Origin of the sequence: Methylobacter sp., from assembly GCF_030680395.1 — a bacterium.
Classification (GTDB): Bacteria; Pseudomonadota; Gammaproteobacteria; order Methylococcales; family Methylomonadaceae; genus Methylobacter_A.
Map to the genome: position 1 here is coordinate 1 of NZ_JAUXVR010000011.1, position 57,671 is coordinate 57,671.

45 protein-coding genes (1 of these 45 running past the window's edge) are annotated in these 57,671 nt (G+C 51.4%); 12 read left to right on the top strand and 33 right to left on the bottom strand.

Going from position 1 to position 57,671, the window contains the following annotated elements; genetic code table 11:
- From Q8L79_RS06345 to Q8L79_RS06355, 3 genes are all read right to left on the bottom strand, one after another.
- The coding region (locus Q8L79_RS06345; protein ID WP_305269152.1) for an AMP-binding protein at window positions 1–4,254 on the bottom strand (4,254 nt) is incomplete at its 3' end.
- 484 nt (window positions 4,255–4,738) lie between these two features.
- Entirely contained in the window at window positions 4,739–5,356 is a 618-nt protein-coding gene (cysC, locus tag Q8L79_RS06350; protein WP_305269156.1) for an adenylyl-sulfate kinase, read from the bottom strand.
- 1 nt (window position 5,357) lies between these two features.
- The gene (locus tag Q8L79_RS06355) at window positions 5,358–5,525 is read right to left on the bottom strand and encodes a hypothetical protein (protein ID WP_305269158.1); all 168 of its coding nucleotides are present in this window, start codon (window positions 5,523–5,525) and stop codon (window positions 5,358–5,360) included.
- Window positions 5,526–5,853: 328 nt separating this feature from the next.
- Here Q8L79_RS06355 and Q8L79_RS06360 point away from each other — a divergent pair, with 328 nt between their 5' ends.
- A complete protein-coding gene (locus Q8L79_RS06360; RefSeq protein ID WP_305269161.1) occupies window positions 5,854–14,394 on the top strand; it encodes a GH36-type glycosyl hydrolase domain-containing protein in 8,541 nt (2,846 codons plus the stop codon).
- Between the two features lie 190 nt (window positions 14,395–14,584).
- On the opposite strand, the gene Q8L79_RS06365 is transcribed toward Q8L79_RS06360, so the two are convergent.
- From Q8L79_RS06365 to ppnN, 4 genes are all read right to left on the bottom strand, one after another.
- Window positions 14,585–16,804: an EAL domain-containing protein gene (locus Q8L79_RS06365; RefSeq protein WP_305269165.1), complete on the bottom strand. Its 2,220-nt coding sequence runs from the start codon at window positions 16,802–16,804 to the stop codon at window positions 14,585–14,587.
- Window positions 16,805–16,999: 195 nt separating this feature from the next.
- On the bottom strand, window positions 17,000–19,930 hold the full coding sequence (locus Q8L79_RS06370) for a chemotaxis protein CheB (RefSeq protein ID WP_305269168.1): 2,931 nt from the start codon (window positions 19,928–19,930) through the stop codon (window positions 17,000–17,002).
- A gap of 212 nt (window positions 19,931–20,142) precedes the next feature.
- Window positions 20,143–22,515, bottom strand: a complete 2,373-nt coding sequence (locus tag Q8L79_RS06375; protein WP_305269170.1) for a type IA DNA topoisomerase — start codon at window positions 22,513–22,515, stop codon at window positions 20,143–20,145.
- Between the two features lie 185 nt (window positions 22,516–22,700).
- Window positions 22,701–24,071, bottom strand: a complete 1,371-nt coding sequence (gene ppnN, locus Q8L79_RS06380; RefSeq protein WP_305269173.1) for a nucleotide 5'-monophosphate nucleosidase PpnN — start codon at window positions 24,069–24,071, stop codon at window positions 22,701–22,703.
- 131 nt (window positions 24,072–24,202) lie between these two features.
- On the opposite strand from ppnN, the gene Q8L79_RS06385 reads away from it, so the two are divergent.
- The 3 genes from Q8L79_RS06385 to Q8L79_RS06395 all read left to right on the top strand — a co-directional run bounded on the left by Q8L79_RS06385 (window position 24,203) and on the right by Q8L79_RS06395 (window position 25,429).
- On the top strand, window positions 24,203–24,580 hold the full coding sequence (locus tag Q8L79_RS06385; protein ID WP_305269176.1) for a hypothetical protein: 378 nt from the start codon (window positions 24,203–24,205) through the stop codon (window positions 24,578–24,580).
- A gap of 266 nt (window positions 24,581–24,846) precedes the next feature.
- Window positions 24,847–25,053, top strand: a complete 207-nt coding sequence (locus tag Q8L79_RS06390; RefSeq protein ID WP_305269179.1) for a cold-shock protein — start codon at window positions 24,847–24,849, stop codon at window positions 25,051–25,053.
- Between the two features lie 109 nt (window positions 25,054–25,162).
- A complete protein-coding gene (locus tag Q8L79_RS06395) occupies window positions 25,163–25,429 on the top strand; it encodes an RNA-binding protein (protein WP_006892428.1) in 267 nt (88 codons plus the stop codon).
- Window positions 25,430–26,272: 843 nt separating this feature from the next.
- Here Q8L79_RS06395 and Q8L79_RS06400 read toward each other — a convergent pair.
- The 22 genes from Q8L79_RS06400 to Q8L79_RS06505 all read right to left on the bottom strand — a co-directional run bounded on the left by Q8L79_RS06400 (window position 26,273) and on the right by Q8L79_RS06505 (window position 45,303).
- Window positions 26,273–26,635 carry a hypothetical protein gene (locus Q8L79_RS06400; RefSeq protein ID WP_305269188.1) on the bottom strand — a complete coding sequence of 121 codons (363 nt, stop codon included), beginning with the start codon at window positions 26,633–26,635 and terminating at the stop codon, window positions 26,273–26,275.
- Window positions 26,636–26,661: 26 nt separating this feature from the next.
- A complete protein-coding gene (locus Q8L79_RS06405) occupies window positions 26,662–27,891 on the bottom strand; it encodes a beta-ketoacyl-ACP synthase (protein ID WP_305269191.1) in 1,230 nt (409 codons plus the stop codon).
- The gene (gene fabG, locus Q8L79_RS06410; RefSeq protein ID WP_305269194.1) at window positions 27,885–28,610 is read right to left on the bottom strand and encodes a 3-oxoacyl-ACP reductase FabG; all 726 of its coding nucleotides are present in this window, start codon (window positions 28,608–28,610) and stop codon (window positions 27,885–27,887) included. Before fabG ends, Q8L79_RS06405 begins: the two co-directional genes overlap by 7 nt.
- Before the next feature lie 180 nt (window positions 28,611–28,790).
- The gene (locus Q8L79_RS06415) at window positions 28,791–29,210 is read right to left on the bottom strand and encodes a hotdog family protein (protein WP_305269197.1); all 420 of its coding nucleotides are present in this window, start codon (window positions 29,208–29,210) and stop codon (window positions 28,791–28,793) included.
- Window positions 29,207–30,382 carry a beta-ketoacyl-ACP synthase gene (locus Q8L79_RS06420; protein ID WP_305269199.1) on the bottom strand — a complete coding sequence of 392 codons (1,176 nt, stop codon included), beginning with the start codon at window positions 30,380–30,382 and terminating at the stop codon, window positions 29,207–29,209. The genes Q8L79_RS06415 and Q8L79_RS06420 overlap by 4 nt, the downstream gene beginning before the upstream one ends.
- Window positions 30,363–30,905: a DUF3261 domain-containing protein gene (locus Q8L79_RS06425; protein ID WP_305269201.1), complete on the bottom strand. Its 543-nt coding sequence runs from the start codon at window positions 30,903–30,905 to the stop codon at window positions 30,363–30,365. The genes Q8L79_RS06420 and Q8L79_RS06425 overlap by 20 nt, the downstream gene beginning before the upstream one ends.
- Before the next feature lie 547 nt (window positions 30,906–31,452).
- A complete protein-coding gene (locus Q8L79_RS06430) occupies window positions 31,453–32,679 on the bottom strand; it encodes an NAD(P)/FAD-dependent oxidoreductase (protein WP_305269204.1) in 1,227 nt (408 codons plus the stop codon).
- Window position 32,680: 1 nt separating this feature from the next.
- Window positions 32,681–35,002: an MMPL family transporter gene (locus Q8L79_RS06435; RefSeq protein WP_305269209.1), complete on the bottom strand. Its 2,322-nt coding sequence runs from the start codon at window positions 35,000–35,002 to the stop codon at window positions 32,681–32,683.
- Entirely contained in the window at window positions 34,983–35,624 is a 642-nt protein-coding gene (locus Q8L79_RS06440) for an outer membrane lipoprotein carrier protein LolA (RefSeq protein ID WP_305269212.1), read from the bottom strand. The genes Q8L79_RS06435 and Q8L79_RS06440 overlap by 20 nt, the downstream gene beginning before the upstream one ends.
- On the bottom strand, window positions 35,617–36,003 hold the full coding sequence (locus tag Q8L79_RS06445) for a PIN domain-containing protein (protein WP_305269214.1): 387 nt from the start codon (window positions 36,001–36,003) through the stop codon (window positions 35,617–35,619). The genes Q8L79_RS06440 and Q8L79_RS06445 overlap by 8 nt, the downstream gene beginning before the upstream one ends.
- Window positions 36,000–36,206 carry a type II toxin-antitoxin system VapB family antitoxin gene (locus Q8L79_RS06450; RefSeq protein WP_305269216.1) on the bottom strand — a complete coding sequence of 69 codons (207 nt, stop codon included), beginning with the start codon at window positions 36,204–36,206 and terminating at the stop codon, window positions 36,000–36,002. The genes Q8L79_RS06445 and Q8L79_RS06450 overlap by 4 nt, the downstream gene beginning before the upstream one ends.
- Before the next feature lie 183 nt (window positions 36,207–36,389).
- On the bottom strand, window positions 36,390–36,803 hold the full coding sequence (locus Q8L79_RS06455) for a thioesterase family protein (protein ID WP_305269217.1): 414 nt from the start codon (window positions 36,801–36,803) through the stop codon (window positions 36,390–36,392).
- A gap of 87 nt (window positions 36,804–36,890) precedes the next feature.
- Window positions 36,891–38,423 carry a histidine ammonia-lyase gene (gene hutH / locus Q8L79_RS06460; RefSeq protein WP_305269218.1) on the bottom strand — a complete coding sequence of 511 codons (1,533 nt, stop codon included), beginning with the start codon at window positions 38,421–38,423 and terminating at the stop codon, window positions 36,891–36,893.
- A complete protein-coding gene (locus Q8L79_RS06465; RefSeq protein WP_305269220.1) occupies window positions 38,413–39,360 on the bottom strand; it encodes a hypothetical protein in 948 nt (315 codons plus the stop codon). The genes hutH and Q8L79_RS06465 overlap by 11 nt, the downstream gene beginning before the upstream one ends.
- A complete protein-coding gene (locus tag Q8L79_RS06470) occupies window positions 39,360–40,091 on the bottom strand; it encodes a glycosyltransferase family 2 protein (protein WP_305269223.1) in 732 nt (243 codons plus the stop codon). Before Q8L79_RS06470 ends, Q8L79_RS06465 begins: the two co-directional genes overlap by 1 nt.
- Complete coding sequence (locus tag Q8L79_RS06475; RefSeq protein ID WP_305269225.1) at window positions 40,088–41,809, bottom strand: AMP-binding protein; 1,722 nt, start codon at window positions 41,807–41,809, stop codon at window positions 40,088–40,090. The genes Q8L79_RS06470 and Q8L79_RS06475 overlap by 4 nt, the downstream gene beginning before the upstream one ends.
- On the bottom strand, window positions 41,799–42,359 hold the full coding sequence (locus Q8L79_RS06480; RefSeq protein WP_370869886.1) for a hypothetical protein: 561 nt from the start codon (window positions 42,357–42,359) through the stop codon (window positions 41,799–41,801). Before Q8L79_RS06480 ends, Q8L79_RS06475 begins: the two co-directional genes overlap by 11 nt.
- Window positions 42,352–42,600 (bottom strand): acyl carrier protein, encoded by a 249-nt coding sequence (locus Q8L79_RS06485; RefSeq protein ID WP_305269307.1) that lies wholly within the window; start codon window positions 42,598–42,600, stop codon window positions 42,352–42,354. The genes Q8L79_RS06480 and Q8L79_RS06485 overlap by 8 nt, the downstream gene beginning before the upstream one ends.
- A 10-nt stretch (window positions 42,601–42,610) precedes the next feature.
- Entirely contained in the window at window positions 42,611–42,868 is a 258-nt protein-coding gene (locus Q8L79_RS06490; protein WP_305269310.1) for a phosphopantetheine-binding protein, read from the bottom strand.
- Window positions 42,865–43,641 (bottom strand): 1-acyl-sn-glycerol-3-phosphate acyltransferase, encoded by a 777-nt coding sequence (locus Q8L79_RS06495; protein ID WP_305269227.1) that lies wholly within the window; start codon window positions 43,639–43,641, stop codon window positions 42,865–42,867. Before Q8L79_RS06495 ends, Q8L79_RS06490 begins: the two co-directional genes overlap by 4 nt.
- Entirely contained in the window at window positions 43,626–44,306 is a 681-nt protein-coding gene (locus Q8L79_RS06500) for a beta-ketoacyl synthase chain length factor (protein WP_305269229.1), read from the bottom strand. Before Q8L79_RS06500 ends, Q8L79_RS06495 begins: the two co-directional genes overlap by 16 nt.
- Window positions 44,307–44,481: 175 nt before the next feature.
- Window positions 44,482–45,303, bottom strand: a complete 822-nt coding sequence (locus Q8L79_RS06505; protein WP_305269231.1) for a TOBE domain-containing protein — start codon at window positions 45,301–45,303, stop codon at window positions 44,482–44,484.
- 227 nt (window positions 45,304–45,530) lie between these two features.
- Here Q8L79_RS06505 and Q8L79_RS06510 point away from each other — a divergent pair, with 227 nt between their 5' ends.
- From Q8L79_RS06510 to Q8L79_RS06530, 5 genes are all read left to right on the top strand, one after another.
- Window positions 45,531–47,033, top strand: a complete 1,503-nt coding sequence (locus tag Q8L79_RS06510; protein ID WP_305269233.1) for an alginate export family protein — start codon at window positions 45,531–45,533, stop codon at window positions 47,031–47,033.
- Window positions 47,034–47,257: 224 nt separating this feature from the next.
- On the top strand, window positions 47,258–48,028 hold the full coding sequence (gene modA, locus Q8L79_RS06515) for a molybdate ABC transporter substrate-binding protein (RefSeq protein WP_305269234.1): 771 nt from the start codon (window positions 47,258–47,260) through the stop codon (window positions 48,026–48,028).
- 13 nt (window positions 48,029–48,041) lie between these two features.
- A complete protein-coding gene (modB, locus tag Q8L79_RS06520) occupies window positions 48,042–48,728 on the top strand; it encodes a molybdate ABC transporter permease subunit (RefSeq protein ID WP_305269236.1) in 687 nt (228 codons plus the stop codon).
- 5 nt (window positions 48,729–48,733) lie between these two features.
- Window positions 48,734–49,810: a molybdenum ABC transporter ATP-binding protein gene (modC, locus tag Q8L79_RS06525; protein ID WP_305269238.1), complete on the top strand. Its 1,077-nt coding sequence runs from the start codon at window positions 48,734–48,736 to the stop codon at window positions 49,808–49,810.
- A 21-nt stretch (window positions 49,811–49,831) separates the two neighbouring features.
- Window positions 49,832–50,260 (top strand): molybdopterin-binding protein, encoded by a 429-nt coding sequence (locus Q8L79_RS06530; protein WP_305269241.1) that lies wholly within the window; start codon window positions 49,832–49,834, stop codon window positions 50,258–50,260.
- A gap of 20 nt (window positions 50,261–50,280) precedes the next feature.
- Here Q8L79_RS06530 and Q8L79_RS06535 read toward each other — a convergent pair whose 3' ends face one another.
- The 4 genes from Q8L79_RS06535 to Q8L79_RS06550 form a co-directional block, all read right to left on the bottom strand.
- The gene (locus tag Q8L79_RS06535) at window positions 50,281–51,141 is read right to left on the bottom strand and encodes an ion transporter (protein ID WP_305269244.1); all 861 of its coding nucleotides are present in this window, start codon (window positions 51,139–51,141) and stop codon (window positions 50,281–50,283) included.
- A gap of 263 nt (window positions 51,142–51,404) precedes the next feature.
- A complete protein-coding gene (locus tag Q8L79_RS06540) occupies window positions 51,405–52,715 on the bottom strand; it encodes a (Fe-S)-binding protein (RefSeq protein ID WP_305269247.1) in 1,311 nt (436 codons plus the stop codon).
- Window positions 52,716–52,722: 7 nt separating this feature from the next.
- Complete coding sequence (locus tag Q8L79_RS06545; RefSeq protein WP_305269249.1) at window positions 52,723–53,160, bottom strand: hypothetical protein; 438 nt, start codon at window positions 53,158–53,160, stop codon at window positions 52,723–52,725.
- Window positions 53,160–53,999, bottom strand: a complete 840-nt coding sequence (locus tag Q8L79_RS06550; RefSeq protein WP_305269251.1) for an SIR2 family protein — start codon at window positions 53,997–53,999, stop codon at window positions 53,160–53,162. The genes Q8L79_RS06545 and Q8L79_RS06550 overlap by 1 nt, the downstream gene beginning before the upstream one ends.
- Window positions 54,000–54,827: 828 nt before the next feature.
- Here Q8L79_RS06550 and nifH point away from each other — a divergent pair.
- From nifH to nifK, 3 genes are all read left to right on the top strand, one after another.
- Complete coding sequence (nifH, locus tag Q8L79_RS06555) at window positions 54,828–55,709, top strand: nitrogenase iron protein (protein WP_006892491.1); 882 nt, start codon at window positions 54,828–54,830, stop codon at window positions 55,707–55,709.
- Between the two features lie 147 nt (window positions 55,710–55,856).
- The gene (gene nifD / locus Q8L79_RS06560) at window positions 55,857–57,338 is read left to right on the top strand and encodes a nitrogenase molybdenum-iron protein alpha chain (protein ID WP_305269253.1); all 1,482 of its coding nucleotides are present in this window, start codon (window positions 55,857–55,859) and stop codon (window positions 57,336–57,338) included.
- Window positions 57,339–57,436: 98 nt separating this feature from the next.
- A protein-coding gene (gene nifK / locus Q8L79_RS06565; RefSeq protein WP_104430124.1) for a nitrogenase molybdenum-iron protein subunit beta crosses the window boundary here: on the top strand, window positions 57,437–57,671 show its beginning. It continues 1,337 nt past the right edge of the window; the window shows 235 of its 1,572 coding nt (coding positions 1–235); the start codon lies at window positions 57,437–57,439; the stop codon falls past the right edge of the window.

Genomic DNA, 57,671 nt, shown 5'->3' on the forward strand with positions numbered 1-57,671 from the left:
TGCGCCCAATGCCGCCGGATCTTTGGCGACGTCATCCTCCGGCAAACACAGACAACCGCCCTGCCCCAGCGTCCAGAACAGCCCCGCCACGGAACTGTCGAACGCGAACGACGACAGCAGCAGATAGCAGCCGACCGGCTCCCGGTAATAAGCGCCTCTGGCCCAGGTCGAGTGCATCAGGTTGCCATGACTGACCACCACGCCTTTCGGCTTGCCGGTCGATCCCGAGGTGTAAATGACATACGCCGCATGGTCTTCATGCAGCGGTATTTCCGGATTATCGCTGCTGCAATTGGCATAACTGTCACCATCGTCCACGCACATCGTCGCCATTTCGCCGCAGTCGAGGCCAGGCAGCAACGCGGTGCTGGTCAACAGCAATCTGCAACCGGCATCCTGCAGCAAATACGCCTGACGATCCTTTGGATAATCAGGATCGACCGGCACATAAACCGCACCGGTTTTAAGGATCGCCAATATCCCAACCACCATTTCCGGGCTACGCTGAATGCACAGGGCAACGCGACTTTCCGGACTCGCGCCTTGCGCCAGTAGACAATGTGCCAAACGGTTGGCCTGTGCATTGAGCTCGGCATAGCCAAGACGCCGTTCCTGGTAAACCACTGCGACGGCTTGCGGTTGTTGCAGGGCAACAGCCTCGAAAACACCGTGTACCGTACTGCGGCTCGGATAATCTACAGCGGTTGAATTCCATTCAGCCAACTGTTGGCGCTCAGGTTCGCTCAGCAGCGGCAGTTCCGACAAGCGACTGTCGGGATCGGCGACTATGCCGTGCAGCAGGCATTGATAATGACCGATAAACCCTAATAAAGTGTCTCTGGACAGCAGGTCGCTACGGTACTGGAACGAGGCAGCCAAACCCTGCCGGGTCTCCGCCATCAGCAAGGTGATATCGAATTGCACGGCGACATCCTCCAGCGCATAGCTTTCGGCCGGAAGACCCAGCCAATCCAGCGCAATGCCCGGCATACCCAACGCCAGCTCCGGAGCCGCAGAAGCAGGGTCTGCGCCGCTCTGCAACCCGAACCAGACACTGTAAAACGCAGACGGCCCTTGTTCTCGTTCAGGCTGCAATTTTTCGACCAGCAGCGAAAACGGATAATGCTGATGCGCCAATGCATCGAGCACGGTAGCGTTAACCTCGGCCAGATAATCGCTAAAGCGCAGCTCGGCGGCCGGGTGTGAACGTAGCGCCACCGGATTGACGAAATAACCGACAGTACCGGCAAACTCCCGCTTCGGCCTGCCCAGCGTCGGCGAACCGACGATGATATCCTCTTGGCCGCTGTAGCGATAAAGCAGGGTTTTGAACACAGTCAGCAACAGCGTATACAGGGTCGTGTGCTGCTCGACGGCCAGTCGTTTAAGTTTTTGCAGGGTATCCGTCGCGATATTCAGCGTTTCCGCCCGGCCTAGGCATGACGGCGAACCGGCCATTTGCCGCTCGACAGGCAAAGCCAGTTTCGGCAGCTCGCCGGACAACTGCCGTTGCCAGTAGTGCCAGTCCTGCTCTGCACGCTGATCGGCCAGATAAGCGGACTGCCAGGCGACATAATCGGCATAACTCGCCGCAGGCACCGGCAGCTTCCGGTCATGTCCGCAATAAAGCGACTTGAACTCTTCCAACAGAATAACCAACGAGCAAAAATCGACGACGACATGATGCGCGCAAAATACCAGCACATGATCGTCGTCGCCACCGCTGAACAAGGCGGCTCTCAGTAACGGCCCATGCTCCAAATCGAACGGTTTGCGCACGAAAACAGCTATATTTTCCCGGCGTTGCTGCTCGTTGTCGCAAGTCGCGCTAACCCAAGAAGGCTGAACCTCCGCCATCGGGATGCATACGACCCGAATCTGTTGCTTAAGCCGAAAGCCGCTGCGTAATTGCGCATGGCGTTCGAACAGTGCATTTAATGCGCCGCGTAATGCCCTTTTATCGAGCTTGCCGCGGATATGCATCGCAACCGGCATGTTATACAGCGAGCTGTCTTTTTCTATCTGGTTTACGGTCCACAGCGCCTGTTGACCGAGCGATAGCGGCTGCTCGCTGCCGCCATTGATTGCCGCTACCGGGGCAATTTGCGCTTGATCGGCTTTCGCCAGCTTCAATGCCTGTTCCGCGCATGCCGCCAAAGAGTGATCGCCAAGCAACTGCACCACCGGCAAATCGATAGTCAGCAACTCGTCGATAAAGTATTTCAGCTCCACCGCTTTCAGCGAATCCAGTCCCAGACTCGGCAGCGATTGCGCTAGATCGAAAGCTTCGATCGCCAAACCGGACAAAGCCGCCACTTTTTCAGCCAGCGCCTGCGCCAGTAAACCCGCACCTTCGGCATCGGCAACCGACAGTAAAGCTTGCCGCAATAAAGCCCGCTCCAAGCGGGTCGAATGCCCAGCCGTATAAGTTTGCGTTGGGGATATAGCGGCGGGGCAACTGGCGGCAGCTACACCGCTTTCGCCGCTCAGCGCATCGACGGCAACAGCCTTAAGTTGCTGCTGCTCAAAGGCCTGCCGACAAGCCGAACGCCTGATTTTACCGCTGCTGGTTTTCAAGATCGAACCCGGTTTCAACAGCATGACGGTGTTTGCCTGTATGCCGCATTCTTCGACCAGCCGGGTCCGTATCGCGGCAAACTCGGCTTGGTAATCAGGCTGCCTTAAGCTGTTGCGTTTCAGTTCGGCCAACACCACCAGCTTTTCGCCGTCGTCTCCGGTTACCGCAAAAGCGGCCGCACAGCCGGGGTTTATTGCATCGGTCGCCGCTTCGATTGCGTATTCCAAATCGTGGGGATAATAGTTGCGGCCGCGGATGATGATCAGATCTTTTAGCCGTCCTGAAACGAACAATTCGCTGCTTTCAATAAAGCCCAAATCGCCGGTGCGCAGCCAGCGGTTTTGAGCGTTCGCATCGCTGATAAAGGCCTGCTCGGTGGCTGCCGAATTTTGCCAATAGCCTGAACTGATGCTGGGGCCGCCGAGCTGGATCTCGCCGATTTGATCGGCTCTACACGGTTCACCGGTTTCGGGATCGACGATGCGAATCCGTTGCGCGGCGTCAACATCGATGCCGCCCGAGCCGACCAGATATCGGATTGAGTCGTCGCCGTCCATGGCCGGGCGCACCTTGCCTTGTTCCAGACCGGCCTTGTAAAAAGCCGCCACCGCTGGCTCGATATTTTTATTGCCGCCGGTAACCAGCAACGTGGCTTCCGCCAAGCCGTAACAGGGATAAAAAGCTTTACGACTGAATCCGCATCCCGCGAATGCGGCGGCAAAACGGTCCATAGTATCGGGATTAACCGGTTCTGCGCCGTTGAAAGCCAGGCGCCAGCTGTCAAGATCCAGCCCCGCTTTTTCTTCAGCGGTGATTTTTCGAACGCACAACTCGAACGCAAAGTTCGGACCGCCGCTGGTATGGGCGCGAAAATCGCTGATCGCTTGCAGCCAGCGAACAGGTTTTTCCATGAACGCCAGCGGCGACATTAAAATGGCGCCGGCCCCGCAATACAAAGGCTGCATGACATTGCCGATCAGGCCCATGTCATGGTAGAGCGGTAACCAGCCGACCACTGTCGAATCGGTATTGTGGCCGAAGCGCCGCTTGATCAGTTGCTGATTCGCCATCAGATTGCCGTGGCTGATGATCACGCCCTTGGGGTTACCGGTGGAACCCGAGGTGTATTGCAAAAAAGCCGGATCATGATCGTGCAATGTCGGCGGTTGCCAAGCGCTTGCATTAGCCGCGACTGGATTGTCGGTAATCAACCAGTTTTTGTCTAACAAACCGGCACTGCCGCCTATAAATTGGCGCACCGCATCGGCGATACTCTGAGTGCTGAGTATTACCGTCGCCTGGCTGTCATCGATAATCGCCTGCAACCGCGGCATGTGTCGGCCATTGCTCGGCGGATACGCCGGTACCGCAACCAAACCTCCGTAAAGGCAGGCGAAGAACGCCACGATGTAGTTCAATCCCGGCGGATACAGCAAAATAGCGCGCTCGCCCTGCATGCCCAGCGCCTGTAGCTGCGCGGCCAGCTGTCTGGCTTGTAAATCCAGCTCGCCGTAAGTCAGCGACTTGGTTGGCTGTTCGCCGTTTTCAAGAAACGTATAGGCGGTGCGGTGCGTTTGTCGTTCCGCACGCAACTGCAATAATTCAGCCAGTGATGCGACGTGGTCGGTCAGCGCATCGTCATCGGCGCTGTCAAGGCTATGCGGTTTATTTAACATATCTGCTCCATCATTTATATCTATCTTCGAATGAGATTGTTTTTTGAATTGCAGTCCTGTTTTCCGGCAAACGTCGCCAGAAAATGCCACCTCGCGCTATTACCCAGCCGAAAGGCTGAGGACAAGCCGCCCTGTCGGCAGGAATAAGCGCATTTGAGCGACAGCGAAAAGGGGTTGTTCCGGCAAACACCTGAACAAACTCATGGCATCGCCGAACCGGGATGAAATGACTCCAACACTGAGTAGACGATTGATTGTGATTTTTCCCTCATAACTGTTTTCGAAATAAGGTCCAGCCATGATGCATCTGGCATTGGAAAACAATGGCTAAGAGCATCAATCATTTGACAAGCATTTCACATCCCCTTCAACCGGCTCAGGGCAAACGGGATTTTAAAATGCTCAACTGACGCTTTCAGGTTTATCGGTACGATTGGCATTCATCCTGAAAACAGCAATTTATCCACGAAAAGCACGAAATAAATCAGTGCTGGATAATGCCGCTCCGTATCATTTTATCGATGACCTGTTGTACACAGACATCCAGATCTGTTGTGCCGGTAGATACGGTGAGCTCACAGTTTTCGGGCACTTCGTAAGGCGAGGTGACGCCTGTAAACTCCTTTAATTGCCCGGCCCTGGCTTTTTTATAGAGGCCTTTTACGTCGCGCGATTCGCAAATTTCTATAGGCGTATCGCAATAGATTTCGATGAAGCTGTCATGCTCTATCAGGCCGCGCACACGTTCACGGTCTGCACGATAGGGCGAGATGAAGGCGGTCAGCACAATGACACCCGCTTCCATAAAAATCTTGGCCATTTCACCGATACGACGAATGTTTTCCTGGCGGTCTTTAGCCGAAAAACCCAAGTCGCCGCACAAACCGTGACGGACATTATCGCCATCCAGCACAAACGTACGACACCCGCGAAAATGCAGCATTTCCTCGACAGCATGAGCCAGCGTGGATTTGCCGGACCCGGATAATCCGGTGAACCACAAGATTGCGCCGCGATGGCCGTTCTGGGCCTCACGCTGAGCGCGGCTAATGGTGGCGTGATGCCAGACGACATTGGTTGAGACGGGTAGTTGTGTAGTCATATCAGAGAACATTTGCATCCTTCTTTCTGTTTTTTGAAATTACGATTTTCACCCTTGCAGCTGCCAAGGCGATCTTGAGATTGCCGACGCTTGTTGACTGCATTGCCTGCTGCACCCGGTAAAAGCCGGACAATACTATTCCAACACAGAGTGGACGATTGACTGTCATCTTTTCCTCATGTCTGTTTGCGATGCAATCGGTCCGGCGGCGACGGCAACCCTTTTAAATCCCGAATGCTTCCGCATCCTCGTAAACCCGCGCCTGTCGAACTACGCCCGCTTGGTAATACTACTTATTGATTCAAGGCATTGGTTTCTCTACTCTATTGATGTTGAGAAAGCAATATCCTCGGTGCGAACCTAATTTACTTTACGGGAGGCTGAGTAAATTACCCGCTGTGTCATATACAACCCAATTGTCTTTAGTAAAAGCGGGATGTCGAAATGACCTGTAAATATTTGTTTGACCGAACGGCAGCCCAAACGGGGGAATACAGATGATAATGAAATTACGGGAGCACAGACGCAACATCAGGCTTGCCGATCCCGGCGGTGAAGAAGAACCCATCCGATTTGAGTTATTTAGCAACGAGCGACTGGAGCAGCATGCCGTCAGTCTGGCGAAAGAGCAAAAAGCCCGCATTATGCCGGAGGGACTCAAACTGATGCCGCGGGTGCGCGAGAATTCCAGGCTGTTGTTTGAGGCTTACAAAGCTATAGGCAAGGCGGCACGGGAGCAACGAGCCATTACCCCGGCCGCGGAATGGATGCTCGACAATTTTCATGTGATTGAAGAGCAGGTCAATGACATCAACATCTATCTGCCGGAAAAGTTTTACCAGCAACTACCCAAGTTAATCAACGGCTTTCTTGCCGGCTATCCGCGCGTTTACGGCATTGCCTGGGCGCTGGTCGCTCATACCGATAGCCGTTTTTCTCCGGAACAGCTCGCTCTTTTCATGCGTGCCTACCAGGAAATTCAGCCGCTCAGTATTGGCGAGCTTTGGGCAATACCGATCATCTTGCGTATCGTGATGATCGAAAACCTGCGCCGACTGGCGTTAAAAGTCATGCGTTCGCAAGTCGGCCGACGACTCGCTGACGAGTTTATCGATCAAGCCGACAAGCTGGATCTTTCGGACCAGACTGCCGCGTTACCCGACCCGCTTTTCCGCCAGGCTTTTGCGGTTCAGCTTGTGCAACGTTTACACGAGCCGCATCCCGGCCCTGCGCCTGCACTCGATTTTCTTAATGAATGGCTGGCCGAACAAGATGTTACCCTGGATGACATGGTACACCGTGAACACGCCGCCCAAATTGCGGCCAATCTGACCGTACGCAATCTCATTACCAGTATGCGCGCCATATCGGCGTTCGACTGGCCGCAATTTGTCGAAGATTCGAGTCTGGTGGATAAATATCTGCGCATTCACCCGACTTACACGGCAATGGATTTTCTCACCCGCGACCGCTACCGTCATGCGATTGAGGATCTTGCCAAACGTTCGCCTTATTCCGAAGTCGAAATCGCCCATAAAGTCATCGACAAGATTGATCGTGTCGCTGAAAAACCGGATACCAACCCGCAACAACAGGAGCCGGGCTACTACTTGATCGGTGCCGGCCGGAGCGAGTTCGAACAGGAAGTCGGCTTTCAATCCACCTTCAGCCAAAAGCTGTTGCGTGTTTATGTTGCCCATGCCGCGTTTGCTTATCTGACCAGTATCGGGGTAGGCACGCTGCTTTTGCTGGCGCTGCCTGTGAACGCCGCTATCGTGGCCGGGCTAGGCAGCTTGCAGATTGCGCTGATTACGCTATTTGCATTATTTCCGGCTTCGGATATTGCTACGGCGCTGGTCAACCGCTTTATCATTTCGGTCGTGCCGCCGCGCCATTTACCCAGACTTGAACTGAAGGACGGCATCTCCGATTCATTACGCACCTTTGTCGTGGTGCCGACCATGTTTATCAACGAACACAACGTAAAAAGGCAAATCGATGAGCTGGAGGTTCAATACTTGTCCAATCCGGTCGACGAGGTTTATTTTGCGCTGTTGTCCGATTGGGTTGATGCCGACCGGGAAACACTGCCTGAAGATGATTTATTATTAAGCGTCGCCATTAGCGGAATAGACGCGCTTAATGCCAAGTACGGAGAACAGCGCTTTTTTCTGTATCACCGCAAACGTTGCTGGAACCCGAGTGAGAACCAATGGATGGGATGGGAGCGCAAGCGCGGCAAGTTGCATGAGTTTAACCGGCTGCTGCGCGGAGCGGTCGACACTTCATTTCTGCCGATTCACGGGCAGCCGGCGTTTGCTCCGCCGGGCGTTCGTTATGTGATTACCCTGGATTCCGACACCAAACTGCCTATCGGCGCAGTGCAACATTTGGTGGGCACCGCTGCCCATCCGCTCAATTGGCCTGTTCTGGATCCGGTCACGCGCCGTGTTACCAGCGGCTACAGTATTCTCCAGCCCAGAGTCACCCCCACCCTGCCGCAAAGGCGCGAGCATTCATTGTTTCACCGGATTTTCTCCGGCGCCTGCGGCGTAGACGCCTATTCGACCTCGGTGTCCGAAGTGTATCAGGACCTGTTCGGGCTTGGCACATACAGCGGCAAGGGCTTGTATGAAGTCGATTCGTTTGAGGCCGCGTTGGCAGGACGAGTTCCTGAAAACGCCTTGCTCAGCCATGACTTATTCGAGAGCGTGTTCGCCCGGTGCGCGTTTGTCAGCGACATTGAGTTGTTTGAAGAATTCCCCTCCCACACGGAAGTTGCCGCGTCCCGCGCGCACCGCTGGGCGCGTGGCGACTGGCAGCTGTTGCCGTGGATTTTCGGTCCGCCCGGCAAAGGCATGCCGCTAATCGGGCGCTGGAAAATGCTCGATAATTTACGTCGAACGCTGTCCGCGCCTGGCGCTTTTTTTACCCTGTTGGCAGCCTGGGCGATTCCGGGGGCACCGCAGTTGATACTGATGGGGATGGTCTTGGTAGCGTTGGCTTTCCCTGTTTTCCAGACCGTGATCGGCGGAATGAGGATTCGCACCAATATTTCGTTGCGTAATCAATTGCGCGTCACCGCAGAAAATGTATTCATGAGTTTGAACAATAGCCTGGTTACGCTGACACTGCTGGTGCAACAGGCGTTGCTGATGACCGATGCGATCGTAAGCACTTTGGTGCGGCTGTATATCACCCGACGGAAATTGCTCAAGTGGGTCACGGCGCTGCAAGCAAAGACAGCTGCGGGACACACCGTGAAAGACCTGATCAGGCCATTGGGCAGCGTGATGATCGTGGTGCTTTGCGCCGGTTCGATCGTGCTGCTGTTCAATCCCGCATCGCTTGAAATTGCCGCGCCGTTCCTGCTGTTGTGGTTACTGTCGCCGGTCATTGCCCATATCCTGAGCTTGCCGCCAAGACAAGACCCGACTGAATCATTATTTCCCGAGGATGTTTTGCAGTTACGACAGGTTGCTAGGCGCACTTGGCGATTTTTTACCACCTTTGTCACGGAACGGGAAAATTATCTGCCTCCTGATAATTTTCAGGAAGACCCGGAGCCCGATATTGCTCATCGCAGTTCGCCGACCAATTTCGGTCTCTATTTATTGTCGGCGCTTGCCGCCCACGATCTTGGCTGGATCGGCCTTATGGATACTGTTGACCGGTTGGAGGCCACTTTAAATACGCTGAACAAGATGCCGAGACTGCATGGACATTTTTATAACTGGTACGACACGCGTACTTTGCTGGCGCTGGAACCCAAATATGTATCGACCGTGGATAGCGGCAATTTGGCCGCGCATCTGTTGGTCGTTATTCAGGGATGTAGGGATCTGACGCAGCAACCGTATGCGTTTTCCACCGTGTTAAACGGCATTGCCGACAGCCACAGACTGCTGGTAGCCGCGCTTGCCAAAATCAACGATAACCAGCGCACGCAGGTGGTGACACTGGAAGAACTGCAAAAGAAAATAGATAAACTTGGCGGTTTTTTGGCATGCACGCCTGCCACTCCCGAGGAATGCATACGCTTGTGGCGGTTGATAAGACCTTGTACCGATAACCTGTTGGATCTGGCGCGCGCTTATGCCGCCGAGCGCGGCGAAATGATAGATAACAGCGAAGTGCTGGCATGGGCTACGTTACTGCATAACGATATTAGATCTCATCAGCGTGATATGGAAAATTTCGGCTCGTCGATACATTTCGAACTTCCTCTTGACGAGAGTCGGCAACCGGAAGCCCAACACTGGAAAGTGTTGACTCAGCGGATAAATGCGTTGGCCGAACGTGCAGAACAATTGTTCGTCGAGATGGACTTTCGTTTTCTCTATGACCCTAGCCGGCACTTGTTTTCGCTCGGGTATCGCGTTGAAAAAGGCGTTATCGATGACAGCTATTACGACCTGCTCGCCTCGGAAGCTCGCCTGACCAGCTTGATTGCTATCGCCAAGCGCGAAGTACCGAGTATTCACTGGTTTCATTTGGGTCGCCGGATGACGCGCACTACCAACGGCACCGTGTTATTGTCCTGGTCCGGCTCGATGTTTGAATACCTGATGCCGTCATTAGTGACCTATACGCCGCGCTACAGCCTGCTGGATCAAACCTGCCGTCTGGTGGTACAGAGTCAGATCGAATACGGGGCACAACGCAGTGTACCGTGGGGCGTTTCCGAATCGGCGTTTAACGGCCGCGACCGTTGGTTCACTTACCAATATTCCGCTTTTGGCGTACCCGGTTTGGGCATGAAGCGCGGGCTCGCCTACGATCTGGTCATTGCTCCCTACGCCACTGCGCTGGCGGCTATGTACCACACCCATGCTGCGGTGGAAAATTTCGAGCATCTGGAAAAGATTGGCGCGTTGGGTCGTTACGGCTTTTTCGAAGCGCTCGATTTCACACCGTCGCGGCTCGCGGAAAACCAGAAGGTGGCGTTTGTACGCTGCTATATGGCTCATCATCAAGGCATGTCATTGGTGGCTTTGACTAATGTGGTGCTCAATGAAGTGATGCGCCGCCGTTTCCATCGCGTACCGATGATCCAGGGCGCTGAGTTGCTGCTGCAAGAGCGGGTTCCGCGCGGCTTTGACAAAGGTATTCCCCACTTTACCCAGGCCGAGGCTGAAGTGAAGGAAATAATACAGCCGCCGATACGCCGCGTACTTTCACCGATGTCTATCGTGCCCTCCGCGCATTTGCTGTCCAACGGTCGTTACGGCGTGATGATCACTGCCGCCGGATCGGGTTACAGTGTTTGCGAAAAGCTGGCGGTCACTCGCTGGCGTGAAGATGTGACGCGCGATTGCTGGGGCAGTTATATCTATTTACGGGACGTGGCGAGCGGCAAAATATGGTCTGCCGGGTACCAGCCGACTGCGGCGGTCCCGGATCGGTACGAAGTGGCTTTTCTTGAAGACCGGGTGCGCATCTCCCGCGAAGACGGTCCCATAACCAGCCACTTGGAAATCATTGTATCGCCGGAGGATAACGCAGAAATCAGGCACTTGAGTTTAATCAATAACGGGGCGTATAGCCTGGAAATTGAGCTGACTTCATACTCGGAAATTGTGCTGGCGTCCCCGATGGCCGACATTGCACACCCGGCGTTTTCAAATTTGTTTATACAGACCGAATACCTGCCGCAGGCGTGTGCGTTAATCGCGCAGCGACGGCCTCGGGCAGACGATGAGCCTCGGATTTGGGCGGCTCATGTGCTGGCATGCAGCAACATCTGTACCGGGCTTCAGTATGAAACCGACCGGGTGCGATTTATAGGTCGGGGACAAACGCTGCATGCGCCCACCGCAGTGATGGATGGGCGCCCGCTTAGCAACACAGTCGGCGCGGTACTTGATCCGATATTCAGCCTGCGCACGCGGGTCAGCGTCGAACCGGGCTCGACTGTTCATGTCACATTTACCACCCTGGTTGCCCCGTCGCGACAGGCCGTTGAAGATTTAGCCGACAAGTATCACAACGCCGCGACTTTCGACCGGGTTTCCGATCTTGCCTGGACGCATGCGCACATCCAATTGCGTCATCTGCGCATCAAGTCCGATGAAGCCCAATTATTTCAAGCCCTGGCTAATCGCTTGCTGTATGCCGATCCTTCGCTACGGGCGGATGCCAGACTTATGTACCTGAACCGGTTAAACGTGACCGGCTTATGGCGGTTTAGTATTTCCGGCGATCGTCCCATCGTCTTGCTGCGGGTAACATCAACGGAAGACAGGGGGATTGCCGATCAGTTATTACGCGCCCATGAATACTGGCGCATGAAGCGCCTGTCGGTCGATTTGGTGATCTTGAATGAAAAAGAAATTACCTATGCCAATGAACTACAGACCTTAATGGACAACATGGTTCGCGAAAATAAAGCGTTTTCAACGCTTCATGAGTACGGCGAACAGGGGGAAGTGTTTGTGCTGCGCGCCGATCAGCTCAGCGAAGAGGAACGTGTGTTATTGCAAACTTCGGCGCGTGTGGTGCTTTTGAGTAGCCGCGGTACCTTGGCTGAACAATTGATGCGGCATCCCAAGCCTATACCCAAGTTTATCCAGCCTAAAGCCTTGCCTGCACCTACTGTCGGAGGAAAAGAGCTCTCAATCATCCCTGCCGGGCTCGAATATTTCAACGGGCTGGGCGGATTCGCCGACCACGGGCGCGAATATGTGATCGTGCTGGACAAGGGTCAATGTACGCCTGCACCCTGGATTAACGTGATCGCCAATGCCGAATTCGGTTTTACCGTATCGGAGCTGGGCAGTGGTTATACCTGGAGCCTTAACAGCCGCTTGAACCAGTTGACGCCTTGGTCGAACGATCCGGTCGGCGATCCTCCCGGCGAAATATTTTATTTGCAGGACCTCGAAACCGGCGCTTTGTGGAGTCCGACTGCGCTACCGATTCGCGTTGACAATGCCGCCTATATCATTCGCCACGGTCAGGGCTACAGCCGTTTCGAGCATGTTTCTCACGGTATTCACAGCGAGCTGCTGCAATTCGTAAGTTCGGACGACCCGGTCAAAATTTCATCTTTAACATTAAAAAACAATTCCGGTCGCCGCCGTAAATTAGCAGTTGCCGCCTATGTCGAATGGGTGCTCGGCGCCTCCCGCACCGTCACCTCGCCTTATATTGTTACCGAGCTGGATCAGGCGACCGGCGCCCTGTTTGCCTATAACGGCCTGGACGTGGATTTTGGTCAGCGCATTGCTTTTGTCGATTTTTCCGGCCTGCAAACGGCATGGACATGCAATAGGACGGAATTTATCGGGCGTAACGGCAGCCTGAATGCACCGATAGCCTTGCTTCAATCCAAAGCGCTTAAAAACCGCGTTGGCGCAGGTCTTGATCCGTGCGCGGCAATGACGACGCAGATAGAACTTGCCGTCGATGAAAGCATCGAGCTTGTTTTCCTGTTGGGACAAGGCAGCGACCGCGACCATGCAGGCGAGCTGGTCAAGCGTTATCGGGCAGCGGATATACAGCTTACCTTCGCCGCCGTGAAACAATCATGGGCCAAGACACTCGGAAAAACTCAGGTAAAAACGCCGGATAGAGCGCTGGACTTGATGTTGAACGGATGGCTGCTGTATCAAACCCTGAGCTGCCGAATGTGGGCGCGCGCCGCATTTTATCAGGCAGGCGGAGCTTTCGGTTTCCGCGATCAATTACAAGACAGCATGGCGCTAGCGGTAGCACGGCCCGATCTTGTCCGCGCTCATTTGATCCGCGCGGCGGCTCATCAATTTGTCGAGGGCGATGTGCAGCATTGGTGGCATCCTCCTTCCAATCGCGGCGTCCGCACCCATTTCTCGGACGACCTTATCTGGCTGCCGTATGTGGTGTCCCACTATGTCAAGGTCAGCGGCGACAATGCTGTACTCGACACTTTGCTGCCATTCTTGGAAGGGCCGATACTCACGCCGGAACAGGAAGATAACTATTTCGAACCGACTCAATCCGGGCAACAAGCCAGTCTGTTTGAGCACTGCGCGCGAACGCTCGATTTGAGTTTAAAAGTCGGAATACACGGTCTGCCGCTGATGGGTTGCGGCGACTGGAACGACGGCATGAACCGGGTTGGGCATCAAGGCAAGGGAGAGAGCGTTTGGCTCGCCTGGTTCCTGATTGCCACGTTGTCGGAATTTGCCGGTCTGGCACAAGCGCGCGGCGACACTGAGCGAGCCTTACGTTGGCGCGAACACGCTGCCGCATTAAAAATCGCTGTGGAAGCTGAAGGCTGGGATGTGTCCTGGTATCGCCGCGCCTATTTCGATGACGGCACACCGCTGGGCTCCGCTTCCAACACCGAGTGCCGCATCGACTCGCTGGCCCAAAGTTGGGGCGTCATTTCAGGTGCCGCCGACCCCGAGCGGGCGCGACTGGCGATGAATTCGGTTCGGGAATATCTGATCCAATACGGCGATGACCTGGTGTTGTTGTTTACGCCACCTTTCGATAAAACACCGCTGGACCCGGGCTATATCAAAGGCTACTTGCCGGGCGTACGGGAAAATGGCGGACAATATACCCATGCGGCGATCTGGTGCGTTATCGCCTACGCGATCCTGGGGGACGGCGATCAGGCGGAAGAACTCCTGCATATGTTGAATCCGGTTAATCGCACCACGAACCGGACCGGAGTCTATGCTTACAAAGTCGAGCCGTATGTAATATCTGCCGATATTTATGCCGTACCGCCGCATGTGCGGCGCGGAGGCTGGACCTGGTACACTGGCGCTGCGGGATGGTTTTATCGTGCGGGTCTGGAATGGATGCTGGGACTGAGTATCCACGCAGGAAAAATGCACTTTAATCCTTGTATTCCGCGTGAGTGGCGCAGTTACAGCTTAACTTATCAACATGAAGAAATTTGCTATGAAATTACCGTCAAGAACCCCAGTGGGGTATCGAAGGGCATCGTATTGCTTGAGTTGGACGGAGTAGCGCAAGCAGAGGGCGACGGTATCTTGCTGCTAAACGATGGACAGAACCATCAGGTGTTGGTGGTCATGGGGTAATTCCCGTTCCCACGCAGCGTAGTATCACGGCCATTAGCTAAGTGTTGTAGGAGCGGGCCGCGCCCGCGACATTTGGGCAGCGATTGCAGAATTGTAGCGCCTTCATCGCGGGCATGGCCCGCTCCTACGACGTCACTGCGCTTAACTTAATGGCCGTGATACGCTGCGTGGGAACGAGGCAAGGCAACGTTTAGCCTGTAATCAACAGCTTCTCGAATTCATCAGCGGCCACCGGTCTCGAAAACAGATAACCTTGTCCGTAATCGCAACCGGCGGCAATCAGTAAATCGCACTGCTCCTGTGTTTCTATGCCTTCTGCGATAACCTTGATGCCCAGTTTATGCGCCATCACGATGATCGCTTCGCACAGCGCCAGGTCATTGCCATTGGGACCGAGGTTGCGGGTGAACGACTGGTCAATCTTGAGATAGTCGATATCGAATTTCTTCAGATAAGATAATGAAGAATAGCCTGTACCGAAGTCATCCAGCGATACCTGAATACCGGCATCCCGAAAAGCCAGCAGTTGGCCGGTAATTAAAGCCCCGGCATCCATCAGCAGTCCTTCGGTAATTTCTATAACTATGCTTTGCCCGGGCAGGCCGAGTTCCCGTAAATGCTCGAACCAGGCCAGATGTCCATTGCCCTCTTTTTGAAATTGCACAGGCGATTTATTAATGCTGACCTGGAACTCGTCATGGTGCTTTGTACGCCATTGCGCGGCCTGTTGCGCCGCTTCGCGAAACACCCACTCGCCAATGTCGATGATCATGCCGGTTACTTCGGCGACCGGGATAAAATCAGCCGGACTGATCAAACCGCGGGTCGGATGCTGCCAGCGAATCAGCGCCTCGGCTTTGTGAATGAAACCGGTGCTCAATTCCACAATCGGCTGGTAAGCCAGCCAGAACTGGCGTTCAACCAGTGCATTACGCAGGTCATTGATCAGCCGCATTCGGGTCAACGCGGCCTCCTGCATTGAGATGGTAAAGTAGTGGCGGCAGTTGCGGCCCTGATCCTTTGCCGCATACATGGCCTGATCGGCATTTTTTATCAGCACGTCGATGTCATCGGTATCTTCAGGATATAAGGTGATACCGATACTGACCGACACATAAGCAATTTCGCCCGCTAGCTCGAACGGTTTGGTCAGCTGACACAGGATGTCCTGGGCAAGGCGCTCAATACTGTCTTGCTCTTGCAATTCAGCCAGAATAATAGTGAATTCATCGCCGCCCAGACGTGCGACGGTATCGGTATTGCGTACGCAATTAAGCAGGCGTTGCGCCATTTCCTTGAGCAGCAGGTCGCCTTTGCAATGGCCCAGCGTATCGTTAACATCCTTGAAATGATCGAGATCGAGAAACAGCAATGCCAGCGGCAGGCCCACCCGCCGGGATTTCTTCATTTCCTGCGCCAGCCGCTCGTAAAACATGTGGCGGTTAGGCAGGCCGGTCAATGAGTCGAAGTTAGCCTGCTGCCAGATGGTTTGTTCCGCATGTTTCTGGTCGGTGATATCCGAGAACGTCGCGACCCGGTGCCGCACCTTGTTTTGGTCGTCGTAAACGGTGTTAATCGTCAACCATTCAAGGTAGGTTTCGCCGCTCTTGCGCCGGTTCCATATTTCACCTTGCCAATGCCCTGTTGTTTCCAGCGCATGCCACATGATCTGGTAGAACGCTTCGTTTTGGTGTCCTGACTTGAGCAGCGTTGTGGGTTGACCGACGGCCTCCTGCAATGAGTAACCGGTCAGTTCTGTGAAGGCCGGATTGACGGTGACAATCCGGTTATCTGAATCGGCCACCATGATGGCCTCGCCGATCGCCTGATAAACCAGATTCGCGAGTTTCAGTTTATCTTCATTACCTTTACGCTCGGTAATATCGACAAGTATCACGCGACAGGTCTGGTCGTCATCATTGGCAATGGCTTCAAACTGTACAATCAGCGTTGGGCTTTTGTCGACAGGAAGCAGGGTCAGTTCACAGCTTTGAGAAGCTGTGCCGGCAAGTATGCCGGACAGGAAGTCGTTGAAAACGGGCAAGGAATCAGTGCTGATAAAACTTGAAAAGCGCTGCTGTTTTAACTGCGAACGAAATATTCCCAACTGCCTGGCGGCCTTGAGATTGAGCTGCCGGATAGTGCCGAAGCAATCCAGCGTAAGATAGCCGACCGGCGCCATGTCGTAGAGTTCGGTGTAACGTTCCAGGCTCGCTTCAACTTCAGTCTGTGCTATCAGCAGTTCCTCATTTTGCATTTCCAGTTCGATCTGGTGAACCTGTAATTCATGCAGCAGTTTTTTTGCATCCATTTCAATGTCGGATACGATTGATTGCCGTTGGGCAAGTTGTCGATTGGCGCGTCGGCGCAGGTTGTCGGCATAGGTAAATTGTTTAATTCTTTTTGTCACACATTCTCTCTGTACATCGTAAATATCCTGTATTTTTTAAGGGTATTATAAACTGATGTCACTCACGCTAAGAAATTTTTAACACCCGGAAGTAAAAATAAAACGCTCTCTGATGACATGACATTTTCAATTGGATTGCCCTCTCTTTTTCTCATTCCCACGCAGCGCGTGGGAATGAGAAATCTTTACGCACGGCTACAAATAAATTTCGGAATTGACGTTATTATCTGCGTCCGAATTTTCCTGCCGTACAGGATCGACTCCCTTCTTATGATGAGTAATGACCGTGCGGATAGCGACATATTGATACGGTTTGCCTTTCGCGTTTAAAAAAGGAACGATAGTGGTATCTACCCAATAAAGAGAGCCATCCTTGGCACGATTGCGAATTTCTCCCTTCCAGATATGCCCGTGGGCAATGGTCTGCCACAGGTTGTGCATGAATTCTTTGGAGTGATACCCCGAATTGATAATACGATGATCCTGCCCGAGCAGTTCTTTGCGCGAATACTTGGAGATGGTGCAGAACTTGTCATTCACATAGGTGATCTCGCCTTTCCGGTCGGTAATCGCCACAATCGCGTGCTCATTAAGTGCCAGCTCAAGATTTTTGGCGAGGCTGATGTCAACAAAGGTGATCACCACGCCGTCTATTACATTATCCATGGTGCGGTAAGGCATGATGCGCACATCAAACCAGCGTCCGTCATGAGTCTGGATTTGCTTATCCGAAACCACCAGCGTACGCAGTACATCTATTGCATCCTGCTGTAGCAGAGGATAGTCCAGGTCGGTCACAATGTCGGTTAACGGCCGTCCTTCGTCTTGCGGCAACAGCCTGAATATCTGCGTGGTATGGGCGGTAAAACGCCGCAAATGCAATCTGTTGTTGAGAAATACCGTAGCAATTTCGGTACTGTTAAGCAGGTTCTGCATGTCGTTGTTGACCCACTGCAACGCATCCAGCTTGGCTTGCAGCTCCGCATTCACAGTCAGCATTTCCTCGTGCACTGACTGCATTTCTTCCTTGGAAATGAGCATTTCCTGATTTGTAAGCTGGTTCTCTTCATGGCTGGCTTTGAGCTCTTCCTGCAAGAACTGTACTTCATCGCGCAATACCTGTATTTCCAGCTGAGCCTGTTGCAGTGCTTCGGGCGGCGCGAGTTTGGTGCTGCGTTTGCGGGTACGCGCTGTCGCGACATCGGTAAACACGATGATGACCTTGCCGCGCAATGCCGGCACTTGGTCGATAGCTTGTACAATCACATTGACAGTATGGGTACCGCTTTCGCCTGTTATCTGCAAGCCTTCCAGGTGTACCGCCGTTAATTGCTGCAATGCCAGCCTGATTGAACCCGTTAGTGCCTGATGCAGACCCTCTCGCGCCATCGCATGGATGTTTAGATTGGCTTTACCGGCAGAAGGCTCCAGATACTTACCGGTGTGACCGCTAAAATAAAGGATGTCGCCCTCGGCGTTAACCAGCACGGCTGCCGGGGCGTAATGCGCAAGCAATAATTGATCCATCAGTTGTTGCAGATTGACCGGCAGACTGCCGTCATCAACTGTCTGTCTGATGGCAGGCACAGCGATAAGATGTTTATTTGGAAAGTCCACTTCAGGTTTCGGTAAAGGGTTGTCAATACGCCGGTACAGCCGCACCTTAGCCTTCACCGGCGTAAACAGATAGCCGAAATTACCGGTACTTTCGGCAGAACCCAGCAGCAGCAAGCCATGCGGATTTAGCGCATAGTGAAACAGCGGCAGCAATTTTCCCTGTAAATCAACGGAAAAATAGATGAGCAGGTTGCGGCAACTGATTATATCCAACCGGGTAAACGGCGGATCAGTGATGATATTCTGCTGCGCAAAAATGATCATTTCGCAGATTTCATTTTTTACCCGGTAGCCGTTGTTTTCGGCATTAAAGTAACGGGCCAGGCGTTCCGGTGAAACACCGGCAACGCTATTGGCCGTGTAAAATCCCTGGCGTGCATGAGCTATCGCATCGGCATCGAGATCGGTAGCAAAAATCTGCAGCGAAAAGTGCGCGTCAGGCTTGGCCTGTTCAATCGCTTCAATGAACATAATTGCCAGCGTATAAGCTTCCTCGCCGGTAGAGCAGGCGGGCACCCATACTCTTATGATCTTGCCGTCCGGGTGGTTTGCTATCAACGCAGGCATGGCGTCGGCCTTTAGCGTGTCCCATACCACCGGATTGCGAAAAAAACCGGTAACACCGATCAGCAATTCCTTGAACAATAAATCCTGCTCCTGCGGATTTTCGCGCAGATAACGGACATAAGTGCCGATATGATCGAGCTGGTGCAGCTCCATACGTCGCTCGATACGGCGATATATCGTACTTTTTTTGTATAGCGAAAAGTCATTGCCGGTCCTGACGCGCAGCAGCACAGCAATTTTTTCCAGAGCGCTCAACGAGCTATCTTCCAATAGCTGCCCTGAACCGGCAAACGCATCCCTGTTGGCATGCTGGAGATAATTGATGATATGGGCAGGCAACTCTGCCGCTGTATCTATAATATCGGCTAATCCCGCATCAATAACGCTACGCGGCATACTGTCGTATTTGGCGTCGCCAGGATCCTGTACCAGTACCAGACCGGATTTTTCCTTGATGGCGCGCAAACCCAGCACGCCATCAGAGCCCATGCCCGAAAGCAGGATGCCGATGCTTTGATCGCGTCGGTCTTCGGCAAGGCTGCAGAAAAAAGCATCGATAGGGAGGCGTAATCCCCGCGGTGCAACCGGGTCGAGCAGATAAAGCGTGCCGCGCAGGATGGACAATTCTTTATTTGGAGGATTTATATAAATGCAATCCGGTTTTATTTTCATGCGATTTCGGGCTTCTAATACCGTCATCGCCGTCGTGCGTTGCAACAACTCGGGCATCATGCCTTTGTGGTTGGGGTCGAGATGCTGAATGACGACAAAAGCCACACCCATGTCATCAGGCACATGGCTGAAAAAATTTTCGAGCGCTTCAAGCCCGCCGGCCGAGGCTCCGATACCTACGATCGGCAGTAACCTGTCCACGCTGAAGTAAGCGGGATCGGTCGTGATGTCTGGAGAGAATGGGCCGTGAGCGGCAGTTGATTTATCCATGCAGTATTCCTAAAATTTTTATGAGTGTCTGACTGCTTGCAGTTTTTACCTGTCAAAACTCGGTTTTTTGGTTCACTTCCTTCCGATAAAGAAAAAAGAAACGATGTATTGTTGGTATGCGTAGGCAATATATTACACTGCCCTTTCTGAAGCCGTTTAAAAAACAGGAAACTCAAGATGCAATTAGTTTCATTGAACCCGTAAACTTATTTCTATTCACGCCCGCCAAAATCCATTTCAACTTTACCGTCGACCAGTTTCAGATTGGCTTCAAACTCCGTACCTTTGCCGGACTTAAAGCCTTTCAGTAGCCCCGTCTCGCCCTTGCCAAGTAGTTTTTTAGCCATCGCTACGGTAATTTTTTTATGTGCGACGGTTTTCCAGATCGTCATTTTACAGCCGTTGCGCCATTCGCTACAGCTGTAAGCTTTTACAGTTTCAATGATTTTTCCGTTGCATAAAGGGCAATCGGCAATGGCTTCTTTTACGACTGACCGCGGCCCCGATTCGGCTTTGACATAACCTGTTTCACCCTGTTTATTGAGGGTCAGCTGGGCGTTAAATACGTCATCGTTCAGCTTGATCGCGTAACTGTGCAGGGTCCGGGTGTTTTGTAACAATTGGCAGACCATATCCCGAGTGACCGGTACGCCATACAGTTGTTTCCATAGCACAAACTGACAGCCGGCTTTCCAATCACTGCAACCGTAACCTTTTCTGCCTTCGATAACGGGGTGCCCGCACAACGGGCAATCGCCCAAACGGTTTTGGTCATAAAGCGGCTTGTCCGATTGATCTTTTATTTTTTGGGTAAATTGGATGATTTCGGCCATGAACCGGTCAGGGTCGTAAGCGTTGTGTTCTATTTTTTTGAGTTTGGCTTCCCATTCGCCGGTCATGGCCGCTGACTTTAGCCGATCATCGGCGATGATCGAAATCAAATGCCGCCCCGATTCGGTGCTGAGCAGATTCTTCTTTTGCCGCTGGATATAGTTGCGCTTGATTAACACCTCGATAATCGAAGCCCGGGTTGCCGGAGTGCCAAGGCCTTTTTCTTTTAAGGCTTCTTTGAGTTGTTCGTCGTCGCAGGTCTTACCGGCCGATTCCATGATGCTCAGCAAACTCGCTTCGTTATAAGGCTTGGGCGGCGTGGTTTTGCCCTGATTTATCGACGGCTGCTGCGGACCGGTTTCGCCTTGCACAAAGTTGGGCAGTATTTTCAGGGTCTTATCGGACGGGCTTGGTGCATCGTTTTTGTACAATGCCTGCCAGCCGGGCGATTCGATAATCGTACCGGTGGTTTTGAATTTTACTGTGGGAGATTGCCCTTTTAGCAGGCCCTCTCCCAATGGGAGTGGGGGACAAACATCGCCCAAAACGGTGGTAATTTGTTTGATGCAAGGCGGATAAAACGCCGCAATAAACCGCTGGACTATCGCTTCATAAACTTTGGCTTCATGACCCGACAGTGAACCCGGCAAGGCGGTCGTGGGAATAATGGCATGGTGGTCGGTTACTTTAGCGTCATTGAATATGCGGCTGCTCAACGTCAGTTTATCGAGATTGAGCGGCTCAATCTGCTGCTCAAATTTAGCGCGTAATTTTGTCAACAAGGGCTTCATGCCCGGCTTCATGTCGTTGGTTAAGCAACGGCTGTCGGTACGCGGATAGGTGACGTGTTTTTTCTCGTATAACTGCTGAGCGCAACTTAAGGTTTGATCGGCAGTCAGGCCGTAGCGAATGCTCATGTCTTTTTGCAGATCGGTCAGATCGTACAATAACGGCGGGCTGAGCGTTTCCTTCTTGCCCTTGACCTCGGTAATCCGAAAGTCCCGGCCCGAGATTTGGCTTAACAGGGTCTCCGCGTCCGCTTTGTGGTCGAAGCGCCCGCCGACATATTGAAAATCGGTATCCCGGTACAGGGTATGCAATTCCCAGAAATCCTTGGGTATAAAACTGCTGATGTCAGAATCTTTTTGTACGATCAACGCCAGCACCGGCGTTTGCACCCTGCCTATCGTCCATAAGCCGCCTTGCTGACCGAACTTGAGAGTATACAGCCGCGTAGCATTTAAGCCGACGATCCAGTCCGATTCGCTACGGCATTTGGCCGCGCGATAAAGGCCGTCGTAAGCATGCCCCTCCTGCAACCCGGCAAAGCCTTTGCGTATCGCATCGTCGGTTAAGGAGCTGATCCACAAGCGTTTAAACGGTTTTTGCACGCATCCGGTCCAGGACAAGATGTACCTGAAAATCAACTCCCCTTCCCTTCCCGCATCGGTCGCGCAGATGATTTCGTCGGCTGCCTTGAATAAGTGTTTGATGGTGTTTAGCTGTTTTTGCGCCGAGGCATCGCCCCTGGCTTTTAGGCCGAATTGTTCGGGAATGATGGGCAGCGATTCCAAAGACCAGCGCTTCCATGATTTGTCATATTCATCCGGTTCCTTTAACTCGACCAGATGGCCGAACGCCCAGGTAATTTGATAGCCGTTACCCTCAAAATAACCGTCGCGTTTGTTGGTTATGTTCAGGCATTTGGCTATATCGCGGGCGACTGAGGGCTTTTCGGTCAGGATGACTTTCATGATGCTGATGACGCTCCGGCGTCACGTTTACTCTCGTTCCCACGCGCTGCGTGGGAACGCAGTGCCGGACGCGCTGCGTCCCGTATTTGTACGATGTGCATTTTATATATTGACCATAACTCGCGGCGCAACGCACCTTAACTGCATTCCCACGCAGCGCGTGGGAACGAGAGCGTAAAGCCTCATCATTTAATAATTTTATAACACGGCAAATATTTCTTGCCCGGTAATTTCATGCGCTGTTGCGCAACAAACGAGGCCAACAAGGAATCCATTAATGCCATGATGTTTTCATCACCGTGAATTTCAAAATGCCCGTATTGCTCAATGGCGCGTATACCCTCGTCTTTTACGTTACCCGCTACGATACCGGAAAACGCGCGACGCAGGTTGGCGGCGAGCTGGTGACTTTCCTGATTTTTATGCAAGGCCAAGCTTCTCATGTTGTCATGGGTGGGTATAAACGGCTGTTGAAACACATGGTCGACCTTAAGCAGCCAATTGAAATAATAGGCATCGCCTGTTTCTTTACGAAACTGGCGTACCTTCTGGATGCCTGCCTGCATTTCCCGAGCGACTTGCACGGGATTATCAATAATAATTTTGTAACGCTGTTGCGCGGATTTGCCCAAGGTGCCGGCAATGAACCGATCTATTTCATTGAAATAATCTTCTGAACTGTCCGGACCGGAAAATATCAGCGGAAACGGCATGTCTTTATTTTCAGGATGTAACAGGATACCCAGTATATACAGTATTTCCTCCGCCGTACCGACGCCGCCGGGGAACACCACAATGCCGTGCCCGGTACGCACAAAGGCTTCCAGGCGTTTTTCAATATCCGGCAGGATCACCAGATCATTGACGATAGGATTAGGCGATTCGGCCGCAATAATGCCGGGTTCGGTTATTCCTAAATACTGGCCGTCTTTTATCCGTTGCTTGGCATGACCGATGGCCGCCCCTTTCATCGGGCCTTTCATCGCCCCCGGTCCGCAGCCTGTGCAAATATCGAGACCGCGCAGCCCCATCTCGTGACCGACTGTCTTGCTGTAATCGTATTCCTTGCGGCTGATTGAATGTCCGCCCCAGCACACCACCAGGTTTGGAGTAGTCATCGGGCGCAGAATTTTGGCGTTGCGCAAGATATGAAATACGGCACTGCTGATGCCCTCCGAGGTGTTCAGGTCAAACATCGGATTACTGTTGATCTCGTCACTGACGTAGATAATGTCACGCAACACCGCAAACAAATGCTCATTGATGCCTTTAATCATCTTACCGTCAACAAAGGCATGCGCGGGGGCGGCCTTTACGTCCAGCTTAATACCCCGCTGCTCCTGGACTACGTGTATCTCAAAATCGGGATAGCGTTCCAGCAGCTCTTTGCCGTCATCTATCGTACTGCCGCAATTTAATACGGCAAGCGAGCAGTTGCGAAATAACAGGTACAACCCGCCTTGACTGGTATCAAGCAGTTTGGTTACTTCGGCCTTGGACAATACATCCAGACGGCCTTCAGGGGTGATGCGTGCGTCAACTACTTGGTGTTCCATGATGTTCCTTTTAGTTATGTCAGCGTGATTACCGGCTGTATTTAGCGGTAAACACAACAGTGTCGATTCATTCGGCATTCAGCGATCTACAGGTATTCTTTAGCTCGGGTTAACTATCAGGGGCTATAAAAATGAATTCGATCGCTAAAAAAATGCTGCTCATCGGTTTTGCGCTGCTGTCCAGCGCCTGTGCCCATCATCCACAGCAATATTCGTATTATCCCGGTAACACCGCTTATAGCAGCGGATATACCATTATGCACAGAAACTATTATGGCGAAAGACCGGATCACTATGATAATGGCTATCGGCAAGGTAATGCCTATTTTTCACATCCTCACCGTCGCGAACAACACAGTGTTAAACCCCGCTGGAGCAATAATCGCCCGGAATCCGGGCACCGACATGACAGAGGCGATGATCATCGTTTTAACTCCGGAAATAATCGCCGACATAACGAGGACGACCACAATCATCGCGATAATTTCAACCGTAGGAACCGCGATTAACTGTTTAGCAATCAATAAATGTCCCTGTTAAGTTCAGGGCCTTTATCCCTATGGGAAACACTACCCTTAAATTATCAATGGCTATACTGGGAATTAGCCTCTATAATGCAACGCTTAGTAGACAGCACTTCGCACAAACGCGGGGCTTCTACTTAAGTTTTTCATGTTATTCAGCACTTTTCAGAAATTCCATTCGCTTTTCTCCTTAAAATTGCCCGGCATGATTTGCAATCAAACATTTTCATTGATTTATATAGGTAATTTATATGGCAACAGGTACTGTTAAGTGGTTTAACGAGTCCAAAGGTTTTGGTTTTATTTCGCCTAGCGATGGTAGCGCAGACGTGTTTGTACACTTTTCTGCAATCGCAAGCGACGGCGGTTACCGCACATTGGCTGAAGGCCAAGCAGTTAAGTACGATGTAGAATCAGGCCCTAAAGGCCCACAAGCATCACAAGTAAGCGCAGCTTAAAACCCGCCTTACTGTCCAACACCCAACCCCGCCTTCGATAATTCGCGGGGTTGTGGCATAACCGGATCATCCGGCCAATCAACTCACCCCCTAATTTAGGACATGTCTTTTGAAACGAATTTTTGTAGGAAACTTACCTAGCGAAGCCACTGAAGAAACTGTACAGGCTTTATTTTCTGAATACGGCAAAGTCCGCTCCATTCAGCTCGTTTCCGATATCTTTAGCGGAAAATGCCGGGGCTTCGGCTTTATCGGAATGGAAGGCCACGAAGCAAGAGCCGCGATAGCCGCGCTGGACGGCAATCTATATTGCGGAAAACCTTTAAAAGTTAAATTTGAAGATACGACTGCCGGTAAAAATGGCAGACGCCATTAAAATATTAGCAGCTCAAGCTCCACTATCCCCTGATTATTCAACTGCCTTAGCCGCACCGCGGCAACAGGTAATGGTCACAAGCTGATTGTCTAAATCATTCCGTCCAACGGGCTGATTTTATGGATTTATACCCTCCGCAAAGATAGACAGCAGCAAGGCGCGTGAATATAGCCGAGCTATCTGGGCGACCTGCTTATCGGTCGCCCCCAATTCCGGACAATAGCAGCATTCCCGCTTCCACTTAAGAACATCACTGTCTTGCATTTTGCAGGTTTTCTTAAGGCCTCATCGCGACTCTTGTTACAACCTCGCCTGTTTCTGTTATTGAATAGACCCCGCTTTATAAAAATATTTATTTAAATCAATGGTCAAGCACTTTTTCCGGGCCATAAATTCCCCCGGTTGGCTGAATGGTTAAGTCCCTTTATATTTCAATAAATAAAGCTTGACAACAATTTTACAACATAGCCTTTTCCACAAGCGTATTCAATACCTGTTTGTTTCAGCAAGCTGAGCACCAAACCTCACTCAACACATAAAAAAGCATTAATAAAAACAGGTTTACTTAAGCTAACCTATTGATAGTTAAACGCATGATTACACGTATTCATACACTGACTACAATCTGACCGATTTAACAAAAAAGCTTAAGAAGTGAATAGTTAGGGCGTTTGTTTTCAGTTTACCCACAGAGTTATCCACAGAAAATGTGGATAACCTTGAGCTGTAAAAGAGTATTGATTTTTTACCGGTTTATGCACCAATAAATATCAAAAAAACGTTGTGACAGCCAGAGAGTAAGCTTTTTGCTCACCCTGACTGATTGGAGATCTGCCAGCGTCCTTATTCCTGTTTATCATTTACCAAATCGTAAGTGATGTCAGGATTAAATCCCATGGGCCAGTAAATAAGCGCGGCAGGTGGCCAGAATATTGAAACGGGTCGAAATTTTGTCCTCAATCTACCTTCTTTAACAACCTGACCGCCTTTTTCTAAACGATAAGGAATGCCTCCTTCCGGCGGCACACCCGCCGCAGTCCAGAAAAACGGCTTGGTGGTTACCTTGCCATCGGCCTTGATGTCTACCGGCTGCGGCCTTTTGTAGACATACAGATCAGTGCCGGGCGGCACTTTGAACGTACCTGTGGTGGTACAGCCTGCGACCAAAATCAGTAAAGCCAAGGCTAAACACATTTTTCTTATCATTGTAGTGCTCCAGGTTGAGTGGGATATCAGCTATCCCAGCGCTTAAAAATCAATGAGGTATTGATACCCCCGAAAGCAAAATTGTTACTCATCACATAGTCGCAATCGAGCTTGCGGATATCCTCTTTAATATAGTCCAGCTTGGCGCATTCAGGGTCAATATTGTCAAGATTGGCAGTGGCATGAAACCAGCCTTCATTCATCATATTGACCGTCACCCAAGCCTCCAGCGCGCCGCAAGCGCCGAGAGTATGGCCGGTAAAGCTTTTCAGCGCACTGATCGGCGTTTTATCGCCGAATACCGCCGCGGTTGCATGGCTTTCGGCCACATCGCCGTGACTTGTTGCCGTGCCATGCGCGCTGATGTAACCGATGGCGGATGCTTCCAGCCCGGCATCCTGCAAGGCCAGACGCATCGCAATCTGCATGCAGTCGCTGTTAGGCTGGGTGACATGCAGACCGTCCGAATTGGTGCCGAAACCTACCAATTCGGCATGAATATGAGCGCCGCGCGCCAAGGCATGTTCCAGCTCTTCCAGTATCAAGGTGCCTGCACCTTCGCCGATGACCAAACCATCCCGGTCACGATCAAACGGCCGGGGACTTTTATCCGGCGTCTCATTACGAAGGCTGGTTGCAAATAAGGTATCGAAGACGGCGGACTGGATGGCCGATAGTTCTTCAGCACCGCCCGCCACCATCAGTTTTTGCTGACCGAATTTTATTGCCTCATAACCATAGCCTATGCCCTGACTGCCTGAGGTACAAGCACTTGAGGTTGTGTAAACCCTGCCGTTTATGCCAAAAAAAAGACTGATATTGACCGGTGCGGTATGGCTCATCATCCTGATGTACGAGGTAGCATTCAAGCCGCCGGTAGCATGATTAATCAGCATATTGCCGAACTCGGCGATGGCGTCAGGACTGCCCGACGAACTGCCGTAGGCGACCCCCATCTGCCCACTTTTAAGGCAATCGTCATGCAGCAAACCGGCGTCGCTCAATGCCAACTCCGTTGCATAAGTCGCCATTAAGGCAATGCGCCCCATGCAGCGAACCTGTTTGCGCGAATAATGTTCAGGCCGGGTGAAATCGGCGGGCGCGCCCAAGCGGGTATTCAAGCCTTGGTACTTGTCCCAGTCCTGCATTGTTTGAATGCCGGTAGACTTGTTTTTAAGGCGTTCGGCAACTTGCTGCCAATCGTTGCCTATCGGTGAAATCCCGGCCATGCCGGTCACTACCACGCGCTTTAACATAAGCCACCATTGACTGAAATAACCTGCCGGGTAACGTAGGCGGCATCCTCGGACATTAAAAAAGCCACGACAGCCGCCACTTCTTTAGGGCTGCCGACTCTGCGCGCCGGAATCATTTTTTTGATTTCCTCCAGCGGTAATTCGCTGACCATTTCCGTATCGATAAGGCCCGGAGCCACGCAATTGACGGTGATGTCGCGTTTTGCCAACTCCAAAGCCAGTGCCTTGGTCGCGCCGATAATACCGGCTTTTGCCGCACTGTAATTGACTTGACCGCGGTTACCCATCAAGCCGGAAACCGAAGATAAAGTGACGATACGCCCAGGCTTGCGCCGTCTGACCATCGGCATCACCACCGGCTGCAAGACATTGTAAAAGCCGTCGAGATTGCTGTGAATCACACTGTCCCACTGTTCGCCGGTCAGCGATGGAAAGGCATTATCGGCAGTAATACCGGCATTGCACACCACCCCGTAATAAGCGCCGTGGTTTTCAATATCTTGATTGATTTGTTCGCTGCATTGCGCGCGGTCGGCAATGTCGAATTGTAAAATCCGGGCCAAACGGCCCAGCTGCTCGATTTCGGCAGCGACTTCCTCGGCCTGCGTTCGCCGGCTGCGGCAATGGATGACCAGATCGAAGCCCTGTTTAGCCAGATATAATGCAATCGCTTTACCAATGCCCCGACTGGAGCCGGTCACTAAAACAGTTTTATTCATATTGTGCTCATGTGTTGTTTCAATACTTCATCGCGCGTTCCCACGCGTTGCGTTCATCTTTAATTCCGGCAGTCCTTTACCTGGCGTTAGGCGGAAAACAGGCCACTATCCAGATCTTCCAGATTTTAAAAACCTGGAAGGTCTAACCCGCAACGTTTTCGACAGACGAAATATACTGTCTCATGTGTTGTTCAACGGAGGTTGATAAACGTTGAGATTGGCTGCAACATCCACGCCCTCCCCCAGAATTCGACACTCAAAAACCCCCAAGCCGTCATCCTGCATGATTTTATTCACCCGTACCGTTATCGTTGCGCCGACCTTAAATACGGCAACATTACTGCTATAACGCCGGGTTCCGAGCAGAAAGCCCAGTCGTATCGGCTCATTGGCCTGCCTTGCCTTCACGCCGACATACGCGGCTATCGCTTGCGCCATATATTCAATACCGGCCCAAGCTGGAACGGTTTCATCATCACCGAACAAGCCGTCGCCGCGCACCACAAGTTCAGCCGTCAAGCTCTGATCGTCACAATCGATAATGCGATCCAGCAACACCATGACGCCGGTATGCGGAATCAGGCCGGCAACATCATTCATGCCCGCTCCAACACAATAGACAAGTTATTGCCGCCAAACGCGAACGAATTGCTTTGACAGGTATTGATTCTGCGCCCCAACGTTCCGCCCTTTTTGACCAGATTTAAGGCTGGCAATTCAACATCAGGCTCATCCTCGTTAATATTGGGAATCAATGCTCCTTGTTCATCATCATTAGTCAGCAACAACCAACAAAAAGCCAATTCCAATGCGGCGGCAGCGCCCAGAGTATGCCCGGTCATACCCTTGCTGGAACTCGCCGCCACTGTTGAACCGAATAACGCGTTAACGGCTGTGCTTTCCATCGCATCGTTCAATACCGTGGCCGTGCCGTGCAGGTTCAGGTAATCAATCTGTGCCGGTAATTTACCCGCATCATCCAAGGCATTTTGCATGGCTTTAATCACATCGGTCGCGTTCGGGTCCGGTGCGGCAAAATGATAGGCATCGCTGGTTGCGCCTATGCCTTGCAATATTACCGGACCGGGTTCTTTGCTCAACACAAAAAGGCTGACCGCTTCGCCGATATTGATGCCGTCACGGTGTACGCCGAACGGCTTGCACCGCCCGGTACTGATGGATTCCAGCGCCGCAAAGCCGTTAACGGTCAAGCCGCATAAACTGTCGGCTCCACCCACTATAACCGCATCGCAAAAGCCCAGTCTGATTAACCGCCGCGCCGACGCAAACGCCTTGCCGCTGGAAGAACAGGCCGTAGAAATTGTATAAGCCGGGCCTTGCACGCCCAGAAAATCCGCCAAAAAATCCGCCCCTGCGCCCATTTGCTGCTGCTTGTAATGAAATTGATCCGGCAATATGCCGTGATCCGCCCAATAATCCAACGCAAGCTCGGTATTGCGTACCCCCGAAGTGCTGGTGCCCAGCACAATGCCGATACGATCTGCGCCGAATCGGGCCATCATGTCACTCACGGTCGGTTCGATCTGACTTAATGCCGCCAACAACAGTCTATTATTGCGGCAGTTATAAAGGCTGTAACGTTCGGCAATCTCCGGCAGATCGGAACTAACAGCGCCGACAATGCAACCGGTCCCAAACTTGTCGCTTGCTACCAGTCCCGACCGGTCACCGGCCAGCAGGCGCTGCAATACCTCGGTTTTGCTATTGCCGACCGCACACAACAGGCCTAGATCATTCAGATATAAGGTCATAACTTATTGTTTTAATGTACAGGCGGTAATTGTACTGAAAATTGACCAGTTCGACGGCTTTAGGCCAAACCGGATCGGGGGATAAATAATTAACTTCAACTTGTTTTTTACCACTGACAGTTAAAAAACGTTTATTACCCGCTTCTTCCAATCGCCATTCGGCCGGGAGTTTTTTTTGCAGCTCGGCAATCGGCCAATAAACCAGTTGCAGATCGGAAATAATAAACTCCGGATGGACCGACTCCGGCAATAACGGGCTTTTATCCGACACCACAGTATTGCCGTCGTAAGTCAAATGGAACAGGCTCAAGCCGTCATTGCTGAGTCCGGCCATCGCGATATGCCGGGCATCCAGTTCCAGAACAGCCAACAGGGATTCCTGCCGATCGCCCCACACTGCGTTTATTTGTTGCACTATCCGTCGGGCCGGGCCTAAAGGCGCTGCGATAGGCATCAGCTCAGGTTTAACGGTAACTTGTTTGGGCTGCATCAGCGCACAGCCGGATAGCCATAACAAAAGCATAGCGCTGAAAACCCTTATCGGCATAACTCAACCAAAGTATCCGACTTCGAACATGCATTGTTAATATAAGAGTGTGCTAGTTCCCAAGCTCCAGCTTGGGAACTCAGTGAGGGAAGCTCCAGCTTCCCGTCTCGCGACGCTACGACTTCACCTCGTTCCCACATGCCGCGCTCATCGTTATACACAAATGCCTGCGCAACACCATCATACCTCTCGTTCCCACGCGCCGCGCTCGTCGTTATACACATATCGACGTAGGCCGGAATAAGCCGGTTCGAGCGATAGCAAGAACTGGCGTTTCCGGCACTCCGATTGCCGGAAACGCTCCACCCTTGCTGTCGCCGGGCGGGCTTATTCCGGCCTACATCCTGGCGTTTCCGGCACTCCTGCATTCTCACGCAATCAACGACCCCGTAGGAGCGGGCCGCGCCCGGGACATTTGAGGAACAATATTGACTTGAAGCTCTTTCATCGCGGGCATGGCCCGCTCCTACAACTCTTAACCTAACGGCAGTGATGTAACGCATAGGAACGAGCGACAACAGCCTTATCGGCATAACTCAACCAAAGTATCCAACCTAGGACGGGCATTTTTGACATAAGGATTATTTTCATCCCAGGCATAACCGGCCAGTATTGAACTGATCATTGCCTTAACTTCGGGTTGTTGTCCTGAGTGAAAAATGACATCCTGAAAGCGGCCGTCATACCACGCGTCAACAAACACCCGGAAGGTATTGACGCCGCGCTGCAAAGGCTCGGCGTATTCCCGCTGCCAGTCCACGGCTTCATTGTTAAATTGTCTGACCAAAACATCCGCAGCCAAACCGGCCGATTTCATCGCAATGGTAACGCCGGATGAAAACACCGGGTCCAGGAACTCGCCGGCATTGCCTAACAAGGCATAGCCTTTGCCGTACAGGCTTTTCACATTGGCGGAATAACCGACGATAGTATTGATTTTTTCATCGAACACTGCGTTTTCAAGCAAATAGGTCAAGCTGGGGTCCTGATTAATGATGTCCTTCAAGGCTTGATCATTATTGTCCCAGCCTTGAAGAAATTCAGGCTCTGCAACCACGCCAACGCTGCTGCGCCCGTTGCTGAACGGGATTAGCCAATACCAGACATCCTTATGTTCGGGATGCACCGTGATGCGGATTTTGTTTCTGTCGAATTGGCCGTCCCCGATTCGGTCCTCAATGTGTCCGAACAAGGCTTGCCTGACCGGAAAACCGGATGGCGATTCCAAATCCAGCAACTTTGGCAAAATACGCCCGAAACCGCTGGCATCGAGTACAAAATCGGCACGGTAAGTCATGACCTCTCCCAGACTATTGCGCACCGTCAGCTCCGGCCGGTCTGCTGAAAAATCGGCCGCCATCACTTCCATTTGCCATTGTATGTCAACGCCCATGCGCACCGCTTCATCGGCAAGCAGCTTGTCAAATCGGCCGCGCTGCACCTGAAACGTAGTGCCCATGCCGGGACTGAATTTGTCTTCAAAGGAAAATTCGGTTCTCAGGTCCCGGTAGGCGAAAGAGGCGCCGTTTTTATACTGAAACCCGGCGTTAACCAACGCGTCCATCATCCCGGCCTGTTTAATGAATTCCATGCATTGCGGCAACAGGCTTTCGCCGATACTGAATCGCGGAAACAGCTGCCGTTCCAGAATGGTCACTTTAAAGCCCTGATTTTGCAGCAACGCACCGGCGATACTGCCGGAAGGCCCGGCGCCGATGATGATAATTTCGCCTTTATTATTGTTCGTCATGTTATTTTTTATATTCCTTAAGCCCAATCAATGGCGCGCACAACAGCGCGGTTACAATACCGGCAGTGACGGTAAACCCAAAGGCATGCACGATCTCGGTGGAACTTGTCGCCAATAAGCCGAACGCCAGCAAGGTCGTTAATGCCGAAAGTGTGACTCCCAGCGAAGTGCTGGCTCGCCTGTCGCCGGCCATGAAAAAGAACAGCCCGTAATCGACGCCGATGCCCAGCACCAGCAACGACGCAAACAGGTTGAACAGGCTGAACAACTGGTCGAACCAACCCGACATGGCTAACGAAACCGCCAGCGCGACAACCGGCACCGACATGATGGTTACTGCATTGCGCCAACCGAACTTGAAACCCAAGCCAACCGAAGCCAGACAAAAAGCAACCAGCAACAAGCCGCTGGCCCTGATCCTATACCGTGCAAACAATGACGATACAGACTCGACCTGATCCACCCAGACAACGCCCGGCAAATCCTGTAACGCCATTAATGCGCCGGAATCGCTGATGCCGATTAACGCAACCGTGCTTTGACAGCGACCTGAATCACAGCCCAGCCACAACTGCTGCTTGGTTTCATCGGTAGTCGCCAGCCATTCCGGCAAAGCCAGCGTGTTGCGCCCGGCTGCGGCAAACTGCTTGAGTTCGGCTTTCACAGCCGTCTCGTCAAAGCCGAGATCAGTCATGTAGCGCTCAAGTAAGCCCGAGTCGTACAGCTTATGCTTTAGCAAGCGGTAATTTTGTTGCTGCCGATTCGTATCAGGCCAATAGTTGCTCAAGCCTTCATAAGCAGTCAGCGCTTTTTTCTGTTTTAACGACTCCAGACGTTTAAGCAGCCTTTGTTCATTTTGATGCCAGTCGGCTTGATCTTGCCCCGACACCAGAAAAAACTGGTTATCGGGACTCATCGGAAATAACTGCCGGATTTTATCGGCGGTACGGAGCAATCCGGCCGGTGGCGATTGCAGCAAGCGCACATCATCCTGCGGCGTCAGCATCCACAGACCGCCCGCTACAAAAATTGTCAACATCAATCCCAGCCGGCGCCGACGTTTGAAAATCCACAGCGGCCAGTGTTGTTCCCAATAGGTTGTCAGTTTAAATATTCCAGGCTCATGGTCGAATGTGAACCCGGTTAACAGTAACGGAAACAGCATTACCACCGTCAGCCAGGCGACCAGCAAACCCATCGCCGAAAATAACGCCACTTCCTGCAACCCCGGAAACGGCGAAAAGCCCAAGCCCGCATAACTTAGCAGATTGCTTAACAGCCCTAAAGAAAGCCCCGGCAGAATAAACTTTAGGCCTTTTCGGGGATTCCAGTCCTTCTCGCCGAAACTGTCGCACAAAAAATGCTGCGCATAGTCATCGGCGACGCCGATCAAGCTGGCTCCGAAAACCAGGGTAAGAATATGTATCTTGCCGAAAAACAGCACGCAGGCAACCAGCGCGGCGAGCAGGCCGCTGCCTATTGCGAGGCTCGATAACAACAAAGGCCTGACGCTGCGAAAAGTCGCCCACAGCAACACGATAATGCCGAGGCTCGAGCCTATGCCGACCGTGGAAATTTCCTGTTTGGCCGACTCAGCGCCATGCGCGGTAAACAATGCCATGCCGGAAACCAGCAATTCGCCGCCGGCCGTTTTGACTTGCTCGGTTGCGCTGTCAACCAGGCTCGACAGGGTTTCCAGCTTATCCAGCTGCAACCTTTCATCCTGCAAATCGGTCAATAACAACGCCCAAAACCGATGCTGATCCGACAATACGACGATGCCCTGCTCCAGATTCAACTTGATCGGATTTTGCGCATTGAAATAACGGCCAAATAGCAACGACGGATCGCGTTCCAGATCGGCCGCCTGCATCTGCCCGATGGGGCTGTTCAGTATCTCCAGGTTCTGCCTGATTAACTCCTCAGGGTTAGCCGCCAAGATTGCTTGGGTTTGCGTATCCAACAGCTGATAACGATAAGGAAACAGTTGTTGATACTGCTTGATATAGTGCTGCTGCGGAAACTCCAGCACCACCTTGTTAAACAGCTTGCTTTGTTCCAGTTGCTGTTTAAGCTTTTGTGCATGATTGATGGCTTCTTGAGACGTCGCAGCACCGGCCAGCCAGATCACTTTCCGGTTAAGCAGCTGATTATGTTGCAGGGTGGCTTTGGCGATTTCCGGCTGCTGTTCGCTGGTTGGCAATAACGCTAAAAAACTTGTTTCCAGCCAGTCTTTAGTCAAAACCTGACTGCCGAGAACACAGATGACCAGCATTCCGGCCAGCCAAAGCCCTGCCGTCAACTTAGGGTGATAAACGTTCAAAATCGGCTTCTTGTTCATCGGTTAACTGTACAGGGTGTGTGATGTTATCGAAGTTAATGCGGGTGACATTGCCGCCGGTTTCTCGTATTTCCAACCAGCGCAGCTCGGTGTCGCCCGACAACAGCATCGTACTGATGATAAGTTTCAGCATCTCATCTTTAGGGGTTAACTCCAACTGCCAGGGCGTTTTTTGATCGCTTCCGGTGATGGCAAAGCCATCGGTTAATGCCGCCAAGTCACCGCCCAACATGGCCTTAAAAACCTTGCCGAAAGCCGCGGGCACCGCTTGCTCGCCCTGCCCTGTCAACAGCCGCGACTCATTGACCAGCAGTAACGAAGCAACCGGCGTCAGAGTTTTCCAGATAACACCCTTGCTTTGGTCGTAGGTAAACGTGCCCGTGGAAATTAAAGGCTTGTGTAGTACCTTCAGGTGTTTTTGCTGGTGAAAGTCGCCCTGGGTGATCGGTGTTTTTGCCAAGCGTGCGGCGATTTGAGCTAATACATCGTCAGCGTAACTTTGACCTGGCAACAAAAAAAACAGTAATAACGATTTTAAGAAAATAGCCGGGATATAGCGGCAGCGTAATCCAATGCAGTTCTGGAACAAAGAAGTGCTAAACATACAACTCAACCGCTAAATGCTGGAAATGTTTATCAATCGTCAATACTTTTACTTGATAACGTTGAGCGATAACAGCGATTAACGCATCGGTTAAAGGCAAGGTAATCCCTCGACTTCTAAGCTCTTGCAATAACAATCCGGTATTTACCCAATCAAGTTCCTGCGTAGGGAACGAGATTACAGAATTTATCAGAAGATTAATTTGTTGTTGCTGTTTTTCAGTTTTAACGCCTTGCAGCAACTCGGCAATAATCACGCCTGTGATAGCTGCTTGATTATTTTCTATTAAAACAGCAACTTGATTTCCGAGTTCACCTTCCTGGTAACGTAAAAAATCAATCCAGGCGCAAGTATCAATTAAAACCAAGCCATTACTCATTTATTGATTTCCAATTCGCGCAATGCCTGCCAGTTATCCTCAATATCAACTTGCCCGCGCAAGGCTAATAAATCCTGCTGTCGCTTTGCCTGCTGCAAATAGGTTTGAATAGCTTTATAAATAGCTTCGGATTCAGTATTGGAATGGGTGTAAAGCATCAAGCTTTTTAACTGCTGGTCATCAATGGTAACTGTGGTTTGCATGGCACGCCTCCTAAAAATAGCTTTTCATCTTTGTATTTAACTTGATAGATCATATACCTGATTTTTCTTAGCTCTGCAAACCGCACAGTATGGGTGTTTTTGCCAATCGTGCGGCGATTTCATCCAACACAGTAACACCTTGGCCGAACGCCAATACATACAGCAACAGCGCTTTGAGTAAAATCAAGAAGCCTCCAATCCGAGCTTTTCAAACAACACAGCGGGCGATACAAAGCACATTTCCCGCGTTGCCAACTTTACAGCCACCTGAACGCTATGGCCTTTGGTCAGCCTTAAGCCTGAGCTTTTATCGGTGATCAGGTAGTTTATTTTCAGGCGGTTTTCCCATTCGACGATTTTCGCTGTTACCGTAATGATCTGCCCGAACATTGCCGGTTGCGCATAACGGATGCTTAAATCAATGACCGGCCACGCATAGCCGGAATCGCGCATTTTCGGGTAGTTGTAATCGATTTTATCCAGCAGCGCACAACGGGCAATTTCAAAATACTTGGCGTAATGCCCATGCCAAACCACCTCCATCATATCAACATCATGGAAAGGGATTTGCAGGTCGATTGAGGTTTGGTGAATCATTATATTCTCCGAGCCACGCGGCGCAACGCGCCCTGAACTGCATTCCCACGCGGCGCGTGGGAACGAGAAGTTGCTTGATGAATGCCTTTATTCATATAAATCCCAATGCTGCTTGCGACTCAACTCCAGACATAACCGCAGCTCTTGCTCCAACGCCCGGTCGGCACTCAAAAACGGGCTATGTTCGCGCAGTTGCCTGACGGTGTTTTGCAAAGCCGGACTTAACGCCTCCACATTACCCCGCAGCTCAACGCCCTGAACAACGGCAAGCAATACAGCCACGGCAACCTGTTCGGTTAATTCCAATATGCGGATGCAATCCCGGGCGGCGATGGTGCCCATACTGACTTTGTCCTGATTGTGACATTCGGTGGAGCGGGAAAACACGCTGGCGGGCATGGTCAGTTTAAGGGCTTCTGCGGTCCAGGCCGATACGGCTATTTGCAAGGCCTTGAAGCCGTGGCTCAGCAAGGCTTGTTCGCCGGTAGCGCCGGAAAGGTTGGCAGGCAAACCCTGATTGAATTTGGGGTCCATCAACTGTGCCATTTGCCGATCCATTAAATCGGCCAGATTAGCTACAGCGGTTTTAAGAGAGTCCATCGCAAAGGCAATGTGTCCTCCATAAAAATGACCGCCATGCAGGACGTGTTCGCCTTCGGCATCAATAATGGGATTGTCGTTGGCGCTGTTTAATTCATTTTCAATAAACTGCCGCAGCCAGGGCAATGAATCTTCCAGCACGCCGATGATATGCGGCGCGCAACGCAGGGAATAGCGATCCTGCAAGCGGGTATCGTGGCGCGGCGCACTGTGCCGCAACTGCAAATCCGAACGTATCCGCTCGGCGACGCGGTTTTGTCCGGGATGCGGCTTGACCGAAAACAGCTGCTCGTCAAAGTGGTAGGCATTACCGTTTAAGGCGACCGACGCCAGGCTGGTAATGCGCGTGATCAAGCGGGATAAATACTCGGCGCGTTGATAGGCCAAACAGGCGATGCCGGTCATGGCCGCCGTACCGTTCATAATCGCCAGACCTTCTTTGGGCTTTAAGGTTAGCGCTTCAATATTAAGCCCGGCAAAAACCGTTTGCGTGGCTTGACGCTCACCTTGATAAAACACGTCCCTCTCACCGGCCAGAACGGCTGCAACATAAGATAACGGGGTTAAATCGCCGCTGGCGCCGACCGAGCCTTCCTGCGGGATCATCGGCAAAATGTCCTGTTTTAATAATTCAGCCAGCTGTTGCAATAACCGGTAGCGGACGCCCGAATAACCGCGAGCCAAGCTGGTCAGGCGCGCCGCCAATATGGCCCGTGTTTGCCGGGCATCAAAATGATCGCCCAATCCGCAACCGTGGAAAGTATATAGCTGTCTGGGCAGTTGCTCGACCAGATGGAGCGGAATCGAGACCGTGCAGGACTCGCCGTAACCGGTCGTTACGCCGTAAACAAAGCCCTCTTCCTTTAACAAGGTATCGATAAAGCGTGCGCCTTTGTTGATGCGCTCAATAAATTTCGGCTGTCTGCCTAACTTCACCTGCGCTTGCTGGTTGGCAATTTGGCAAATGGCCTCAATGGTCAACGGTTGACCATCAAAAACCACGGTATTTTTACTGTTCATCGCTTTCTTTATCAACCAAGTGCCAAAAATCGAAAAAATTAAACCACTGTAACGGTTCCATTAAGCAATAATGCTCCAGGCGCTGGGCATATCGCTGAATTGTTTGCTGTATGGCTTGTTCCCGGCTTTTTCTGGGGAGCGTTAAGCTATCGCTGAAATGCTCAAAATGGATCACCTGCCTGCCCTGTTGTTTCAAGCAAAACAAGGTGTAAACCGGACATTTAAGCAATGAGGCCAAAATAAACGGGCCCTGCGGAAACAACGCGTCCGCGCCCAGAAACCTGGCCCGGCTAACGCGCGGATTCCGACTGACCGAGGTTCTGTCGGCGGTAATAATGACCAACTCACCGTTATCGATTTTATCGCTCAGCATCATTGCGGTGGCGGCGCTAATGTCGGTCACCTGGATCAGGTTCAAGCCGCTGTTCTCATTGGTTTGCTTTAGCAAGCGATTGAATTTTTCTGCATGTTTGGTGTGTACCAATACGTTAATGCGAGGCGCATCATCCAGATCAGCAATCACGCGGCAAACTTCAAGATTGCCCAAATGCGAACCTAACAGGATTGCCCCCCTATCCGCCTTGACTTGAGCCAGCAATTCGTCGCGTCCTCTGTAGCTGACGTCTGCACACGACAATGCACCCGACCAGGCCGCCAGTTTGTCGATAATGGCATTGGCGAAGCTGATGAAGTGCCGATAGCTGTCCCGAAGATTTCCGTTTAAGTGTGATGCAGGCAAAAGCTTCGCAACGCGCTTGAGATAAGCCTGACTGGCCTCCCTGCCCGGCTTGTTCACCAGCCAGTAATAACTCACGACCGGATATAAGAACCACTGCAACACGGTTCGCCCAAGCAGCAGGTAAACGCGCAGCAAGAAACGCATGCCCCAAATCATGCTCCATTCGCCCACTTCCGACCAATGCGAAGATTTTTTCATTATCGATGCCTGCTCAGCAATTGCGGGATGCGCGGCAACATCCCAAAAAACAGCTTGGCATGGGTTTTCGAAATCATGAGGTTATCCCGCCACAACTTGAAATGCGACACGCCGTCGTAAGGATATTGCACCGCAGTCGGTATATTGATCACCTCCACGCCCTGCCAGTACAGGCGCACCAGGATATCGATGTCAAAATCCATGCCTTTCGCTATGTCTGTGTCATCGGATAATTCCGTCACCGCGTTCAAGGGATACCAGCGGAAACCGCACATGCTGTCCGCAATCGCAAAGGATAAGGTGTTGATCCATACCCACATATTGGCAATATTCCGACCGTAAACCCGGCTTTTCGGCGCTGTTTTATCAAACTGCGGTTGACCCAGAATCAGCGTTTCAGGATGTTGTCTGCCCGCCTCAAGAAACACAGGAATGTCGTTAACGTCGTGCTGCCCATCGGCATCGATCTGAATCGCGTGGCTAAATCCCATAGCCTTTACTACCTTAAAACCATCCAGCACGGCAGCGCCTTTGCCGCCATTTTCCGAACGATGGATTAACGTGAGCCAATCGGACTCCTGTTTGACGCAGTCTGTCAGAATTTGGGTGCAAAGCGCCGAACTGCCGTCATTAACCAGAAAAGTCGGAATGTCGAAGCTTTTTAATTTGGCAAGCACATGGGAAATCGCGGCTTCGTGGTTGTAAACGGGAATTATGATGCAGGTTTTCATACCTTGCTCCCGTAAATCATGCGCCCTGAACTATGTGCGCCGCGCTCTGAGCTGAAATTAAAATACAGTTTTCCCATTGCTGCTTTCCAGTCGAGAGTCAGCGTTAATTCATCGTCGGGCTGTATAATCCGGGTAAATTTAACAACTTCCATCTGTGAAAACGGCTTATCGATAATAAAAAACAGTTTGCCGAAATGTTCCACCCAAGCCAGTTGCACTACGCCCGGCAAAACCGGGTAATCGGCAAAATGGTCGGGGAAATACAGCAAATCTTCGGGCACTCTAAGACCCAGCCGGGCACTGTCGGAAGCGACATCCAGACTCAGCACTTGAGGCAATTTCCGGCTATCAAAATCCAACAGGCTTTTTAACAGCGGCTGCCTGATTTTGCCCTGAGTCGTTAGCGGCATAGCGTTTACAAACAACCACTTTCTGGGTAACACCACTGCCTCAAACCATTGCCCAAGAGTTTTGCGCAATTGCCTGATTAGCCGGTTTCTGCCTTGGATTTTCAATTGCGTCACTCCCTGTTGGCTTAACACAATGACCGCCGCGACGACATCCCTGCCTTTGGCTATCACCAGTGCGTGAGCATCATCTATCCACGGCTCGCTTATCAAGTGCTGCTCCAGCTCAACCAATGACAGACGTTTTTCTTCGATTTTGACGATGCGATCCGAACGTCCATGCAGCATAAACCGGCCATCGTCCAGCCGGGTGATTTGGTCGTCCAGTTGAATCCCCCCCTTAGAAAAATCGGGGCTAGGGAGAATTTCCAAATAAGGCGAATGCAGCAACCACTTATCATCAATACAGCTTAACCTCATGCCGGAAAATAACGTCCAAGCGGCCGTTATAGATTGTCGCCTCCAAGCGATACCGCCGGTCTCGGAGCTGCCGTAGATTTCAATCACCGCCTGTCCGCCATCGGTCAATATCTGTTGTGCCGCGTTCTCCGGCAACGCGCCGCCGGAACTAAAAACCGCCTTTAACCCGGCAATACCGTCCCAAGGCGACTGCTGATCCAAGCGCTTTAAATGCGCGGGACTGGCAACCCAGTAAGCCGATCCGTGTTGAATGGCATTAACCAGCGTTTCAGGATTGAGATAAGCCTGACTATGAAAACACCGTCCTGCCGACAACGGCCAAAGCACGCGAAACAGCAAGCCATAGATATGCTGATGACTGACCGTCGCCAACGCCGCCGCATCACCCAGTTGCTCGCCCCAGTGTTTTTCGAGCGTGGCGATTTCAAGCTGGAACTGGTTAAGGCATTTGGCTATCGGCTTGGCCTGCCCCGTAGAACCGGAGGTAAAAATAACCAGTTGCGTGTGCAAAGGATTTAACGGCGATAAAGACCGGCTGGAACACTCCGATGCCTGCAAACAGTCATCGAAACACTCGCCGTTTTTCCAATCGCCCAGCAACTGGCAGTCTGGTGCTAATTGCTCAGCGGTGCCGGGGCAATTATTGCCGGGTATCCAGACTTGTTTACCGGCATGCAGCAACGCAAACAACAGCACGGCAAACGGATAAGCGTCTTCAGTATACAAAGCGTAGTGCTGAAACGGTTGCGCTTGCAGTTTATCGGCCCAAAATTTAACCGTGTCTGCAAATTGCCCTGCCGAATAATACTGCCCGGCATGATAGGCAATTGGCGTATCGACCGGCCTTTGGGCAGCCAAACAATGGGACAACGGCAACAGCTTATCTGACATGCTTCTGGGTTCTCATCCTGATCAGATATTCGGCGGCGAATAAAACGCCCATCAGCACATAAGCGATCAGGCCATTGTATAAACTCCAGACTTCCAGGCTGCACCAAAAGGCCGTTACCCATGCCAGAGTGCCATTAACGATAAAAAAGCCGCACCAGACTTGAGTCACACGGCGGGTATAAATGACGCCTTCCGGCGGTAAATCAGGATGCTGTAAACGGGCCAGACGTTCAATCAAGCTGGGTGGAAAAAACAGGCTCCAGCCGAAAATAAGCAGCATCAAACCATTAACCAGAATCGGGTAAAACAGCAAAGTGCCTAATTGGTTGCTCCACATCGCAAACAGGCAATAGCCGATACCTGCAATCAATAGCGGGGTACTCCAGTGTTTAATGGAATAACTGGCCGCCAGTCTGACCAGCAGCAACCCAATCAATAGGCCGGCTATTTTCCAGGGCTCAAAATAGTCTCTGCCGAAAAAAACCGCCAGCGGGTATAACAGCGTCGATAAACCCATCACACCACTTACAAACAACCGCATATCAGTCATTAAGCATCTTATAAACCGCCTCGACCACATCGCCAATGGTGCGGGCGGTTTTGAAATCTTCGGCTTTGATCGATTTACCGGTCATTTCTTTAAGCCTGACTATCATGTCCACCGCATCGATACTGTCGAAATCCAGGTCGTCGTACAGCCGCGCTTCCAAAGTAATCGCCTGCTCGTCCATCTCAAACATCTCGACCATAATCTCCTTGATGGCCGTTAAAATTTCTTCGCGCTCTTTTATCATAATCGCCTCAACCGCGCGCGGCTTCAATGTATTCAGCCAACGTTGAAACCGAGGAGAAAATCTTCACCACGTCCTCTTTTTCAGCATCAATCTTTACGTTGTATTTTTTGCGAATCGCCAAGCCCAATTCCAGGGCATCGATGGAATCCAGCCCCAAACCGTCATTAAACAACGGTGCCTGACTGTCTATATCCGCCACGCTGATGTCTTCCAGATCCAGCGTATCAATAATGAGTTGTTTTAATTCATTTTCCATCGTGCTTATAAAGCTCTCTCTTGAGTGAAATAATCTTGCAAATATTGTGTAAAGCGGCGTACGCCTATCGATCCTGGACTGATTTCGGCAAACTCATCCAGCGCAATATCGTCGCCGACGCGCATAGTCAGGTGAAAGCGGCGCTCGGGGATTTCATACCACCGCTCGGTTTTGGTTAAGGTGCTGGGATAACAGGTCAGTGTCACTGGCGTCACAATAGCATTCGCCTGCAAGGCAATGGCTGCCGCGCCGCGTTGAAAATGATACGGCTTGCCCGGTATTGACCGGGTTCCTTCAGGAAAAATAATCATCGATCCGCCCGAGCGCAACCAGGCAACGCACTCGGCTATCATGTGCTCGGGATCGCCGTTGCTGATATATCCCGCATTGAGTATGGGGCCGCGCATGAACGGGTTATGCCATAGCTTGGCTTTGACAATACAACTGACCTGTTTGATTTGGCTGATCAAAAAAACAATGTCGACCAGCGTTGGATGATTGGCGATGATCAACTGCCCTGGGCGGTTAAGCTTGTCCAGACCCACGATTTCGTAAGTCATCACCCCAAGCCTGTGCATCAAGCCGATGAAGACATAAAAGCTGTAACTCACCGTTTTTTGTCCACGACCGATCTTTTGACGCCGATTGCCGGGCAACAGCGACAACACCGGAAACACGAATGCCCACAGCAATAAGCCGCCGACGCCAAAGCTTAAAAAGCTCAATCCTGTTGCCAGAAGACGCCAGCCATAGCCTAATTTTGTCGCTATTTTTTGTGCCATTCCCAGCTATGTCTATGATTGCCCAGCACCAACGTTTCATCGTCGGCAACAAGAAATTTTATGAAAGAGAGTATCTGCAAAGCCTGCTCGCCATCGTCGCGATGCGCGGGTGATCTGTTAAATTGCAACGGCAAGCCACTGCCAGTTAAAGAAACTTTTAAAGCCAATGCACAAATGGCAGGCGCATTAAGCGCAAACGGTAACGACGGGTAAAAATCCGATAGCGGTTCATCATACATCACTATCAGTACTTCGTTATGGTGTTCCTGCAAAAGCCCCAGCGCTTCAATAAACGCCGGAGCAATACCGTCCTGGCCCGGCGCAACCACGGTAATTTCCTGATGATTGGCATAGGCGATGGAAAACAATCCCGCTATGGCGTTATGAACTGACAAACTAAAGGCTGTCGGCGAAACTTCGTCACCTTTTTGCATGCTTTTGAGCATCTCCAATGACTTATTCACTTCGCCATGGGCGGAGCTAAAAACAATGGGCAATGACTTATCGCTGTCAATACAACCGTTCGCGGCATTAAAAACCGCCCTGGCTAATGGGCTTAATCTACGTTGCAGCACCTTGGGCACCGCAGCCGGTAGGGCCGCTTTTTCCTGTTGGGCAAAAGTCTGATGGTCATGCCACTTTCGCCAATCTTCGTGACAGCTCATTCCGGGTGCCCAAGCGTTCCAGCTTCGCAGTACAAAATCAACCGTCATGATATCCATCCGCTTGAACGGTTACACTGGACGGAGAATAAAAAATCAAAACCCCTTGAATTCATAAAATAAATGCAATTCCTCGCAGACTTGAGAATGCCGGTTGTTGAAGACAAATTTGCAGCTGTCAAAGTATCGGCATGACGCCCACAACCGGTACGTTGCTTTTAAATATCGCCCATACAGCCATACCGGGCATCAAAGCCAAACTTTGTGCGCTTTGCTGCGTAATCATGGCGACCAGCGTTTCGCCGCCGGGTAGCAAAACGATCACCTCCGCATTCACCTCATCCTGTTGGACGCGAATCACGCTACAGGACAGACGGTTGCGAGCCGTAAACCGATTGGGATCGGAATCGATTGTTAGCGTTATGTCGGCACTGTTGATCAACAATACCGCATCGGCACCGACCTGTAAGCCAAGGTCGCGGAGCGACGTCAAGGTTACGGAGGTAATAACCTGTTCGCCCCCTTTCAATTTCACGATAACTTCGGCATTCACCGCACCGGCTTGAATCGCGGTAATACTGCCAAAAATCTGATTACGGGCGCTGGTTTTAACTACCAGACGCTGCAACAGCAAAACCGTATCGGGATCATCGGCGAGACTGCGGTTGAGTTGATCAAGAAACTGTTGATGCTGTTGTTCCAGGCGGGTAAACAGCGCCAGTAAAGAGCGTCCTGCTTCGGTTAAACAGGTGCCGCCGCCTTTGCTGCCGCCCGTGGCGGTGCTGACTAATGTTTTCGGGGCCCCATTATTGGCTCTTTCGATGATCTGCCAAGCGCCTTTATAACTCAAACCCACCTGCTTGGCGGCCTGATTGATTGAGCCGCTTTGATCTATCGCCCTTAGCAAGCCGATCATGCGGCTATCCAGCATGTCGGCCAGCCGCAATTCACCCTTGATCCAGGTCGGCGCGGCGTTGTCGCTAGTAATGGTTTGGGACATAAATCAACGAGGGATGAATAACCTGCTTTGCAGGAAGATTGGATCTTGTTAGGACAGACATTATTTTATATGAAGAAACAGCCTGTTTCCATAATCGTTATTTACTTTTGTACATAACGAATTAAACTAAAGCCGTGCCTTATTCCAATCTTTCCGGATAAGTTCTGCCCGCATCGACGAATTGACGGAGATGTAAATTTCATAAATACAATTATAGGCCATTGATGATGCAAAGAAAACCTCTTGCCAATGTTGCTGTCAGTCATACACTCAGCTTAATTGTCGCCGGTGGCTTTTATATAGGCGGCTGCGGTACTGTTCAGGCGGTTGAAAAGAAAAAATACAGCAAACCGCCGTTTACCGTCTTTTCCAGCCAAATGCAGGATGCCTTACTGGGATCGGACAAATACGAAAAACCGGTCTGGAATCTGCACGATACACTGAACCTGCCGAAATGGCTGTCTCTGTCGGTGGAACAGCGCACCCGCTACGAAACCATGGACGGCAGTTTCAAGGCCGGCGGCAAAGGCCGCGACCAACAAATTCCGTTGCAAACCGACGTATTCCTGGAGGCGCGCTTCAATCATCTACGCGCTGGAGCCGAGTTTCTGGATGCACGGCAGTTCGGCGCCGATAGCGGTTCCGGGATCAATAACACCCACGTAGACGAGGCTGACTTTATCCAAGGTTATCTGGCCTGGGCCGATCAGAACGTAGCCTACAGCGGTCTGGGAGCGGAAGTCATCGTCGGTCGTCAATCGCTTAATATCGGTAGTCGCCGGTTGATTGCCAGAAACGCGATGCGCAACACCATCAATAGTTTCGACGGCATGCGGCTACGTTTGCTCGATTATAACAACTGGCAATTCAATGCTTTTGTGACCAAACCGGTCGGCCGCTATCCGAATAATTCGGCGCAACTTCTTGATGGCTTCCACAGTTTCGATGAACCGGAATACCAAACCTGGTTTTCCGGCGGAATCCTGGAAAAATACGACATCGCCAAGGGCATTAACGCCGAATTATATTTGTACCATCTAGACGAAGGCGACCGCAAACGCAGCCAGACTGCCAACCGGCGCTATTTCACGCCCGGCATGCGATTTTATATGAAACCGGCCAAAGGCGCATTCGACTTTCAAACCGAAACCATCGGCCAATTCGGCACGGTGCGTTCATCGACCGCCGCCAACAATAGCACGGATTTAGACCATTCCGCCTGGTATCAACACCTGGACGTCGGTTACACCTTTGCTATGCCCTGGTCGCCGCGTTTGGCGCTGGAATACGATTACGCCAGCGGCGATCACGACCCCAACGACAGAAAAGATCAGCGTTTCGATACCCTGTTCGGAGCAAGGCGCTTCGAGTTCGGTCCGACCGGCATTTACGGCGCCTTTGCCCGCAGCAATATCAATACGCCGGGCTTGCGCTTAACCGCCGAGCCGCGAAGCGATGTGCAGCTTGGCCTCAGTCACCGGCTCTACTGGCTGGCGGAGGATAAGGATAGTTGGACCTCAGCCAATCTGCGCGATACCACGGGTAGAACCGATAACTTTATCGGCCAGCAACTCGAACTGACAGCTCGCTGGGATTTCAACAGCAGCCTGAATTTCGAAACCGGCTGGGCGCATCTGTTCAAAGATACTTTCGCCAAGGAAACCACCAATGCGCCAACTAATAAGGATGACGTCAATTATGTCTATGTACAAAGCCTGTTGCGTTTTTGACGGATTGATAAACCGACGAACCTGATAAGTTAGCCGCGTTTGACAGCAGGGCAATAAATTACCGGCACATTGGATTATGCTCAGGACGATGCGAGTAAGACCTTCCAGGTTTTTAAAACCTGGAAGGTCTGGTGTACCTAGCTCGAATAACGTTTCAGGCAACCTGGCTTACAGGATTTATAAAATCGAAATAATTCTCATCATTTAAATTATTGGAGAATTTTATGTTATATCAGCACCTTTTTTGCTCTATCCTCGCCGCATGGCTGATTTTGCTTGCACCTTCTACCTGGGCCGCAACTACGCTGGTCGCCGTCGCCTCGGATTTCACTAAACCGATGACCGAAATCGCCGCCGCTTTTGAAAAAACCACCGGCCATAACGCCAAGCTGTCGTTCGGTTCCTCCGGCAAGGCTTTCGCGCAAATTCAAAGCGGCGCGCCGTTTGAAGTCTATTTGTCGGCCAGCGAAAAATACCCGCTGGAACTGGAAAAATCCGGTTTCGCGGTTATCGACAGCCATTTTGTTTACGCTATCGGCAGACTGGTGTTGTGGTCGGCTACACCCGGCTATGTTGACGCTCAGGGAGAAATTTTGAAAACCGGCACTTTCAAACACATTGCCTTGGCCGATCCCAGCCATGCGCCCTACGGTGTGGTGGCAGAGGACGTAATGAAAAGTCTGGGCGTATTAGACAAGCTGCGTCCCTTGTTCGTAATGGGCGAAAACATCTCGCAAACCTTTCAGTTTATTAGCACCGGCAATGCCGAGCTGGGTTTTGTGGGACTGGCGCAAGTCATTGATGTTAATAGCGGAAAAATCGGTAGCGGTTCGGGCTGGATCGTACCGGATAATCTGCATAGTCCATTCCGGCAAATGGCCGTGTTGCTGAAAACCGGCGTCGAAAACCCGGCGGCGCTTGCCCTAGTGGATTTTCTTAAATCGCCCACAGTATCGGCGATTATCGAAAAATACGGTTTTGGTTTGCCTCAATAATAGGAAAATACTTATGTTAAGCCCCGCCGATCTCGACACGCTGATCTTAACCTTCAAAGTGGCCAGTACCGCCACCTTGCTGATGCTGCTGTTCGGCACCCCATTGGCTTGGTGGCTGGCCCGAACGCACTCCGCATGGAAAGGCGTCATCAATGCCGTCGTAGCATTGCCGCTGGTGCTGCCGCCGACGGTATTGGGCTTTTATCTACTGGTGCTGATGGGCCCGGCCGGAACCATCGGCAAATTCACAACTTGGCTGGGATTGGGCACCTTGCCATTCACCTTTCCGGGATTGATAGTGGCGTCGGTGCTGTATTCGTTGCCGTTTGTCGTGCAGCCGTTGCAAGCCTCATTCAACGCCATCGGCGAACAGCCTTTGGAAGCGGCGGCAACCTTGCGCGCAGGCCCTCTGGATACTTTTTTCAGCGTCGTCGTGCCGCTAGCGAAACCCGGCTTCCTGACTGCTGCTATTTTAGGTTTCGCCCACACCGTCGGCGAATTCGGCGTAGTGCTGATGGTCGGCGGCAATATTCCGGACAAAACCCGCGTCGTGTCGGTGCAAATCTACAACCATGTCGAAGCGCTGGAATATGCGGAAGCTCACTGGCTGGCCGGGGTGCTGCTGCTGTTCTCATTTAGCGTATTGCTGGTGCTGTACACCGTGCTAAAAACGCACCCCGTCGCCCATCCCCTTAAGTGATAAACATGACCACAATTCAAGCCCGCTTCCAACTCGATTACGGCGACTTTAAACTGGACGTCGACTTAAAGCTGCCCGGCACCGGCATTACCGTGTTATTCGGCCATTCAGGCTCCGGCAAAACCACGCTGCTGCGCTGCATCGCCGGACTGCAACACGCGCCTCAGGGTAAGCTGGCAATCAACGGCAGTATTTGGCAAGACAGCGAACGCGGCCTGTTCTTGCCCACCCATAAACGCTCACTAGGCTATGTGTTTCAGGATGCCAACCTGTTTCCGCATTTAACGGTGCGGGATAACCTGCATTACGGCTTGAAGCGGATTAAGCAAAATTCAGGCACGGTCAAACTGGAGCACACCATTGAACTATTGGGCATCGGTCAGTTAATGGAGCGCATGCCGGAACGCTTGTCCGGCGGCGAACGACAACGGGTCGCCATTGCCCGCGCATTGGCGCTCAATCCTGAAATATTGTTGATGGACGAGCCGCTGGCGTCGCTGGACTTCAAACGCAAGCAGGAAATCCTGCCGTTTTTAAGCCGCCTGCATCAGCAACTGGACATTCCTGTGCTGTATGTCACCCATTCCCAACAGGAAGTCGCGCAATTGGCCGACACGCTGGTGATCATGGAAGACGGCCGGGCGCTGGCTTCAGGACCGCTTTCGGAAACGCAAAGCCGTCTCGACGTGCCGCTGGCGCAAGACCGGGAAGCCGCCACGGTTTGGCAGGCGACCGTCGCCGAACATGAAGCCGACTATCATCTGACCCGCGTCGCCTTTGCCGGTGGCTCACTTAGCCTACCGGCGGTCGACGCCGAGATCGGCACACCGTTACGGGTACAGATTTACGCCCGCGATGTCAGCATCGCCCTTGAAGCGCCAACCGCCACCAGCATACTCAATGTGCTGCCCGCGACCATCACCGGCATCGCCGACGGCCGAGATGGTCAAAGCGTGGTGCGGTTGCAAGTCGGCGATCAGGCGCTGCTGGCGCACATCACCCGCAAATCGGCGTTGTTGCTGGATTTGCAGATCGGCATGGCGGTTTACGCGCAGATCAAGGGTACATCACTATTAAATTAATCAACACCCCGGAGATTCATCATGAAAGTAAGTGCTCGTAATCAGTTTGTAGGTACCGTCAATGAAGTGCTTATCGGCGCGGTTAATGCCGAAGTTCATGTCGGCCTAAAGGGCGGCGAAACCATCGTCGCCTCCATTACCAAGGAATCCGTCGAAAAGCTGGCGATCAAAACCGGCATTGAAGTTATCGCCCTGATCAAAGCCCCGCAAATCATCATCGTCACCGATTTCGGCGGCTATCGGCTTTCGGCGCGCAACCAGCTGCAAGGCACGGTAACCCAGGTCAAACCCGGCGCGGTCAACGCCGAAGTCGATATCGAGTTAAAAGGCGGCGAGCAGGTTGCCGCGACCGTGACCAACGACAGCGTCGAAGCCTTGGGCTTGAGCAAAGGCAAACCGGCCACTGCGGTGTTCAAGGCTGGTGCGGTGATTCTGGCGGTTGGAAGCTGATTAGCCGGAGATAACAACCCTTAAAGGGATGCTATCTCTTTTTTATCTTCGACCGGATAGGACAGTTCTTCGCCGCAGATGCGGCAGTAGTTTGCGTCCGGCTCATGTTCGCTTTTCCGGCACCTCGTACAAATCCGCTTATCGGCGCGCGCGCTTTGTTTCCTCATTTCCTGGGATAGTTCGGCGGTGAATATGCCGGTGGGTACGGCGATGATGGCGTAGCCGGTCACCATAACTATTGCCGAGACGGCTCGCCCCAGATCGGTTTTTGGCGTGATGTCGCCAAAGCCCACCGTGGTCAAGGTTACCACTGACCAATAGATGCTTACCGGTATGTTGGTGAAGCCATTTTCCGGACCTTCGATCAAATACATGGTCGAGCCGAAAACAACCAGCAAGGTGGAAATGGTAAACAGGAAGATGGTGATCTTGAACCGGCTGGCCATCAAGGCATTAACAAGCAAATTGGATTGATTGATAAATTGCACTAGCTTCAGGATACGGAATATCCGCAAAACTCTCAGAATGCGAATGACCAGCAGAGCATGAAAGCCGGGAATGAAAAAGCTGATATAGGTAGGGACTATTGCCAACAAGTCGATAATACCGTAAAAACTGATGATGTATTTGAAGGGTCGGTGCATGCAGAAGATTCGGAGAATATACTCGACCGTGAAAAACACAGTAAAAAACCATTCCGCTTTAAACAGCTGCTCCCCGTATTGCTGACTGATGTCCGCAACGCTGTCCAGCACGATCGTCAAAACACTGGCCAGAATAGCAATGATCAGAATGATGTCGAACCAGCGTCCCGTAGGCGTGTTAGCCTGATAAATAACCTGGTATAAGTTGTGCCGCAATGTTTCTATGCGATCTTGCATGTCAATCAATCCTATTATTTTGTTATCACGCACTAGTCAATACGGAAGCTACGAGACTGCATTATTATTTGGCGTCACGGGGTGGGATATTGCTACTCGGCCCTTTTGGAGCGACATTTTAAGAAGTGTAAGGCTTATTGACAATTTTGGCGCTTTTTATGTCGGCAGATCAGAAACAGCGCGGTAAGATGAGTAGAGCAACGCGAAAACCATTGCGTAGATGATTGGTTGTGAGGGGGTTCGGCTATCGCCTTTACCACATCCTACATGACTGGCAACTGCCGAGCCAGCAGCAATAAAGGATGCTCTACCCCGCCCCCATCGGCATTGAGATAAACTGCACAACCAAAATTACCGCTAACCACCACATCCGCCGACGAAGCAGCGATGACTTGTTGTTTTAAAGCCCGTAACTGCCCGGCATTATCGGGATGCGTCAGCATGTAGCTGCCGCCTGAGCCGCAACAGATATTGTTGTCGGCCAATGCGGCAACAGTTAACCCGGGAATTTTTTGCAGCAATGCATAAACGGCTTGCTGGTTTTTGAGGATGTTGCGCTGGCTGCATGGCTCGTGGACTGCGACTTTCAGCTCGGATGCCGCCAGTTGCAGGTCGTCCGGCCAATGTTCCAGCAAAAATTCATTGATGTCGCCCAAGCGTTGACGGAACAGTTGCCCCGCTTCATCGTCATTTTGATATTCGCTTAGCATCGCACCGCAACCGGTGGCGGTGTGCAAGACAGCATCGACTTCCAGCGCGTTGAATACCGCGATGTTGTTGTCGATCAATCCGGCCGCGGATTGGCCGTTATGTTGGTGTATCGCTCCGCAGCAACCTTGTTGCGGCGGCACCAGCACTTCGTAACCGATTGCATTCAGCAGCTTGAGTGCCGCCAGTAAGGTCTCGCGGTCGAAATGTTCAGCAATACAGCCGGTGAACAGCGCAACACGGCCGCGTTTCGTGACACTGATCGGATAAGAATCGGCCAATGCCCGCAATGCCGGTTTACCCAGCAAGGCTTCGGCATTCGCCAAATGCAGTTTTTTCAACAATCCGGTGCTTCGTAACGGTTTTTGCAGACCCGATTTCAGGTAAATAGCCGGCAACGGCATTAACCATGCCCGCCAGCGCTTGTTTTCAATCAGCTTGAACGCCAGTTTTGCCATCCATTTGTTGAGCATTCCAAAATCCCGCCCACCCTTCGACAAGCTCAGGGCGAACGGGATTTTGTAATGCTCAGCTACGGCTTTTAGGCTTAACTGTACCCGAGCCTGATCGAACAACTGCCCGTAAGCCATCCGGCTTGGGCAAACGGTTTCGCAGGCCCGGCATTGTACGCAGTTATCCAGATGCATCCGTTCTTCCGCGCTGATCGGCTGATTCTCAACCAGTATCTTGCTAATGGTGCGGATGCGTCGGCGTGGGGTTTCTTCGTCGATCTGGAACATGCGAAAGGTCGGGCAACTAGCGATACAGATGCCGCAACGCATGCATTCCCCTGCATCCGGGATATACGGCCCCGACCCTAGTGGCTCGCCGGGTTCATCGTAGCTCATGTCCATAAAATCAAACATCTCAGGCCTACATTACCTTGGCATAGGCGCGGCGCAACAACTCCATTTCCGCAGGCGGCCTGCCGCGCAGCTCCGGTAGGGTCCTCATCCGGCAATCCCGGCTTTGCATCAGTTTGTGCGGCGGATCGAGCAGCATGAAGCGCACCATGTGGACGGTGATAATGCCGCCGGGCGCGTCGACTTGCTCGCTAAACTCAGGTTCGATGCGCAACAGGTCGTTGTCCAGTTGTAAAAGCTGATTGATGTTGTTAACCAGCATGGCCGGATGAGTGCTGACTTTTTCGGTGATGAACTCTTCAGGCTCCAGTGCGCTGGACAACGCGGGCAGCGGCTCCGGAAAGCAGATGCTGCCGTTGCTGTGCTGGGCGAACAGCATCAAGGCGCTGATGTCGCCTTTGTAGTAAAGCAGCAGACGATGATGAGTGAATGCGTCGGACTGGGTCATTAGACAAGTACGGTAGCCAGTAGTTCTTCAACATCCACATCCAGGATTTCCAAGCCTATTTTTTTACAATAGCGTATTTCTTTATCGGTCGGATTTTTGTTTAAAACCCAACCTTTTTTCTCTGCCGCGCCGTAAACGATGTCGCTCATCACCATGCGTTCCGAATCCCTGTTGAGCGGCACGCCTATAAACAGGTATTGTTTGCCCTTGCGGTACTCTTTAAGGAAATCGGGGATAGCGAAGCCTCCCATTAGCTCGGTGATGTAATCGACATAATCGGCATCCGAAGCGATGTAGTTGGCTTCCGGCTTGGGCGTACCCAGAGGTTTAAACAAAATGGGTAATCTGTGGTCGACCTGTTCCTGCGGGATTTCAAAATAATCGCTGCCATCGAAGTGATATATTTTAAAGCGGAACTGGCTGGCGGTGATTCTTGCAACACCGACAATCAGCGTATGCTCTTCATCGGAATAGGTATCTTGCAATTGGGTGTCCCTGTTTATATCGACAACATAAGCAGGCCGCCATTCCGCCAGCCAATCATGCACTGACGCGCGCGTATATTGGGTTTCGCCGTATAGCTTGGTGAGAAACTGGCCCAGAAAGTTCCGGCCTCTTTTTAGCTCCTGGTTCATCGCCGCTCTGGGAAACTCATACATAAGCTTGGGAGCCATCGGGTTGCCGTTATTCATCGCCAAAATCAGGCTATGACTATCGGCAGGCATGGGTGCTCCGGTCAGTTTATTGGTTGCATCAAAAAGCGCGCCAGGCCCCAGATAAGGTACGACCTTGTTTTCGTACAACCCATCAAGTATTTCAGAAAAATCAGTAGAAGACATTGCAAACTCCATTATTTAAGTAGGTGTATCTTTTTACTTAAGCAATAATTAATCCAGTTTTTACCGATTCATAATAAACAGCGTAACATTATGATTATGAAATGATTAAATGATTCTCTCCGAAAACAGGCGGTTGGAATTTTGTTGTGTTTGTAACAATTCTTCTGTTGTTTATGCTATCTACAAACACAAAATCTTCCATAAATTAGTATCAACACTTCTATATAGAAGGGTGAACTTTAAGGCAGGCACGAATATTCGATTTAGACTCCAATAGGTGGCATCGTCCCTCGCTCCGGCGTCACAGCCATTAAGTTAATGGATTTTAGCGAGTGCTAGTTCCCAAGCTCCAGCTTGGGAATTCGGTGTGGGAAGCTCCAGCTTCCCGTCTCGCGAAGCTGGAGCTTCGTCGTCTGGGTTCCCAAGCTGGAGCTTGGGAACCAGCGTAACCTTGCTATCCCTTTGGCACGCACGGCGCGCCCTACTCGATTAACATTTTTTCTTAACTTAATGGCAGTGACGCACTACGTGGAAACGATAAAACCATTTGTTGAATAGTTTGTCGTTGGATGCTCTCACATCCCTGCCGGAATGACGGCGATATAGCTTGCGTGGATTCCTATGGATATTAGGACAAGGTTAAATAACCATACTGTTACTAAGCTTACAGAACATAACAAAATGTTTGAAATACAACGCTGTCCGCTCCCTGCCTAAATAAAAATAATCAATACGATTCAATAACATAAATACAATATTAGCAATTGGCACACCGCTTGCTTTAGTCCTAATGTCATTAACAACAACGTCCTACAAGAGGAGAAGATCATGGCATTACGTCAATGTGCAATATATGGTAAAGGTGGAATTGGTAAGTCTACTACAACTCAAAACCTGGTTTCTGCGTTAGCAGAATTAGGCAACAGTGTAATGATAGTTGGCTGCGATCCTAAAGCCGACTCTACCCGTTTAATTCTTCATGCAAAAGCTCAAACTACTATTATGAGCTTGGCTGCTGAAGCGGGTAGTGTTGAAGATTTAGAACTTGAAGATGTACTGAAAGCGGGTTACCGTGGTATTAAATGCGTTGAATCAGGCGGTCCTGAGCCTGGTGTTGGTTGTGCGGGTCGCGGTGTAATCACGGCGATTAACTTCCTTGAAGAAGAAGGTGCTTATGATGATGAACTTGACTTCGTTTTTTATGATGTACTTGGGGATGTTGTGTGTGGTGGCTTTGCCATGCCAATCCGTGAGAACAAGGCGCAAGAAATTTACATCGTCTGCTCGGGCGAAATGATGGCGATGTATGCCGCCAATAACATTGCCAAGGGTATTGTGAAATACGCTAACTCAGGCAGTGTGCGTTTGGCCGGCTTGATTTGTAACTCACGCGAAACTGCGCGTGAAGATGAATTGATCTCGGCTTTGGCTGCAAAAATCGGCACCACCATGATTCACTTTGTACCCCGTGACAACGTTGTACAACGTGCTGAAATTCGTCGTATGACTGTTATCGAATACGAACCAGGACATAAGCAGGCGCAAGAGTACCGCGATTTAGCTATCAAAATTCGCGATAACAAGAACTTCGTTATTCCGACACCTATCACGATGGATGAACTGGAAGAATTAATGATGGAATTCGGCATTATCGATCAAGAAGACGAATCTATCATCGGTGTAACTGCGGCCGCTGAAGCAACCGCTTAATAAATGACCAACCGTAGAGACGCGATTTATCGCGTCTCTGACTGTAGATACGCGATAAATCAGACGCGATAAATCGCGTCTCTACGGGATTCCCGTCCTAAAACCTGTCTGTTGGGGGATTACCCACGGCATAAGTAGGAGACACTCATGGCTGCTCTAACAAAAGAAGAGACCGAAGCGCTTATTCAAGAAGTGCTGGAAGTCTATCCCGAACAAGCAAGGAAAGATCGCGCCAAGCATTTGGCGGTTAACGATCAATCCCTGGAAAAATCGAACAAATGTATCACCTCAAACCGTAAATCCCAACCCGGCGTAATGACCATTCGCGGTTGCGCTTATGCCGGTTCCAAAGGGGTGGTTTGGGGCCCGATTAAAGATATGATTCATATCTCGCACGGCCCGGTCGGTTGCGGACAGTATTCGCGCGCCGGTCGTCGTAACTATTATGTCGGTACTACCGGTATCAATACGTTCGGCACAATGAACTTTACTTCCGATTTTCAGGAAAAAGACATTGTTTTCGGCGGCGACAAAAAGCTCGCGAAAATAATGAACGAAATCGAAGAATTGTTTCCATTAAACAAAGGTATCAGCATTCAATCGGAATGCCCGATCGGTTTGATTGGGGATGATATTGAAGCGGTCGCCAAAAAAGCCAACAAAGAAATCGGCAAACCTGTGGTGCCGGTTCGTTGCGAAGGTTTTCGCGGTGTTTCTCAATCGCTGGGCCACCACATTGCTAACGATGCGATTCGCGACTGGGTATTGGAAAACCGCGACGGCGACGATAGCTTCCCCACCACGCCTTATGATGTCGCGGTGATCGGCGACTACAACATCGGCGGCGATGCCTGGGCTTCGCGTACTTTACTGGAAGAAATGGGTTTGCGCGTCGTTGCCCAATGGTCCGGTGACGGCACCATTGCGGAAATGGAAAAAACGCCTAAGGTGAAACTGAATTTGATCCATTGCTATCGCTCGATGAACTACATTGCGCGGCACATGGAAGAAAAATACAAAATCCCCTGGATTGAGTACAACTTCTTCGGCCCGACCAAAATTGCCGAATCGTTACGCAAGATTGCTGCGTTATTCGATGAAACGATTCAAGAAGGCGCCGAAAAAGTTATCGCCAAATACCAGTCTGAATACGATGCGGTTATCGCCAAATACAAACCGCGTCTGCAAGGCAAACGCGTGATGCTGTATGTCGGTGGCTTGCGTCCGCGTCATGTTATCGGTGCGTATGAAGATTTGGGCATGGAAGTGGTCGGTACCGGTTACGAATTCGGTCACAACGATGACTATGACCGTACTATCAAGGAAATGGGCAATGCCACGTTGATTTATGACGACGTGACCGGCTATGAGTTTGAAGAGTTCGTTAAGCGAGTTCAACCTGACTTGATCGGCTCCGGCATCAAGGAAAAGTACATTTTCCAAAAAATGGGCATTCCGTTCCGCCAAATGCACTCCTGGGATTATTCCGGTCCTTATCACGGTTATGACGGCTTTGCCATCTTCGCCCGAGATATGGACATGACACTGAACAACCCTTGCTGGAAACAGGTAAAAGTGCCCTGGAAAACAGCTGAAAGTTCAGATGTAGCGGTCGCCGCAAGCGCTTAATTTTGTGTGGGAGCGGCTTTAGCCGCGATAATCGCGGCTAAAGCCGCTCCTACTCCTTCAACCGTCGTCCACAGATTAGTGGCGCGTAGGAGATTATCATGAGTCAAGAAGTCGAAAACATACAACCGAGCTACCCTTTATTCCGTAACGATGAATACAAGGAAAGCCTAGCCAACAAACGTGAAGCTTATGAAGAGCGTCATCCTCAGGAAAAAATTGATGAGGTGTTTCAGTGGACAACCACCAAGGAATACCAGGAACTCAATTTTAACCGTGAAGCGTTAACCGTAAACCCTGCTAAAGCCTGTCAACCCTTAGGTGCGGTACTTTGTG

Excerpts from the sequence above, each read along its gene's own strand:
- cysC (WP_305269156.1), bottom strand. The coding sequence starts at position 5,356 with ATGACTACACAACTACCCGTCTCAACCAATGTCGTCTGGCATCACGCC.
- Q8L79_RS06355 (WP_305269158.1), bottom strand. The coding sequence starts at position 5,525 with ATGACAGTCAATCGTCCACTCTGTGTTGGAATAGTATTGTCCGGCTTT.
- Q8L79_RS06360 (WP_305269161.1), top strand. The coding sequence starts at position 5,854 with ATGATAATGAAATTACGGGAGCACAGACGCAACATCAGGCTTGCCGAT.
- Q8L79_RS06370 (WP_305269168.1), bottom strand. The coding sequence starts at position 19,930 with ATGGATAAATCAACTGCCGCTCACGGCCCATTCTCTCCAGACATCACG.
- Q8L79_RS06375 (WP_305269170.1), bottom strand. The coding sequence starts at position 22,515 with ATGAAAGTCATCCTGACCGAAAAGCCCTCAGTCGCCCGCGATATAGCC.
- ppnN (WP_305269173.1), bottom strand. The coding sequence starts at position 24,071 with ATGGAACACCAAGTAGTTGACGCACGCATCACCCCTGAAGGCCGTCTG.
- Q8L79_RS06385 (WP_305269176.1), top strand. The coding sequence starts at position 24,203 with ATGAATTCGATCGCTAAAAAAATGCTGCTCATCGGTTTTGCGCTGCTG.
- Q8L79_RS06390 (WP_305269179.1), top strand. The coding sequence starts at position 24,847 with ATGGCAACAGGTACTGTTAAGTGGTTTAACGAGTCCAAAGGTTTTGGT.
- Q8L79_RS06400 (WP_305269188.1), bottom strand. The coding sequence starts at position 26,635 with ATGATAAGAAAAATGTGTTTAGCCTTGGCTTTACTGATTTTGGTCGCA.
- Q8L79_RS06405 (WP_305269191.1), bottom strand. The coding sequence starts at position 27,891 with ATGTTAAAGCGCGTGGTAGTGACCGGCATGGCCGGGATTTCACCGATA.
- fabG (WP_305269194.1), bottom strand. The coding sequence starts at position 28,610 with ATGAATAAAACTGTTTTAGTGACCGGCTCCAGTCGGGGCATTGGTAAA.
- Q8L79_RS06415 (WP_305269197.1), bottom strand. The coding sequence starts at position 29,210 with ATGAATGATGTTGCCGGCCTGATTCCGCATACCGGCGTCATGGTGTTG.
- Q8L79_RS06420 (WP_305269199.1), bottom strand. The coding sequence starts at position 30,382 with ATGACCTTATATCTGAATGATCTAGGCCTGTTGTGTGCGGTCGGCAAT.
- Q8L79_RS06425 (WP_305269201.1), bottom strand. The coding sequence starts at position 30,905 with ATGCTTTTGTTATGGCTATCCGGCTGTGCGCTGATGCAGCCCAAACAA.
- Q8L79_RS06430 (WP_305269204.1), bottom strand. The coding sequence starts at position 32,679 with ATGACGAACAATAATAAAGGCGAAATTATCATCATCGGCGCCGGGCCT.
- Q8L79_RS06440 (WP_305269212.1), bottom strand. The coding sequence starts at position 35,624 with ATGTTTAGCACTTCTTTGTTCCAGAACTGCATTGGATTACGCTGCCGC.
- Q8L79_RS06445 (WP_305269214.1), bottom strand. The coding sequence starts at position 36,003 with ATGAGTAATGGCTTGGTTTTAATTGATACTTGCGCCTGGATTGATTTT.
- Q8L79_RS06450 (WP_305269216.1), bottom strand. The coding sequence starts at position 36,206 with ATGCAAACCACAGTTACCATTGATGACCAGCAGTTAAAAAGCTTGATG.
- Q8L79_RS06455 (WP_305269217.1), bottom strand. The coding sequence starts at position 36,803 with ATGATTCACCAAACCTCAATCGACCTGCAAATCCCTTTCCATGATGTT.
- hutH (WP_305269218.1), bottom strand. The coding sequence starts at position 38,423 with ATGAACAGTAAAAATACCGTGGTTTTTGATGGTCAACCGTTGACCATT.
- Q8L79_RS06465 (WP_305269220.1), bottom strand. The coding sequence starts at position 39,360 with ATGAAAAAATCTTCGCATTGGTCGGAAGTGGGCGAATGGAGCATGATT.
- Q8L79_RS06470 (WP_305269223.1), bottom strand. The coding sequence starts at position 40,091 with ATGAAAACCTGCATCATAATTCCCGTTTACAACCACGAAGCCGCGATT.
- Q8L79_RS06475 (WP_305269225.1), bottom strand. The coding sequence starts at position 41,809 with ATGTCAGATAAGCTGTTGCCGTTGTCCCATTGTTTGGCTGCCCAAAGG.
- Q8L79_RS06480 (WP_370869886.1), bottom strand. The coding sequence starts at position 42,359 with ATGACTGATATGCGGTTGTTTGTAAGTGGTGTGATGGGTTTATCGACG.
- Q8L79_RS06495 (WP_305269227.1), bottom strand. The coding sequence starts at position 43,641 with ATGGCACAAAAAATAGCGACAAAATTAGGCTATGGCTGGCGTCTTCTG.
- Q8L79_RS06500 (WP_305269229.1), bottom strand. The coding sequence starts at position 44,306 with ATGAGCTGTCACGAAGATTGGCGAAAGTGGCATGACCATCAGACTTTT.
- Q8L79_RS06505 (WP_305269231.1), bottom strand. The coding sequence starts at position 45,303 with ATGTCCCAAACCATTACTAGCGACAACGCCGCGCCGACCTGGATCAAG.
- Q8L79_RS06510 (WP_305269233.1), top strand. The coding sequence starts at position 45,531 with ATGCAAAGAAAACCTCTTGCCAATGTTGCTGTCAGTCATACACTCAGC.
- modA (WP_305269234.1), top strand. The coding sequence starts at position 47,258 with ATGTTATATCAGCACCTTTTTTGCTCTATCCTCGCCGCATGGCTGATT.
- modB (WP_305269236.1), top strand. The coding sequence starts at position 48,042 with ATGTTAAGCCCCGCCGATCTCGACACGCTGATCTTAACCTTCAAAGTG.
- modC (WP_305269238.1), top strand. The coding sequence starts at position 48,734 with ATGACCACAATTCAAGCCCGCTTCCAACTCGATTACGGCGACTTTAAA.
- Q8L79_RS06530 (WP_305269241.1), top strand. The coding sequence starts at position 49,832 with ATGAAAGTAAGTGCTCGTAATCAGTTTGTAGGTACCGTCAATGAAGTG.
- Q8L79_RS06535 (WP_305269244.1), bottom strand. The coding sequence starts at position 51,141 with ATGCAAGATCGCATAGAAACATTGCGGCACAACTTATACCAGGTTATT.
- Q8L79_RS06540 (WP_305269247.1), bottom strand. The coding sequence starts at position 52,715 with ATGTTTGATTTTATGGACATGAGCTACGATGAACCCGGCGAGCCACTA.
- Q8L79_RS06545 (WP_305269249.1), bottom strand. The coding sequence starts at position 53,160 with ATGACCCAGTCCGACGCATTCACTCATCATCGTCTGCTGCTTTACTAC.
- Q8L79_RS06550 (WP_305269251.1), bottom strand. The coding sequence starts at position 53,999 with ATGTCTTCTACTGATTTTTCTGAAATACTTGATGGGTTGTACGAAAAC.
- nifH (WP_006892491.1), top strand. The coding sequence starts at position 54,828 with ATGGCATTACGTCAATGTGCAATATATGGTAAAGGTGGAATTGGTAAG.
- nifD (WP_305269253.1), top strand. The coding sequence starts at position 55,857 with ATGGCTGCTCTAACAAAAGAAGAGACCGAAGCGCTTATTCAAGAAGTG.